The sequence below is a fragment of the Streptomyces sp. NPDC057702 genome (assembly GCF_042799315.1).
GTDB lineage: Bacteria > Actinomycetota > Actinomycetes > Streptomycetales > Streptomycetaceae > Streptomyces.
Genome location: NZ_JBHVJC010000049.1, coordinates 1 through 50,721, shown reverse-complemented (window position 1 = coordinate 50,721; position 50,721 = coordinate 1). Strand labels below are relative to the sequence as shown.

Annotated in this window: 49 protein-coding genes, 1 tRNA gene, 1 pseudogene and 1 riboswitch; of the genes and pseudogenes, 20 read left to right on the top strand and 31 right to left on the bottom strand. The window is 72.5% G+C overall.

The features are described from left to right. Positions 1–30: 30 nt before the first annotated feature. Entirely contained in the window at positions 31–2,649 is a 2,619-nt protein-coding gene (locus tag ACFVFR_RS28980) for a transglycosylase domain-containing protein (RefSeq protein WP_383707028.1), read from the top strand. Positions 2,650–2,831: 182 nt separating this feature from the next. On the opposite strand, the gene ACFVFR_RS28975 is transcribed toward ACFVFR_RS28980, so the two are convergent. From ACFVFR_RS28975 to ACFVFR_RS28965, 3 genes are all read right to left on the bottom strand, one after another. Continuing rightward, positions 2,832–3,152 (bottom strand): DMT family transporter, encoded by a 321-nt coding sequence (locus ACFVFR_RS28975; RefSeq protein ID WP_383707022.1) that lies wholly within the window; start codon positions 3,150–3,152, stop codon positions 2,832–2,834. 34 nt (positions 3,153–3,186) lie between these two features. After that, positions 3,187–3,252: riboswitch (guanidine-III (ykkC-III) riboswitch) on the bottom strand. 278 nt (positions 3,253–3,530) lie between these two features. Beyond that, positions 3,531–3,833 (bottom strand): co-chaperone GroES, encoded by a 303-nt coding sequence (locus tag ACFVFR_RS28970; protein ID WP_055473105.1) that lies wholly within the window; start codon positions 3,831–3,833, stop codon positions 3,531–3,533. 163 nt (positions 3,834–3,996) lie between these two features. Further along, a complete protein-coding gene (locus ACFVFR_RS28965; protein WP_383707020.1) occupies positions 3,997–4,314 on the bottom strand; it encodes a DUF3618 domain-containing protein in 318 nt (105 codons plus the stop codon). A 133-nt stretch (positions 4,315–4,447) separates the two neighbouring features. On the opposite strand from ACFVFR_RS28965, the gene bcp reads away from it, so the two are divergent. From bcp to ACFVFR_RS28950, 3 genes are all read left to right on the top strand, one after another. After that, a complete protein-coding gene (bcp, locus tag ACFVFR_RS28960) occupies positions 4,448–4,915 on the top strand; it encodes a thioredoxin-dependent thiol peroxidase (protein ID WP_383707018.1) in 468 nt (155 codons plus the stop codon). 285 nt (positions 4,916–5,200) lie between these two features. Next, positions 5,201–6,244 carry an HNH endonuclease gene (locus ACFVFR_RS28955; RefSeq protein ID WP_383707016.1) on the top strand — a complete coding sequence of 348 codons (1,044 nt, stop codon included), beginning with the start codon at positions 5,201–5,203 and terminating at the stop codon, positions 6,242–6,244. A gap of 61 nt (positions 6,245–6,305) precedes the next feature. Beyond that, positions 6,306–6,389 (top strand) — tRNA-Leu (locus ACFVFR_RS28950). A 95-nt stretch (positions 6,390–6,484) separates the two neighbouring features. On the opposite strand, the gene rdgB is transcribed toward ACFVFR_RS28950, so the two are convergent. From rdgB to ACFVFR_RS28930, 4 genes and pseudogenes are all read right to left on the bottom strand, one after another. Beyond that, positions 6,485–7,087 (bottom strand): RdgB/HAM1 family non-canonical purine NTP pyrophosphatase, encoded by a 603-nt coding sequence (gene rdgB, locus ACFVFR_RS28945; protein ID WP_383707014.1) that lies wholly within the window; start codon positions 7,085–7,087, stop codon positions 6,485–6,487. Between the two features lie 718 nt (positions 7,088–7,805). Continuing rightward, entirely contained in the window at positions 7,806–8,219 is a 414-nt protein-coding gene (locus tag ACFVFR_RS28940; RefSeq protein ID WP_383707012.1) for a hypothetical protein, read from the bottom strand. Positions 8,220–8,414: 195 nt separating this feature from the next. After that, positions 8,415–9,149, bottom strand: coding sequence for a ribonuclease PH (gene rph / locus ACFVFR_RS28935; protein WP_383707010.1), 735 nt, complete (start codon positions 9,147–9,149; stop codon positions 8,415–8,417). 282 nt (positions 9,150–9,431) lie between these two features. After that, positions 9,432–9,674 (bottom strand): annotated as a pseudogene (locus ACFVFR_RS28930) (glucose PTS transporter subunit EIIB); the annotation flags it as partial. 202 nt (positions 9,675–9,876) lie between these two features. On the opposite strand from ACFVFR_RS28930, the gene ACFVFR_RS28925 reads away from it, so the two are divergent. Continuing rightward, a complete protein-coding gene (locus ACFVFR_RS28925) occupies positions 9,877–11,103 on the top strand; it encodes a PTS transporter subunit EIIC (RefSeq protein WP_383707008.1) in 1,227 nt (408 codons plus the stop codon). A 673-nt stretch (positions 11,104–11,776) separates the two neighbouring features. Continuing rightward, positions 11,777–13,123 carry a PTS transporter subunit EIIC gene (locus tag ACFVFR_RS28920; RefSeq protein WP_383707006.1) on the top strand — a complete coding sequence of 449 codons (1,347 nt, stop codon included), beginning with the start codon at positions 11,777–11,779 and terminating at the stop codon, positions 13,121–13,123. Between the two features lie 225 nt (positions 13,124–13,348). On the opposite strand, the gene ACFVFR_RS28915 is transcribed toward ACFVFR_RS28920, so the two are convergent. After that, positions 13,349–14,101, bottom strand: coding sequence for an MBL fold metallo-hydrolase (locus tag ACFVFR_RS28915; RefSeq protein WP_383707004.1), 753 nt, complete (start codon positions 14,099–14,101; stop codon positions 13,349–13,351). A gap of 393 nt (positions 14,102–14,494) precedes the next feature. Then, a complete protein-coding gene (locus ACFVFR_RS28910; protein WP_383707002.1) occupies positions 14,495–15,946 on the bottom strand; it encodes an amidase in 1,452 nt (483 codons plus the stop codon). 123 nt (positions 15,947–16,069) lie between these two features. Between ACFVFR_RS28910 and ACFVFR_RS28905 the strand changes: the two genes are divergently transcribed. Both ACFVFR_RS28905 and ACFVFR_RS28900 read left to right on the top strand, forming a co-directional pair. Beyond that, positions 16,070–16,696, top strand: a complete 627-nt coding sequence (locus ACFVFR_RS28905) for a TetR/AcrR family transcriptional regulator (protein ID WP_383707000.1) — start codon at positions 16,070–16,072, stop codon at positions 16,694–16,696. A gap of 78 nt (positions 16,697–16,774) precedes the next feature. Further along, positions 16,775–16,945: a hypothetical protein gene (locus tag ACFVFR_RS28900; RefSeq protein ID WP_383706998.1), complete on the top strand. Its 171-nt coding sequence runs from the start codon at positions 16,775–16,777 to the stop codon at positions 16,943–16,945. A gap of 72 nt (positions 16,946–17,017) precedes the next feature. Here ACFVFR_RS28900 and ACFVFR_RS28895 read toward each other — a convergent pair whose 3' ends face one another. The 7 genes from ACFVFR_RS28895 to clpS form a co-directional block, all read right to left on the bottom strand. Next, positions 17,018–17,968, bottom strand: a complete 951-nt coding sequence (locus tag ACFVFR_RS28895; RefSeq protein ID WP_383706996.1) for a PLP-dependent cysteine synthase family protein — start codon at positions 17,966–17,968, stop codon at positions 17,018–17,020. Next, entirely contained in the window at positions 17,968–18,267 is a 300-nt protein-coding gene (locus ACFVFR_RS28890) for a MoaD/ThiS family protein (RefSeq protein ID WP_383706994.1), read from the bottom strand. Before ACFVFR_RS28890 ends, ACFVFR_RS28895 begins: the two co-directional genes overlap by 1 nt. Positions 18,268–18,372: 105 nt before the next feature. Further along, on the bottom strand, positions 18,373–18,522 hold the full coding sequence (locus ACFVFR_RS28885) for a putative leader peptide (RefSeq protein ID WP_383706992.1): 150 nt from the start codon (positions 18,520–18,522) through the stop codon (positions 18,373–18,375). Between the two features lie 145 nt (positions 18,523–18,667). Next, complete coding sequence (locus ACFVFR_RS28880) at positions 18,668–19,090, bottom strand: Mov34/MPN/PAD-1 family protein (protein WP_383706990.1); 423 nt, start codon at positions 19,088–19,090, stop codon at positions 18,668–18,670. 327 nt (positions 19,091–19,417) lie between these two features. Then, positions 19,418–21,025, bottom strand: coding sequence for an amino acid permease (locus ACFVFR_RS28875; RefSeq protein WP_383706988.1), 1,608 nt, complete (start codon positions 21,023–21,025; stop codon positions 19,418–19,420). A 695-nt stretch (positions 21,026–21,720) separates the two neighbouring features. Next, positions 21,721–22,302 carry a DUF2017 domain-containing protein gene (locus tag ACFVFR_RS28870; protein WP_383706986.1) on the bottom strand — a complete coding sequence of 194 codons (582 nt, stop codon included), beginning with the start codon at positions 22,300–22,302 and terminating at the stop codon, positions 21,721–21,723. After that, positions 22,302–22,607: an ATP-dependent Clp protease adapter ClpS gene (gene clpS / locus ACFVFR_RS28865; protein ID WP_176166091.1), complete on the bottom strand. Its 306-nt coding sequence runs from the start codon at positions 22,605–22,607 to the stop codon at positions 22,302–22,304. Before clpS ends, ACFVFR_RS28870 begins: the two co-directional genes overlap by 1 nt. A gap of 247 nt (positions 22,608–22,854) precedes the next feature. Here clpS and ACFVFR_RS28860 point away from each other — a divergent pair, with 247 nt between their 5' ends. Both ACFVFR_RS28860 and ACFVFR_RS28855 read left to right on the top strand, forming a co-directional pair. After that, positions 22,855–24,183, top strand: a complete 1,329-nt coding sequence (locus ACFVFR_RS28860; RefSeq protein ID WP_383707026.1) for a nicotinate phosphoribosyltransferase — start codon at positions 22,855–22,857, stop codon at positions 24,181–24,183. A gap of 283 nt (positions 24,184–24,466) precedes the next feature. After that, positions 24,467–25,060, top strand: a complete 594-nt coding sequence (locus ACFVFR_RS28855; RefSeq protein WP_383706984.1) for a nicotinamidase — start codon at positions 24,467–24,469, stop codon at positions 25,058–25,060. Positions 25,061–25,358: 298 nt separating this feature from the next. On the opposite strand, the gene ACFVFR_RS28850 is transcribed toward ACFVFR_RS28855, so the two are convergent. Continuing rightward, positions 25,359–25,847: a hypothetical protein gene (locus tag ACFVFR_RS28850; RefSeq protein ID WP_383706982.1), complete on the bottom strand. Its 489-nt coding sequence runs from the start codon at positions 25,845–25,847 to the stop codon at positions 25,359–25,361. A gap of 117 nt (positions 25,848–25,964) precedes the next feature. Beyond that, the gene (locus ACFVFR_RS28845) at positions 25,965–28,355 is read right to left on the bottom strand and encodes an immune inhibitor A domain-containing protein (protein ID WP_383706980.1); all 2,391 of its coding nucleotides are present in this window, start codon (positions 28,353–28,355) and stop codon (positions 25,965–25,967) included. Between the two features lie 614 nt (positions 28,356–28,969). On the opposite strand from ACFVFR_RS28845, the gene ACFVFR_RS28840 reads away from it, so the two are divergent. After that, positions 28,970–29,179, top strand: coding sequence for a hypothetical protein (locus ACFVFR_RS28840; protein ID WP_383706978.1), 210 nt, complete (start codon positions 28,970–28,972; stop codon positions 29,177–29,179). A 147-nt stretch (positions 29,180–29,326) separates the two neighbouring features. On the opposite strand, the gene ACFVFR_RS28835 is transcribed toward ACFVFR_RS28840, so the two are convergent. The 3 genes from ACFVFR_RS28835 to ACFVFR_RS28825 form a co-directional block, all read right to left on the bottom strand. Next, positions 29,327–29,866: an RDD family protein gene (locus ACFVFR_RS28835; RefSeq protein WP_383706977.1), complete on the bottom strand. Its 540-nt coding sequence runs from the start codon at positions 29,864–29,866 to the stop codon at positions 29,327–29,329. A gap of 120 nt (positions 29,867–29,986) precedes the next feature. Next, positions 29,987–30,844 carry an RDD family protein gene (locus ACFVFR_RS28830; protein ID WP_383706975.1) on the bottom strand — a complete coding sequence of 286 codons (858 nt, stop codon included), beginning with the start codon at positions 30,842–30,844 and terminating at the stop codon, positions 29,987–29,989. Between the two features lie 93 nt (positions 30,845–30,937). Beyond that, positions 30,938–32,920 carry an RDD family protein gene (locus tag ACFVFR_RS28825; RefSeq protein ID WP_383706973.1) on the bottom strand — a complete coding sequence of 661 codons (1,983 nt, stop codon included), beginning with the start codon at positions 32,918–32,920 and terminating at the stop codon, positions 30,938–30,940. A 358-nt stretch (positions 32,921–33,278) separates the two neighbouring features. Here ACFVFR_RS28825 and ACFVFR_RS28820 point away from each other — a divergent pair, with 358 nt between their 5' ends. Beyond that, on the top strand, positions 33,279–33,758 hold the full coding sequence (locus ACFVFR_RS28820; RefSeq protein WP_383706971.1) for an SsgA family sporulation/cell division regulator: 480 nt from the start codon (positions 33,279–33,281) through the stop codon (positions 33,756–33,758). A 25-nt stretch (positions 33,759–33,783) separates the two neighbouring features. Here the strand turns inward: ACFVFR_RS28820 and ACFVFR_RS28815 are convergent, their stop codons facing one another. From ACFVFR_RS28815 to ACFVFR_RS28805, 3 genes are all read right to left on the bottom strand, one after another. Next, positions 33,784–34,176: a VOC family protein gene (locus tag ACFVFR_RS28815; protein WP_383706969.1), complete on the bottom strand. Its 393-nt coding sequence runs from the start codon at positions 34,174–34,176 to the stop codon at positions 33,784–33,786. Between the two features lie 291 nt (positions 34,177–34,467). Next, complete coding sequence (locus ACFVFR_RS28810) at positions 34,468–34,725, bottom strand: hypothetical protein (protein WP_383706967.1); 258 nt, start codon at positions 34,723–34,725, stop codon at positions 34,468–34,470. Positions 34,726–34,897: 172 nt separating this feature from the next. Then, on the bottom strand, positions 34,898–36,265 hold the full coding sequence (locus ACFVFR_RS28805; protein ID WP_383706965.1) for an FAD-binding oxidoreductase: 1,368 nt from the start codon (positions 36,263–36,265) through the stop codon (positions 34,898–34,900). 367 nt (positions 36,266–36,632) lie between these two features. On the opposite strand from ACFVFR_RS28805, the gene ACFVFR_RS28800 reads away from it, so the two are divergent. Both ACFVFR_RS28800 and ACFVFR_RS28795 read left to right on the top strand, forming a co-directional pair. Further along, positions 36,633–36,926, top strand: coding sequence for a hypothetical protein (locus ACFVFR_RS28800; protein ID WP_383706963.1), 294 nt, complete (start codon positions 36,633–36,635; stop codon positions 36,924–36,926). A 111-nt stretch (positions 36,927–37,037) separates the two neighbouring features. Then, positions 37,038–37,334 carry a hypothetical protein gene (locus tag ACFVFR_RS28795; protein ID WP_383706961.1) on the top strand — a complete coding sequence of 99 codons (297 nt, stop codon included), beginning with the start codon at positions 37,038–37,040 and terminating at the stop codon, positions 37,332–37,334. Positions 37,335–37,452: 118 nt separating this feature from the next. Here the strand turns inward: ACFVFR_RS28795 and hppD are convergent, their stop codons facing one another. Next, the gene (gene hppD / locus ACFVFR_RS28790) at positions 37,453–38,598 is read right to left on the bottom strand and encodes a 4-hydroxyphenylpyruvate dioxygenase (RefSeq protein WP_383706959.1); all 1,146 of its coding nucleotides are present in this window, start codon (positions 38,596–38,598) and stop codon (positions 37,453–37,455) included. A 177-nt stretch (positions 38,599–38,775) separates the two neighbouring features. Between hppD and ACFVFR_RS28785 the strand changes: the two genes are divergently transcribed. From ACFVFR_RS28785 to ACFVFR_RS28760, 6 genes are all read left to right on the top strand, one after another. Then, on the top strand, positions 38,776–39,243 hold the full coding sequence (locus ACFVFR_RS28785; protein WP_383706957.1) for an Lrp/AsnC family transcriptional regulator: 468 nt from the start codon (positions 38,776–38,778) through the stop codon (positions 39,241–39,243). Between the two features lie 15 nt (positions 39,244–39,258). Beyond that, positions 39,259–39,906 (top strand): ABC transporter permease, encoded by a 648-nt coding sequence (locus ACFVFR_RS28780; RefSeq protein ID WP_383706955.1) that lies wholly within the window; start codon positions 39,259–39,261, stop codon positions 39,904–39,906. After that, a complete protein-coding gene (locus ACFVFR_RS28775; RefSeq protein ID WP_383706953.1) occupies positions 39,899–41,203 on the top strand; it encodes a betaine/proline/choline family ABC transporter ATP-binding protein in 1,305 nt (434 codons plus the stop codon). Before ACFVFR_RS28780 ends, ACFVFR_RS28775 begins: the two co-directional genes overlap by 8 nt. A 104-nt stretch (positions 41,204–41,307) precedes the next feature. After that, positions 41,308–42,171 carry an ABC transporter permease gene (locus ACFVFR_RS28770; RefSeq protein WP_383707024.1) on the top strand — a complete coding sequence of 288 codons (864 nt, stop codon included), beginning with the start codon at positions 41,308–41,310 and terminating at the stop codon, positions 42,169–42,171. Then, positions 42,168–43,190, top strand: a complete 1,023-nt coding sequence (locus ACFVFR_RS28765; RefSeq protein ID WP_383706951.1) for a glycine betaine ABC transporter substrate-binding protein — start codon at positions 42,168–42,170, stop codon at positions 43,188–43,190. Before ACFVFR_RS28770 ends, ACFVFR_RS28765 begins: the two co-directional genes overlap by 4 nt. Positions 43,191–43,442: 252 nt before the next feature. Next, entirely contained in the window at positions 43,443–44,159 is a 717-nt protein-coding gene (locus tag ACFVFR_RS28760) for a helix-turn-helix domain-containing protein (protein ID WP_383706949.1), read from the top strand. A gap of 213 nt (positions 44,160–44,372) precedes the next feature. Here the strand turns inward: ACFVFR_RS28760 and ACFVFR_RS28755 are convergent, their stop codons facing one another. The 6 genes from ACFVFR_RS28755 to ACFVFR_RS28730 all read right to left on the bottom strand — a co-directional run bounded on the left by ACFVFR_RS28755 (position 44,373) and on the right by ACFVFR_RS28730 (position 50,449). Further along, the gene (locus ACFVFR_RS28755) at positions 44,373–45,161 is read right to left on the bottom strand and encodes a S16 family serine protease (protein WP_383706947.1); all 789 of its coding nucleotides are present in this window, start codon (positions 45,159–45,161) and stop codon (positions 44,373–44,375) included. A gap of 43 nt (positions 45,162–45,204) precedes the next feature. Further along, the gene (locus ACFVFR_RS28750) at positions 45,205–45,843 is read right to left on the bottom strand and encodes an IclR family transcriptional regulator (RefSeq protein ID WP_383706945.1); all 639 of its coding nucleotides are present in this window, start codon (positions 45,841–45,843) and stop codon (positions 45,205–45,207) included. 517 nt (positions 45,844–46,360) lie between these two features. After that, positions 46,361–48,145, bottom strand: coding sequence for a DEAD/DEAH box helicase (locus tag ACFVFR_RS28745; RefSeq protein WP_383706943.1), 1,785 nt, complete (start codon positions 48,143–48,145; stop codon positions 46,361–46,363). A 100-nt stretch (positions 48,146–48,245) separates the two neighbouring features. Further along, on the bottom strand, positions 48,246–48,638 hold the full coding sequence (locus ACFVFR_RS28740) for a type II toxin-antitoxin system death-on-curing family toxin (RefSeq protein ID WP_383706941.1): 393 nt from the start codon (positions 48,636–48,638) through the stop codon (positions 48,246–48,248). Beyond that, positions 48,635–48,835, bottom strand: coding sequence for a CopG family transcriptional regulator (locus tag ACFVFR_RS28735; RefSeq protein ID WP_383706939.1), 201 nt, complete (start codon positions 48,833–48,835; stop codon positions 48,635–48,637). Before ACFVFR_RS28735 ends, ACFVFR_RS28740 begins: the two co-directional genes overlap by 4 nt. Positions 48,836–48,886: 51 nt before the next feature. Next, positions 48,887–50,449 (bottom strand): MFS transporter, encoded by a 1,563-nt coding sequence (locus ACFVFR_RS28730; protein ID WP_383706937.1) that lies wholly within the window; start codon positions 50,447–50,449, stop codon positions 48,887–48,889. Positions 50,450–50,721: the final 272 nt, after the last annotated feature.

The window sequence follows — 50,721 nt, the reverse complement described above, 5'->3', positions numbered from 1 at the left end:
GCTCTAGGCGGCGCGGCGGCGGCCGCGGCGATGGCCGCCAGCGGCGGCGCGGGCGCGTCCGGCGCGGCCGCGTCCGGCGGTGGTGCGTCCGGCGGTGGTGCGTCCGCTGGTGGTGCCGGCGGACCCGCCGGACCGTCCGGCGGCAAGGCCGCGGGCGGCAAGGGGGGCGCCGGCCCAAGTGGTGCGGGCGGCGGCGCGGGCGGCGACGAGCCGCCCACCGGCACCGGCGGCAGCCCCGCGGACGGCTGGCCCGAGCGCCCCGAGGGAGCCGGCAAGAAGGGGAAGAAGGGCAAGAAGCAGCGCCCCAAGCGCACCGGCCTGCGCCGCCTGGTCCCCACCTGGCGCATGGTGCTCGGCGCGTTCCTGCTGCTGCTCGTCCTGATCGGCGGCACGCTGGTCACCGGCTACCTGCTGGTGGACATCCCGGCCGCCAACAAGGCCGCGCTCGCGCAGAGCAACGTCTACCTGTACTCCGACGGCTCACAACTCGCCCGCGAGGGCACCGTCAACCGCGAGAACGTGCCGCTGAGCAGCGTGCCCAAGCACACCCAGAACGCCGTACTGGCCGCCGAGGACCGCAACTTCCACTCGGAGTCGGCGGTCAACCCCGCCGCGATGGTCCGCGCCGCCTGGAACACCGTGACCGGCAAGGGCAAGCAGTCCGGCTCCACCATCACCCAGCAGTACGTGAAGAACTACTACCTGGACCAGGAACAGACCGTCACCCGTAAGGCCAAGGAGTTCTTCATCGCGATCAAACTCGATCGCGAGGTGAGCAAGAACGACATCCTGGAGGGCTACCTCAACACCAGCTACTTCGGGCGCAACGCGTACGGCATCCAGTCCGCCGCGCAGGCGTACTACGGCAAGGACTCCGACGAGCTGAACACCGGCGAGAGCGCCTACCTGGCCACCCTGCTCAACGCGCCCAGCGCGTACGACGTGGTCGTGCACCCCGACAACAAGGGGCGCGCGCTGGCCCGTTGGAACTACGTGCTCGACGGCATGGTGGAGAAGGGCTGGCTCGACAAGTCCGAGCGCGCGGGCATGAAGTTCCCCATGCCCGACCCCGCCAAGCCCACGTCCAGCATGTCCGGGCAGCGCGGCTACCTCGTCGAGGCCGTCAAGAACTACATCACCGACAACGACATCATCGACGAGAAGGACCTGGCGGCCGGCGGCTACCGCATCACCACCACCATCGACCGCAAGAAGCAGGACGCCTTCGTCGAGTCGGTCGACGAACGCCTGATGAGCAAGCTCAGCAAGGCGAACAAGGTGGACAAGTACGTCCGCGCCGGCGGCGCCTCCATCGACCCGTCCAACGGCCGGGTGGTCGCCCTCTACGGTGGCATCGACTACACCAAGCAGTACGTCAACAACGCCACCCGCCGCGACTACCAGGTGGGTTCCACGTTCAAGCCGTTCGTCTTCACCTCGGCCGTCGAGAACGACTCGGTCACCCAGAGCGGCCAGCGCATCACCCCCGACACCGTCTACGACGGCAGCAACAAGCGCGAGGTCATGAGCGCCGACGGCGGCACCAACTACTCGCCGGCCAACGAGGACGACGTCGACTACGGCCAGATCAACGTCACCGGAGCCACCGACAAGTCCGTCAACTCCGTCTACGCGCAGATGGCCCAGGACGTCGGCCCGGACAAGGTCAAGGACACCGCCGTCAAGCTCGGCGTCCCCGAGAAGACCCCGGACCTGACCGCGAGCCCCTCCATCGCGCTCGGCCCCGCCACCGCCAGCGTGCTCGACATGACGGGGGCGTACGCCACGCTCGCCAACCACGGCAAGCACGCCCCGTACAGCCTCGTCGTGGAGATCACCAAGGACGGCGGCAAGGTCAACCTGCCGGACAGCACGCCCGAGCAGGCCGTCGCGCGCGACGCCGCCGACACCACGACCTCCATCCTGCGCAGCGTGGTCGAGGGCGGCACCGGTACCAAGGCGCTGGCCGCGGGCCGCCCGGCGGCCGGCAAGACCGGCACCGCCGAGGAGGACAAGGCCGCCTGGTTCGCCGGCTTCACCCCCGACCTCGCCACCGTCGTCGCGGTGATGGGCCAGGACTCCAACACCGGCGCCCAGAAGCCGCTGTACGGCGCGACCGGGCTGCCCCGCATCAACGGCGGCGGCTACCCCGCCGAGATCTGGGCCGACTACACGCGCAAGGCGCTGAAGGGCAAGAAGCCGGCCGAGTTCGACCTGAAGCTGGAAGAGGGCGCCGACACCCCGACGCTGCCCTCGGACAACCCCGAGGAGACCCCGAGCGACACCACCACCACCCCGGAGGAGGAGACCACTCCCTCGGAGTCGGAGGAGCCCACCACGCCGACCGACACCCCGTCCGAGGACGTGCCTCCCACGACGCCCGACATCACCCTGCCGACCGACAAGCCGACCGACTTCCCGTCCGGCGGCGCCACCGGGGACCCGGGCGGCCCGATAGGCGGGCCGGGCGGCGCCGGCGGCGGACCCGGGAGCGGCACCCCGGGCGGCGCGAACGGCGAACCCGGCGGCACCGGCGACCCGGGCGGAACAGGTGACCCGGGCGGCACGGGTGACCCCGGCGGCACACCCGGCGGAACCCCGGGCGACACCACGCCCGACCTCGGCACCACCCCGGGCGGCGGCGCCTGACCCCGCCCCGTACGGCCGACAGCGGCGCACCACACGACAGCCGCCCCCGCGAACCGGGGGCGGCTGTGTCGCGTCCAGGCACCGCGCCGGAGACCGGACGGCTCGGGCGGACGGGGACGGCTCGGGCGGACGGGGACGGGGCTGGCGGAACTGGACGGGGACGGGACTGACGGAGCGCGCGGTCAGTGACCCGAGGTGGCCTTGAGGCCGACGACCGCCACCAGCAACAGCACCACGAAGAAGATCCGGGCGGCGGTGGCGGGCTCGTTCAGCACCACCATGCCCAACACCGCGGCGCCGGCCGCACCGATGCCGACCCACACCCCGTACGCCGTACCGATCGGCAGCGTCTTGGCGGCCTGCGCCAGCAACACCATGCTCGTGACGATCCCGACCCCGGTGAACACGCTCGGCCACAGCCGCGTGAACCCCTCGGTGTACTTCATCCCGATCGACCAGCCGACCTCCAACAGGCCGGCGACTATCAACAGCACCCACGCCATGACGGCACCTCCGTGAACACGTGCTTCAACAGGGGGTGCGTCGTCTTTGCTTAACCCGGTACGGCGCGTCTCGTCGGGATGCCTCCGACCCTAGCAAGCCGGCCCGCGCCGAGCCGTGACGCGGACCACCACACCGCCCGGGCGGCCGGCACCGCACACGGCCCGGGACGAAGGACCCGGGCCCAAGGACCCGGTGACGCGAGGCCCCGGACGCGGCGCGCGACCCACACCACGCGCGTCGGCCAGACGAGGGGGCCAGGACCGTGGTCGCCGCACCGCGCGCACCCGGGTCCGGCACGCGGACGGAAAACACCACGCCGGCCACAGGGTGCCTCGCGCCCAGCGGAACGAGGCACCCCGTGGCCGGCGCGCCTGTCGCTACAGGTACAGACCTGTGGAGTCCTCCGAGCCCTCCAGCCGCTCGGCGGCCACCGCGTGCAGATCGCGCTCGCGCATCAGGACGTACGCGACGCCGCGCACCTCCACCTCGGCCCGGTCCTCCGGGTCGTACAGCACCCGGTCACCGGGCTCCACGGTCCGCACGTTCTGACCGACCGCGACCACCTCGGCCCAGGCCAGGCGCCGGCCGACGGCCGCGGTGGCCGGAATGACGATGCCGCCGCTGGAGCGGCGCTCGCCCTCCGGGATGTCGGTACGCACCAGCACCCGGTCATGCAACATCCGGATGGGCAGCTTGTCGTGGGACGTCTTGGCACTCACGCCATGAAGGTACCTGCCCCGGACGCCCTCGCACGCCGACGGGTCGGCCGTACGTCACCGGCGTGACAGCCGCGCGCCACGCGCCGGACCCCGCCGGCCGGAGCGGGGCACACCGGGGGTGGGGTCAGTCCCGGTCGCGCCGCGAGACGGTCAGCAGACCGACCACGGCCACCGCCACCAGCGCGACCGGCACGATCCGCTCCATCCGGGGCGCCCCGTCCTCGGACACGAACTGGGCCCGCAGGTCGGAGACCGCGCGGTTGGCCGCCACGTACGCCTGCCCGGCCGTACGGTCCACGGCTCCCGCCACCTTCGCCTTGGCATCGCCGATGATCGTCTTCGGGTGCACCCGGATGCCGATCTCATCGAGCGTCACAGCGAGCGCTTGCCGCCTGCGAGCAATATCAGCCTCGATCTGCGCAGGGGTCCTGGCTTCCGACACCTCGCTGCCTCCGTCAATTCTCGATGGTCGTGGTGGACAGTCTGTCAGGTCGGCCGGATTCATGCCCCACGGAATCCCCCATCGTGGATCTGGCTAGGGTCGGGGGCAGCGGAACCACCTCTTAAGGAGAGCAATGAGCGAGCGACTGCGACCCGGCGACCCCGCCCCGGCCTTCACCCTCCCCGACGCGGACGGCAAGCAGGTGTCACTCGCCGACCACGCGGGCCGCAAGGTCATCGTCTACTTCTACCCCGCCGCCCTCACCCCCGGCTGCACCAAGCAGGCGTGCGACTTCACCGACAACCTCGACCTCCTGGCCGGCCACGGCTACGACGTCATCGGCGTCTCCCCCGACAAGCCGGAGAAGCTGGCCAAGTTCCGCGACAAGGAAGAACTGAAGGTCACGCTCGTCGGCGACCCGGACAAGACCGTCCTGGAGGCATACGGCGCGTACGGCGAGAAGAAGCTCTACGGCAAGACCGTCACCGGCGTCATCCGCTCCACGGTCATCGTCGACGAACAGGGCAACGTCGAGCGCGCGCTCTACAACGTGAAGGCCACCGGCCACGTGGCCAAGCTCATCCGGGACCTGGACCTCTGACCCCCGCGCCGCCGCCCGCCCCCACCCGGGAGCCGGGCGGCGGCCCGGCGTCACACGGCACACGCCGCCCACATCCGGCCACCGCACGCGAGGCCGACACCCCGAACCACGCGGCGCGTCCGGCGTAACCCACCCCCCACCCACTCGTTAACCAGTTCGAGGCCGCGACACGTGGCCGTACCCCTGGCACGGCGAGCCGCGACGCCCCGGGAGTACCCCACACCACCGGCCGTCCCGCCCGCCACGCCAGGACCAACGGGACGAGCGCAGCGAAGGGGTCGCACGATGGGGGCTCGGTACGGGGAGGGGGCGTCGGCGAGGTCGGACGGCGCGGTGGGGATCGAGGCGCTGGCCGCCGCCGTGGCGGGCGGCGCCTCGTGGGCCGATGTGATGCGACGGCTGGGCGTAAGGCCCAGTGGCGGGCGGCGTCGATCCCTGCAACGACAGGTCGCCGCGCACGGCATCGACGCCCGCCATCTCACCGCCCCTCGGGCCCGGCACACCTACTCCGACGAGGCGATCACCCAGGCCGTCGCCTCGTCCACGGCGTTGCACGAGGTGGCCTGCGAGCTGGGGGCGCGCCCGGCGCCAGGCACCCTGTCCCATCTGCGGAGACGTATCGACGCAGCCGGCATCGACATCAGCCACTTCCCGGCCATGGCCCGTCACGGGCCCGACCTGCCGTGTGACCGGGCCTCACTCGCCCGGGCGGCGACCGGTGTCAGCAGTGTGCGCGCACTGGCGCGGGCGCTCGGCTGGCCCGACGACGGACGGTCCCGCGCCGCCCTCCGCCGCCTTCTGGTCCGCTGGGACATCGACGTGGCGCATTTCCGCCCCACGCGGATGCCCCGACCCGACCAACGGCTCACCGAGGCGGTGGCCCACTCGACGAGCTACGCCGCCGTCGTACGGGCCCTCGGCCTGGCCCCGAACGACGCCAGCACCCGCCGCGTACAGCGCTGGTCGGCCCAACTCGGTCTGGACACCTCACACTTCACCCGTGCCTCCCGCCGCGCGGGCACGCGGCCCCGCCCGACCGCCGGGGCCACCGACGTACTCCGGGTGCGGCCGGCCGACGCGCCCCGCGTCAACCGGGCACGACTGCATCGGGCCCTGGAAGCCCTGGGGGTCCCGGCACGGTGCGCCTTCTGCGGCAACGAGGGCGAGTGGCGCGGCGCATCCATCACCCTGCACATCGACCACGTCAGCGGCGACTGGCGCGACAACCGCCCGGAGAACCTGCGCTACCTCTGCCCGAACTGCCACGCCACCACCGACACCTGGTGTCGCAACCGACGGGGTGCCCCGGACGCCGCAGACGCACGCTGACCAGCCGCGTCATACCCGCCTGCCTATCCAGCCGCCAGCCCGCTACCATGGCTGGCGGCTAGCGGCCGTGGCGGAATTGGCCTACGCGCAGCACTTAGGATGCTGTGGGAGAAATCCCTTGAGGGTTCGAGTCCCTCCGGCCGCACAGCTTCGATTCGAAGGGCCGACCCGTCATCGTGACGGGCCGGCCCTTCGGCGTTCCCCGAGCCGCGTGCCCTCTCGGGCCGCGGCCTCCTCACCTCACCCCACCAGCTCCCGCACCACCGGCGCCAGCTCGCGGAACGCCTTGCCTCGGTGGCTGATGGCGTTCTTCTCCTGGGGGGTCAGTTCCGCGCAGGTGCGGGTCTCGCCGAGGGGCTGGAGGATCGGGTCGTAGCCGAAGCCGCCGGTGCCCGCGGGCTCGTGACGCAGGGTGCCCTCCAGGCGGCCCTCGACGACGCGTTCCGTGCCGTCGGGGAGGGCGAGGGCCGCCGCGCAGGCGAAGTGGGCGGCCCGGTGGGGGGCGTCGATGTCGCCCAGCTGGGCCAGCAGCAGGTCCAGGTTGGCCTGGTCGTCGCCGTGTCGGCCGGCCCAGCGGGCGGAGAAGATACCCGGCGCGCCGCCGAGGACGTCCACGCACAGCCCGGAGTCGTCGGCCACGGCCGGCAGCCCGGTCGCCTTGGCCAGGGTGTGCGCCTTGAGCAGCGCGTTCTCGGCGAAGGTGACGCCGGTCTCCTTGACGTCGGGGATCTCGGGGTAGGCGTCGGCGCCGACGAGTTCGACGTCGAGGCCGGCGGCGGTCAGGATCGCGTGCAGCTCGGCGACCTTGTGGGCGTTGCGGGTGGCGAGGATCAGGCGGTTCATGGGCCCGATTATCCGGTCTGTCCCACGAGACCTGCGCACCGCCTCTGCCGGCCCCTCCCCCGCGCACGCGGCAGACCCGCACGCGGCAGACCCGTCCCGTCCCGGCCTCGCGGCACCCGACCGGGCGGCGTCCCACCGCCGGGCGGCACCCGACCGCGCGGCACCCGCTCGCACCGCATCCGGACGGACGGCATCCGGACGGACGGCATCCCACAGAGGCCCCCAGGCCCCAGGCCCTGGGCCGGACGTCCGCCCCCAGGACCCGCGTTCCGCAGTCCACGCCCCGGGGCAGGCCCACAAGGCGTGCCCCGGGGCGGCGCGAGCCCGCAGGCCACGACCCGAAGCACTCCGAAGCAGCGCGAGCCGCGCCCCGACGCGCCCCGAGCCCGCCAGCCGATACGCCGCAAGCCCAGAAGCCCGGCAAGGCGCCCCGACGTGCCGCGAGCCCGCGAGCCGATACGCCGCGAGCCCAGGACCCCGCGAGGCACCCTGAAGAGCGGCACGAGCGAGCGACCCGGTGCGCCACAAGCTCGCGAGCGGCAACCCGAAGCACCGCGAACCCACGAGCACGCGAGCCGCGAGCCGCGCCCCGGGGGGCTCGACCTCACGCCCCGCCCCCGGCTCGCGAGCCGCGAGCCCCGCCCCGCCCCGCCCCGCCCCGTGAAGCAGTCCCCCGGCGCGACCGCGCCGTTCACGCCAGCCGCGCCGTGTCCCCGCCTCAGCCCGGCTTGCAGGCGTTGGTGAGTTCCTTGCCCGCGTCACCCACGGGGGACAGGTCGACCTTCTCGTCGTTCTTGACGGCCGTGGAAACGTTGTCCACGGCCTTCTCCAGGTGGTCGAGCGCCTTCTCGATGTCCGCGTTGTCGGTCTTCTTGTCGAGGTCGTCGACGTTCTTGTGGATCTCGTCGAGAGCCTCGTCGGACTTCTTCTCGTTGCCCGAGCCCTCCATGACGGCGCGCTTGAGCACGGCCTGCTGGAGGTCGTCGATGGACTCGGAGATGTCGACCGCGAGCTCCGCGCAGTCCCACGCCTTGTCGACGTCGTCCTTGTCGCAGCTCACGGTCAGCGGCACGATGAGCGCGACGGCCGCCACTGCGGTGGCGGCGGTGGTGATACGGCGGTGTCTCGCCATGGAACGGGTCCCTCTCCAGCGCGTACGCACGAGCCCGGGAGTCCGGGTCCCGCACCTGACACCTGACTAAACGCCACGGGGGATGATGACGGTTGCTCAGCGGGCCGATCTCCGGCCCGAGCCGGCGGGGGCCGGCCGGTCGGAGCGGGCGGGGGACCGCCGCTCGCCCCGACCCGGGAGGGCGTACGGGAGCGGCTACTCGGTCGCCGCAGCGAGCGCCGCACGCTGGATGGTGGCCAGCTCGGCGCAGCCGCCGGAGGCGAGGTCGAGGAGGCCGTTGAGCTCGGCGCGGGCGAAGGGCTCGCCTTCGGCGGTGCCCTGGACCTCGACGAAGCGGCCGTCACCGGTGCAGACCACGTTCATGTCGGTCTCGGCGCGCACGTCCTCCTCGTAGGCGAGGTCGAGCAGCGGGACGCCGTCCACGATGCCGACGCTGACGGCGGCGACGGTGCCGGTCAGGGGCTGGCGGCTGGGGCGGACGAGCTTCTTGGCCTGGGCCCAGGCGATGGCGTCGGCGAGGGCGACGTAGGCGCCGGTGATGGCGGCGGTGCGGGTGCCACCGTCGGCCTGGAGGACGTCGCAGTCCAGGACGATGGTGTTCTCGCCGAGCGCCTTGTAGTCGATGACGGCGCGCAGCGAGCGGCCGATGAGGCGGGAGATCTCGTGGGTGCGTCCGCCGATCTTGCCTCGGACGGACTCGCGGTCGCCGCGGGTGTTGGTGGCGCGCGGCAGCATCGCGTACTCGGCGGTGACCCAGCCTTCGCCGCTGCCCTTGCGCCAGCGCGGCACGCCCTCGGTGAAGCTGGCGGTGCACAGCACGCGGGTGTCTCCGAAGGAGACGAGGACCGAGCCCTCGGCGTGCTTGCTCCAGGAGCGTTCGATGGTCACGGGGCGGAGCTGTTCGGGGGTTCGGCCGTCGATGCGAGACATGGTGCGACCTTATCGGCAATGCGACGGACCTCGTTCCGTGTGCCGCTCCCGGCGTGGGGTGCGGTGCGGTACGAGGCCCGTCGTGGGTGCCCGGGTGTGCTGGTGGTCCATGTCGCCCTGGTGGCCGGCGAGTTGGCGTCGACAGGTGGGTGCTGTCGGGCGGCCGGTCGGTCGGCTCCGCCGGGCGGGGGCCGGCGGGGCCGGGTGCCGGGCCGGTGTCGGGGCGCGGGTGGGGTCAGCGGTCGCGGGGCGGGGTGTGGGGTACGCCGGTGGGGGCGTAGCTCACATCATGTCCTCGATCTCGGCGGCGATCGGGTCGGCGTCGGTGCCGATGACGACCTGGATCGCGGTGCCCATCTTGACGACGCCGTGGGCTCCGGCGGCCTTGAGGGCGGCCTCGTCGACCAGGGAAGCGTCGCTGACCTCGGTGCGGAGGCGGGTGATGCAGCCCTCCACCTCTTCGATGTTGTCGAGGCCGCCGAGCCCGGCGACGATCTTCTCAGCCTTGCTGGCCATGTCCACTCCTGTTTTCTCGGCCCTTCGGCGGTCTCGCCCGAGCGTTTTTCATACCGTAACGCACGTATAGACCAACTTCGCGGGCGTATGTCCGCTATGTAGCGAAGGATGGCGATCATCGCCGCGGTGCGGGCTGACCCCGTCGCGACGACATGTGGTCTACACCAGTATGCGGCAAAGGTGAGCGCCAACTGCCGCCGGGAGGACGGTCATGAGCGTGAGCGGCGCGGCGGTGGCGCGGAAGTCCTGGACGTCGTCCTTCTTCCAGGGGCTACAGAAGCTCGGTCGCAGCCTTCAGCTGCCCATCGCCGTGCTCCCCGCGGCGGGCATCCTGAACCGGCTGGGACAGAAGGACGTCTTCGGCTCGGAGGGTCTGGGCTGGGAGGACGTGGCCAAGGTCTTCGCGGGCGCGGGCGGCGCGCTGCTCGATCCGGTGCTGGGGCTGCCCCTGTTGTTCTGTGTGGGTGTGGCGATCGGCATGGCCAAGAAGGCGGACGGCTCGACCGCGCTCGCCGCGGTCGCCGGCTTCCTCGTCTACCACAACGTGCTGGCCCAGTTCCCCGACGACGGCGAGCCGCAGAACCCGGGGGTCTTCGGCGGTATCGTGCTCGGCCTGCTCAGCGCGCGGGTCTGGCAGCGCTTCCACCGCACGAAGCTGGTCGACTGGCTCGGCTTCTTCAACGGCCGACGGCTCGTACCGATCATGATGGCGTTCGGCGGGCTGCTCTTCGCGGTCCTGTGCCTGTGGATCTGGCCGCCGGTCGGGGACGCGCTGGTCAACTTCAGCGACTGGCTGACCGGCCTCGGCTCGTGGGGCTCGGGCCTGTTCGGCGTGGCCAACCGGGCGCTGCTGACGGTGGGGCTGCACCAGTTCCTGAACACGTTCGTCTGGTTCCAGTACGGGGACTACACGGCGCCCGACGGCAAGACCTACCAGGGCGACATCAACCGCTTCCTCAACGGTGACCCCAGCGCGGGCATCTTCACCTCCGGCTTCTTCCCGATCATGATGTTCGCGCTGCCCGCCGCCGCGCTGGCCATCGCGCACTGCGCCCGGCCCGACCGCCGCAAGGAGGTCAGCGGCATGATGCTGTCGGTCGGCCTGACCTCGCTGGTGACCGGCATCACGGAGCCGATCGAGTACTCCTTCCTCTTCGTGGCGCCGGCGCTGTACGCGGTGCACGCGCTGCTCACCGGCGTGTCGATGGCGGTGACCTGGGCCCTCGGCGTACACGACGGGTTCAGCTTCTCGGCCGGCCTGATCGACTACCTCATCAACTGGGGCCTGGCCACCAAACCGTGGCTGATCATCCCGATCGGGCTGTGCTTCGCGGTGGTGTACTACGCCCTCTTCCGCTTCCTGATCATCCGGTTCGACCTGCCCACGCCGGGCCGCGAGGCGGACGCGGAGGAGTTGGAGAGGGAGAACGTGAAGTAGGGGTCGACCCCGCCCCCACCGGCCCCGGCCCGCCCCCACGGCTCCGACCCCGCCCCCACCGGCCCGGCCCGACCCCACGGGTCCAGCCCCGACCCCACCGGTCCGGCCCGACCCCGCCCCGCGCGGCGAGCCCGGCCGCGCCCGCCGGCCGGGCCCCGGCCCGGCCTGCCCGCGCGCCCCGTCCCGGTGCCCCGCCGCACCGCCTCGGTGCCCGGGCGGACCGTCCCGACGGGCCCTCCCCCGTCAGATGACCGGTCACCGTCGCACCCCCATCGACCGGAGCCGGGTGCGTCCCGTACGCTCACCCCCGCAACGGTCGCGCACCGCGTCTCCCGCACGTCCCGCACACCCCGTACGTCGTACGCTCCGCGCGGCGGCGGAGCTCTCGCGGCCCGCGCCTCGCATCGCATCACGCTCGCGTTCTCGCACGTCAGCACGCTCGCATCGGCCGTCCGTCCCGGGTGGTCGAGCGCCACTTCGGGCGGGCCTCGCCCTGGTTGACCAAAGCACCTTCGCATCGGACGGAAACCTGTCACTCTGGGTGGTCCAGTCCACTGAAAACTGGTGATTCCGTTCCAGGTAAGCCCGTGCTAAAAATGGTCTAAACCACTGAGGTGGATAAGCCAGGAAGCGGGCATTCCCCCTGAGAGCCCGCCTCACCAGGAGGAATCCCATGAGTACGGCCACCGCCAAGGCGGCCCCCGCGAAAAAGCGGGGCGCAGGCGCCATCCAGGGCATGCAGAAGATCGGCCGCAGCCTTCAGCTTCCGGTGGCCGCCCTGCCCGCCGCCGGCATCCTGAACCGGCTCGGTCAGGACGACGTCTTCGGCAAGGACGGCCTCGGCTGGAACAAGCTCGCCGAGATCTTCGCCCACGCCGGCAACTCGCTCTTCGACAACCTCGCCCTGCTCTTCTGTGTGGGTGTCGCGATCGGCTTCGCGAAGAAGGCCGACGGTACGACGGCGTTCGCCGCCCTCGTCGGCTTCCTCGTCTACAAGAACGTGCTGACCGGCTTCGTCAGTGACGTCACCGGCAAGCCGCAGGACCCGGGTGTCCTCGGCGGCATCGTCGTCGGCATCACCGCCGCCGTGCTGTGGGAGAAGTACCACCGCACCCGGCTCCCCGACTGGCTGGGCTTCTTCAGCGGTCGCCGCTTCATCCCGATCCTGATGTCCTTCGCGGGCCTGCTCTACGGTGTGGCGTTCGGCTACGCGTGGGCCCCGATCGGCGACGGTCTGAACAACTTCGCCGAGTGGCTCTCGGGCAACGGCTCGATCGGCTCCGGCATCTTCGGCCTGGTCAACCGACTGCTCATCCCGGTCGGCATGCACATGCTGCTGAACTCGTTCGCCTGGTTCCAGTTCGGTGACTACACCGCCTCCGACGGCACCACGTACAACGGCGACATCGCGCGTTACTTCCACGACGACCCGTCGGCCGGAATGTTCATGACCGGCTTCTTCCCGATCATGATGTTCGCCCTGCCGGCCGCCGGTCTGGCCATCGCGCACTGCGCCCGCCCCGAGCGCCGCAAGGCCGTGATGGGCATGATGATCTCGATCTCGCTGACCGCGTTCGTCACCGGTGTCACCGAGCCGCTCGAGTTCTCCTTCATGTTCCTGGCCCCGGTCCTGTACGGCATCCACGCCGTCCTCACCGGTGTCTCCATGGCGCTGACCTGGGCGCTCGGCATCCGCAGCGGCTTCACCTTCTCCGGTGGCCTCTTCGACTACCTGCTCGGCTACTCGCACAGCGAGAAGGCGTGGTTGATCATCCCGATCGGCCTGGTGTTCGCGGCCATCTACTACACGGTCTTCCGCTTCGCGATCCTCAAGTTCAACATCCCCACCCCGGGACGCGAGCCGGAGGACAGCCTGGACGACGCCGCCGCCGAGGCCGCCGCGGCGGAGCGCAAGCAGGCGCGGAAGGCGGCCAAGGCCGCCGAGGGCGCGGCGAAGGTGCCGGCCCAGTCGGCCGACGAACCGTCGGCCAGCGAACCCGAGGGCAAGAGCACCACGTAAGGCCCGCGCCATACCGGCACAGCACGAAGGTCCCCGAACCGTCCTCGGTTCGGGGACCTTCCGCGTGTCCGGCCCGCGCCACCACCCGCTCCGGCCCCATGCCGCGTACCCACACCCCGTGCGTCACGCCCCGTACGTCACAGCCCCTCGTACGCCGCCCTCGCCCGCCCCCCGCGGCGTCCGGCGCGGGGCGCACGGGGCACGGCCCCCGTGGACGCCCGGGGGTCACACCTCGTACGTCGCGCCCGCCTTGGCGAGTTCCGCCGGGCCCTCGAACACGGCCTGCGCGTCGCGCAGGTTGACCTGCGGGTCGGTCCACGGCGGGATGTGGGTGAGCAGCAGCCGGCCCACACCGGCCCGCTCCGCGTGCTCGCCGGCCTGGCGGCCGTTGAGGTGCAGTTCGGGGATGTCCTCCTTGCCGTGCGTGAACGCCGCCTCGCACAGGAAGAGGTCGCAGCCGTCGGCCAGGTCGTGCAGCGCCTCGCAGGGGCCGGTGTCGCCGGAGTAGACCAGTGACCGGCCGCCGTACTCGACGCGGAAGCCGTACGCCTCGACCGGGTGACAGACCCGCGCGGTGCGCACGGTGAAGGGGCCCACGGTGAAGGTGCCGGGCGTCAGCGTGTGGAAGTCGAAGACCTCGCCCATGCACTTCTCGTGCGGCACGTCGCCGTACGCGGTGACCAGTCGCTCTTCCGTGCCCTCGGGTCCGTAGACGGGGATCGCGCCGGCCCGCCCGCCGTCGTACCGGTAGTAGCGCGCCACGAAGTAGCCGCACATGTCGACACAGTGGTCGGTGTGCAGGTGCGAGAGCAGCACGGTGTCCAGGTCGTACAGCCCGCAGTGGCGCTGCAGCTCGCCCAGGGCACCGTTGCCCATGTCGAGCAGCAGCCGGTAGCCGTCGGCCTCGACGAGGTAACTCGAGCAGGCCGATTCCGCGGAGGGGAACGAACCCGAGCATCCGACGACGGTGAGCTTCATGAAGCAGGAACCTCCTTGGGGGTACGCCGTGCCGGAGTTCCCAGCCCTCGGCATGGGACCCCAGGGGGCGGAGACCGGGGGGTCATGCGGTGCCCCCGAGCGTAAGGCGCGAAAGGGCTGGTCGCTCCCCGGCCAACGCGCGTTGTGGGCGATGTCACCGGTAAGGGGGCGCGGGCGTTCGAAGGGCGGTGCGGGCCGGTGCGGCGCCGGTCCGTACGGCTCCCGAACCGGCCGCGCCACCGGGGCCCGTGGGGCCTGGCCGAGGCGGGCGGGAGGCCGTTCGCGGCCGGCCGACGTCCGGCCCCGGCGGCGGGCGGGCGGCTCCGCCGCCGCCGGGCGTACGTTCGAGGACGTGGGCCGCGTGTCCGCCCGGCGGCGCCCACGGGGCGTCGGTCAGCGGCCCCCGGCCTCGCCCGCCCAGATCGCGGGGGTGCGGTCCGCCCACGGGCTCGCCTGTTCGAGCTGGCCGGCGAGGCGGAAGAGGAGGTCCTCGCGCCCGTAGCCGGCGGCGAACTGCATGCCGACCGGCAGGCCCGTCGCCGCGTCGGTCACCACCGGCACGGACATGGCGGGCGTGCCGGCCACGTTGAACGGCGCGCTGAACGGCGCGAGGTCGAACAGCCGGCGCAGCCAGCCCAGGCCGTCCAGCGACTCCGCGCCCGCCGCGTGGGTGCCCAGCGGCGGGGGCAGCGCCGGCAGGGTCGGGGTGAGCAGGACGTCGTAGGCGTCGAAGAACGTGGCCAGGGCGCGCGCGACCTGGTTGCGGAGCGCGAGGGCGGCGACGAACTCGGTGCCGCTGACCCGCCGTCCGTAGTGGTAGCTGGCCAGGACGGGCGGCTCCAGGGTCGAGGCGTCGACGGGGCGGCCGAGGGCGGCGGCCAGCCCGTCGATCGAGGCCGCCAGGTCCGCCGTCCACTGGCGGGCGCTGGCCAGCAGGAACTCCTCCCAGTCGACGCCCAGATCGACGCTGACCCCGCTCACCCGGTGGTCGAGGTGTTCCAGCAGGCGCACGGTGCGCGCGAGCGCGTCGGCCACCGGCGCGGTGGTGCGGTGCCCGCCCCAGGCGTGGGTCAGGACGCCGATCCGCAGCGGGCCCGGCGGGCGGCCGACCTCCTCGGCGTACGGGCGGTCGGGCTCCCGCGCGAAGTAGGGGTCGCCCGGTTCGGGGCCGCCGACCTGGTCGAGCAGGGTGGCGCTGTCGCGTACGGAACGGCTGACGGCGCCCTGGACGGCCAGGCCGCCCACGACCTCGTCGGCGGCGGGCCCCCAAGAGATCCGGCCCCGGGTGGGCTTGAGCCCGAAGAGGCCGTTGTGGGCGGCGGGGACGCGGAGCGAGCCGGCGGCGTCGGTGGCGTGGGCGAGCGGGACGATCCCGGCGGCGACGGCGGCGCCCGCGCCGCCGCTGGAGCCGCCCGCGCCGCGCGTCGGGTCCCACGGGTTGCGGGTCGCGCCGTACAGCACGGGTTCGGTGGTGTTGCTGTAGGCCAGCTCCGGGGTGGTGGTGCGGCCGAAGGTGACGAGGCCGGCGCGGCGGAAGCGGCGCATCAGGGCGGAGTCGGCGGAGGCGGTGTGGCCGGCGGCGAGCCGGCTGCCCAGTTCGGTGCGCCGGCCGGCCATCGTCACCCCGATGTCCTTGATCAGAAAGGGCACTCCGGCCAGCGGCGAGCCGCCGGGGGTGGGCCTGTCGTCGGTGGGCCAGGTCTCGGCGACGGCGTTGACCCGGGGGTTGACCGCCTCGGCGGCCTCGCGGGCGGCGGCCTCCAGTTCGGCGGGGGTCACCTCGCGCCGGGCGACCAGTTCCGCGAGCCCGACCGCGTCGTAGCGCACGTACTCGGCACTTCTCACTGTCCCTCCCAGGGATGAACGATACCGTTGAGTCTCGAACGATACCCAACGGTATCGTCCGGGACGGACTGGTACCGTGCGGAGGGCGTGGGGCCACCACGGACCGGACGTCACGGAGTAGGCATGACTGCGACCACCAGAAGGCCGGACAGGGTGGCGAAACTGCCACCCCGCGAGCGCGTCCTCGACGCGGCGGAAGAGCTCTTCCAGAGCGAGGGAATCCGGCGGGTGGGTGTCCAGGCGATCGCCGAGCGGGCCCAGACCACCAAGATGGCGATCTATCGGCACTTCGCGACCAAGGACGCGCTGGTCGCGGAGTGGCTGCGGATCGTCGCCGCCGACTACCAGGCGGCCTTCGACCGGATGGAGACCGCGCACCCGGACCGGCCCCGGGAGCAGATCCTGGGCCTGGCCCGCTTCATCGCCGACGGGCTGCCGGCCGTCTCGCACCGGGGCTGCCCGTTCATCAACTCCCTCGCCGAGCTGCCCGACCGCGCGCACCCCGCGCGGCGGGTGATCGAGGAACACAAGGCCCGCCAGACCAGGCGACTGGTCGCCCTGTGCGCCGCCGCCGGGATGGCCGACCCCGAGCAGGTCGCGGCCGAGATCACCTTCGTCCTCGAAGGAGCGCAGGTCAGCACGCAGAACGGCAGCATCGACCGGACCGGGGAGCGACTGCTGCGGATCGTCGAGGGCATCGTGGAGCGCAACGCCCCGCCGTCGGAGGGCGACACGGCGGGCACCGACTGAGCGGTACGACCAGGGGCGCCCCGGGGCGGTGGGGCGGCGCCGGAGGGAGGCGACGTGGGGTCCTCGTGGTGGCCCGCGGTGGCTGTGGTGCTGGCGCTCGCGCTGGTCGCCGCGGTCAGCGACGGCCTGGGGCGGGTGTGGGTGCGCCGACGGCCCGGCGGCCGGGACCGGCCACAACGCGAGCGGCCCGGCCGACCGAAGTCGACCGGGCGCGAGGGCGATGACGGAGCGGCGGCCGATGACGCGTAGGCCGCGCGCGGGGCCGTGGGGAGACGGCCGGACGGCGGCGGCCGGGGCGTCCCGCCGACCACCGCCGTTCCGCTACGCCCAGAGCTGGCCGTGCAGGGTGGCGATGGCCTCCTCGGTGGTGGCCGCCGTGTAGACACCGGTGGACAGGTACTTCCAGCCACCGTCGGCGACGACGAACGCGACGTCGGCGCTCTCGCCCGCCTGCTCGGCCTTGCGGGCGACGCCGAGAGCGGCGTGCAGGGCGGCGCCGGTGGAGACGCCCGCAAAGATGCCCTCCTCGGCCAGGAGTTCCCGCGTACGCCGCACGGCGTCCTCGCTGCCCACCGAGAACCGGGTGGTCAGCACGGACTCGTCGTACAGCTCGGGCACGAAGCCCTCGTCCAGGTTGCGCAGCCCGTAGACCAGGTCGTCGTAGCGCGGCTCGGCGGCCACGACCTGGACGCCCGGGGCGTGCTCGCGCAGGTAGCGGCCGACGCCCATCAGGGTGCCGGTGGTACCCAGCCCCGCGACGAAGTGCGTGATCGAGGGGAGGTCGGCGAGGATCTCGGGGCCCGTGGTCGCGTAGTGGGCGCCCGCGTTGTCCGGGTTGCCGTACTGGTAGAGCATCACCCAGTCCGGATGCTCGGCGGACAGCTCCTTGGCGACCCGTACGGCCGTGTTCGACCCGCCCGCGGCCGGCGAGGAGATGATCTCCGCGCCCCACATGGCCAGCAGCTGGCGACGCTCGTCGCTGGTGTTCTCCGGCATGACGCACACGATGCGGTAGCCCTTGAGCCTGGCCGCCATGGCGAGCGAGATGCCGGTGTTGCCCGAGGTGGGCTCCAGGATGGTGCAGCCCGGGGTCAACCGGCCGCTCTTCTCGGCCTGTTCGATCATGTGGAGCGCGGGGCGGTCCTTGATCGAACCCGTCGGGTTACGGTCCTCCAGCTTGGCCCAGACCCGCACCTCGGCGGAGGGCGAGAGGCGGGCCAGCCGCACCAGCGGCGTGTTGCCGACGGCGTCGAGCGGGCTGTCGTAGCGCATCAGACCGCTGCGTTCCCGCTGGGGGCGCCACCGGCGACGGCGGGCAGGATGGTGATGCTGTCACCGTCCTTGAGCGGCGTGCTGATGCCGCCCAGGAAACGCACGTCCTCGTCGTTCAGGTAGACGTTGACGAAGCGGCGCAGCTCGCCGGTGGTCTCCACCAGGCGCTCACGGATGCCGGGGTGGCGCGCCTCAAGGTCGGTGAAGAGCGCCTCGATGGTGTCTCCGCTGCCTTCGACCTTCTTCTGGTCGTCGGTGTAGCTGCGGAGGATGGTCGGGATGCGGACCTCGATGGCCATGGCTGGGTGCTCCTGTCGGAGTGCGGGGTACGGAATGTCGACTGAACGGCACGCGGCTGCGCGTGGATGTGCGGCGCGGTGTGCGGGCGAGCGTGGCCGCGAGGGTCAGGCGGCGGCGCGCCGCGGACAGATGGCGCTGGCGAGGCGACACAGATCGACGTGCAGCCGCGCGACGAGCAGCGCGCCCGGCGTCGCGCCGGGGCGCGTGCGGGTCACTCCCCGGCGGGTCGCGGCGTTCACGTCATGGACAACCATGCGGTCATCGTATCGATTCCCCCTCGCGCCCCGGATAGCCCGTCTTGAATGACGGACTCCCTCGTCGCGGTATGTGAGACCCCAGACCGCCGGTGGGACCGCCGGCACCGGCCGGGCGGCCCCGTGGCGCCCCCGCGCGGGGACCTCAGTACGCGGCGACGACCCGCACGTCTTCCTCCGTGACCACGCCGTCCACGATGCGGAAGGAGCGGAACTGGAAGGGGCCGGCGTCGTCGGTGTCGGCGGTGGAGACGAGCACGTAGTGGGCGCCGGGTTCGTTCGCGTACGTGATGTCCGTACGGGAGGGGTACGCCTCGGTCGCGGTGTGCGAGTGGTAGATGATCACCGGCACCTCGTCGCGGTCGTCGAGGTCACGGTAGAGGCGCAGCAGGTCGCCGGAGTCGAACTCGTAGAACGTGGGCGAGCGCGCCGCGTTGAGCATCGGCACGAACCGCTCGGGCCGGTCGGAGCCTTCCGGGCCCGCGACCACGCCGCACGCCTCGTCGGGGTGGTCGGCCCGGGCGTGGGCGACGATCTGGTCGTGCAGGGCCTGGGTGATGGTCAGCATGGCGACAGCATAAGGAGGCCCTCGGGGCGGGTCGGGGCGGGGCGGCGGCCCTCGCGGGGCGGTCCCGGTGGAGCGGTCGGTGGGGGCCGGGGCTCCCGGGTGGACCCCGCGGGGGTGCGGCCCGGGGCGGGCGGGGGCCAGCGTGGCGTCGAGCGGGTAGGGGTGCCCGGCCGGTCAAGGGCGTCCGGGACGGGCCGGGGCGCCCGGGTGCTCGGGGTCGCGCCGGGGCGGCATGACGGCGGGCCCGGTCCGTATCCGCTCGCGCGGGTACGGACCGGGCCCGGGTCGCGGCGGGGCCGCGGGGGTGCGTCGCGGGGCGGGGGCGCCTCAGTCCTTGGCGTCGCCCTTCGCGTCGCCGTCCTTCGTGGCGTCGCTCCGCGCGTCGTCGCCCTCGGCCGGCGCCGGCTCGGCGGTGGCCGCAGGGGCGTCGCCGGTGGCCCTGGCCTGTCGCACGGCCAGCGGCGGCTCGCTGTCGCCCCAGTCGGCGTTGGCCGCGGCCATCGAGTAGTCCTTGCGGGCGAACGCCTGCGGGTTGCGGGCCTTTATGACGAAGTAGCCGATGGTCAGCAGCACGGCCCAGATCGGCGCCGCGTACAGCGAGACCCGGGAGTCCTTGTCGAAGCCCATCAGCACGATGACCATGCCGATGAAGCACAGCGCGAAGATGCTGGTGTACGGGGCGCCGGGGGCCCGGAAGGTGGACTGGGGCAGTTCGCCACGGTCGGCCTTGGCCCGGTAGCGCAGCTGTGAGAGCAGGATCATGATCCAGGCCCACATGCCGGAGATGGTCGCGAAGGAGACGACGTAGTCGAACGCCTTCGAGGGCCATTCGTAGTTGATCCAGACGCCGACCATCATGAGCGCGGCCGAGACGCTGGTACCCAGGAGCGGCAGGCCGTTCTTGGTGAGCTTGGTGAAGAACTTCGGGCCCTGGCCGTTGAGCGCGAGGTCGCGCAGCATGCGGCCGGTGGAGTACATCCCGGAGTTACACGAGGACAGTGCCGCGGTGAGCACCACGAAGTTCACGATGCCCGCGCCGGCCGGGAGGCCGATCTTGGCGAAGGCGGCCACGAACGGGCTGGTGTCCGGGACGAACTCGGTCCAGCTCACCACCGACAGGATGATGATGAGGGCGCCGAGGTAGAAGACGGCGATGCGCCACGGCACGGTGTTGATGGCCTTGGGCAGGGTCTTCTTCGGGTTGACCGACTCGCCCGCCGTGACGCCGACGAGTTCGACGGCGAGGAAGGCGAACATCACGATCTGGAGGGTCATCAACGTGCCGTCGAGGCCCTTGGGGAAGAAGCCGCCGTCCGACCACAGGTGGCTGAAGGAGGCCGTGTCGCCGGCGTCCGAGAAACCGAGGGTGATCACGCCGAGGCCGATCAGGATCATGCCGAGAATGGCGGTCACCTTGACCATGGAGAACCAGAACTCAAGCTCGCCGAAGACCTTCACCGAGATGAGGTTGGCGCCGAAGAGCAGGACCGTGAAGGCCAGTGCGGACACCCACTGGGGAATGTCGTCCCGCCAGTACTGGACGTATTTCGCGGCGGCGGTCACTTCCGTAATGCCGGTGACGACCCAGAAGAGCCAGTAGGTCCAGCCGGTGACAAAGCCGAAGAAGGGGCCCAGGAACTCCCGGGCGTATTCCGAGAAACTGCCGGACACGGGGCGGTACATCAGCAACTCGCCCAGCGCCCGCATGATGAAGAAGATGACCAGACCGGCGACGGCGTAGGCGAGGATGAGGCTGGGGCCAGCCTTGGTGATCGCCTTTCCGGCGCCGAGGAAGAGCCCCGTGCCAATCGCGCCACCGATGGCGATCATCTGAATCTGACGGGCTCCCAGACCTCGCTGGTAGCCCTCGTCGGTCGCGACCCCTGTGGCCTCGCTGCCGTCGTCGTTCTGCGTGTCGACCTGCGCTGAGGTCATAAGTGGTGCGCCTTTCTCCATACCGACCCGGATTGTCCGGATCGGGTCCCGATCCCCCCGGATGGAGTCCTGCACGCCGACGATCGGTCGGCACAGCGCTCCCGCCGTGACAGGGGTGGCGTCACGGACGGCAGGTCGTGAAGATTTACCACGAGCCGACGCGAGATCAGTAGAGACGAGAGCGACGTACGTCACGAGAAAAGTAGGACAAACTACGGGTCAGTGTTCGATACCCACCGGCGCGGTAATGGGATCGTTATGCGGATTTGAGCCTCCGTTGAGCGAAGCACAAGTCGCGATCTGTCCCGATATGGTGACCGCTCCGCCGTCCCGGCCCCGCACCCGTTCGAGGGTGGGTCGCCACCCGGACAGCCGGGACTGTTCGAGACCCACCGGGCGGAGGCACAGCCTCCGCCGACCGGAGGGATCACCTCCGTCACATCGGGGCCCCACCTTCTCCACACGGAGGTCGCGCCGAACGGCCCCGCCCCCGCCGACCGGAAGTTCGGCGTCCACCGACCGGAGGCTCGACGTCCGCTGAGCGGAGGGTCGGCGTCCACTGACTGGAGGCTCCACTTCCACTGACCGGAGGATCCACCTCCGCTGAACGGAGGTCGCACGTCCCCTGAGCGGAGAGGCCGGCGCGGGCGCCGGCCGCGACGCGTCGCGGCCGGGCGTTCGGGCCCGCGCGTCGGCTACGGCATCAGCGTCTCGATGAGGCTCTCCTGCATGCCGCCCAGCCACAGGTACGCCATGACCATCGGCTTGCGCGGGTCGGAGTCCGGCAGGGTGTAGAGCTCGCCGGCGTCGTCCTCGTCGTCGGAGACCTCAAGGCGCGCCCCGATGGCCAGCCGCAGGTCGTTGAGCGCGCCGAGCCACTGCCGGGAGGTCTCCGGGGTCAGTTCGAGCACCGCGCCGCCCTCGCCCAGCGCGTCCAGGCTGCGCACCATGGCCAGCACGTCGTCCCGCTTGCGGGCCCGCAGGTCGTTCTCCGTGAAGCGGCGGAACTCGGCCGACGCCGCCCGCGTGCGCTCGTCCTCGCTCGCCCCGGGCCCGCCGTACGCGTCGGGGAAGAGGCGGGCCAGCGCCGGGTCGGTGGGCGGGCTGCTCGGGCCCTCGGCGAAGAGCGCGGCCAGCGGGTCGTCGTCGGTCGCCTCGTCGCCCGGGCCGATCAGCTCCAGGAGCTGGACGGCCAGGCTGCGCAGGATGGAGATCTCCACCTCGTCCAGCGCCACGGCCGCACCGCCGCCGGGCAGCGCCTCGAAGTGCCCGGCCATCAGCGGTCCTGCTGGAGGGTCGCCCACAGGCCGTACCCGTGCATGGCCTGCACGTCGCGCTCCATCTCCTCGCGGCTCCCACTGGAGACGATCGCGCGCCCCTTGTGGTGGACGTCCATCATCAGCCGGTGCGCCTTGTCCTTGGGGTAGCCGAAATAGCTCTGGAAGACGTAGGTCACGTAACTCATGAGGTTCACCGGGTCGTTGTGGACCACGGTCACCCAGGGCACGTCCGGCTCCGGCACCTCGACGGGGGCCTCGCTCGCGTCGGGCCGCTCGATCTCGGTGGGGGCGACGCTGAGCACCGGGTACGACACGGCGCGCACGGCGGTGGCTGGACAGGGATGGGCGCTCACCTGCCCCATGCTGCCACCCGACGTGGCCTGGCGCACAAACGGCCCCAGAAATCGTCACTCTGACGAATAACGGGGGTAGCATCCCCACCAACCGCTCCACCCGAGCCGCGGGGCCCACCCCGCCGTGAATCCTGGGAACGCCATGAACGCCAAGCACACCCCGACCGCCGCGCGCCCCGCGGGCGACGGGAACGCGATGAACACCGCGGACCTTGGGCTGCCGGTCGACGTGCCCTCCACCGCGCTCTTCACCGATCGGTACGAGTTCACCATGGTGCAGGCCGCGCTGCGGGGCGGCACCGCCGGGCGCCGCTCGGTCTTCGAGGTCTTCACCCGCCGGCTGCCCGAGGGCCGCCGGTACGGGGTGCTCGCGGGCACCGGGCGCGTGCTGGACGCCGTCGAGAACTTCCGCTTCGACAGCGGCGTCCTCGGCTTCCTCTCCGACCAGCGGATCGTGGACGAGGCCACTTTGGACTACCTGGCCGACTACCGCTTCTCCGGCGACATCCACGGCTACCCCGAGGGAGAGGTGTACTTCCCCGGCTCGCCGCTGATGCGCGTCGAGGGGACCTTCGCCGAGGCCGTGCTCCTGGAGACGGTCATCCTGTCCATCCTCAACCACGACTCGGCCGTCGCCGCCGCCGCGTCCCGGATGGCGGTCGCCGCCGGTGGCCGGCGGCTGATCGAGATGGGCGCCCGCCGCACCCACGAGCTGGGCGCCGTCGCCGCCGCGCGGGCGGCCTACGTCGGCGGCTTCGCGACCACCTCCGACCTGGCGGCCGGCTTCCGCTACAACATCCCCACCGTGGGCACCAGCGCGCACGCCTTCACCCTGCTGCACGACAGCGAGCGGGACGCCTTCACCGCGCAGGTCACCGCGCTGGGCAGCGGCACCACCCTGCTGGTGGACACCTACGACGTGGCCGAGGCCGTGCGGACCGCCGTCGAGATCGCCGGCCCCGACCTGGGCGCCGTACGCATCGACTCCGGTGACCTGTTGCTGCTGGCCCACCGGGTGCGCCAGCAGCTCGACGACCTGGGGGCCGAACGCACCAGGATCGTGGTGACCAGCGACCTGGACGAGTACGCGATCGCCTCGCTGGCCGCGGCCCCGGTGGACGCGTACGGGGTCGGCACCCAGCTGGTCACCGGCAGCGGTCACCCGACGTGCTCGATGGTCTACAAGCTGGTGGCGCGCGCCGCCTCCGACGACCCGGCGGCGCCGCTGGTGCCGGTGGCGAAGAAGTCCATGGGCGGCAAGACCTCGATCGGCGGGCGCAAGTGGGCCGCGCGCCGGCTGGACGCGGACGGTGTCGCCGAGGCGGAGCTGGTGGGCTCGGGCCCGGTGCCGGCGGAGCTGGCCGAGCGGCAGCTCCAGGTGGAGCTGGTGCGCGGCGGCGAGGTCGTCGCCCGCGAGCCGCTCGACGCGGCCCGCGACCGGCACCTGGCGGCCCGCGCCGGCCTGCCGCTGTCGGCGACGCAGCTCTCGCGCGGCGAGCCGGTGCTGCCGACCGAGTACGTGTAGCCGCCGCGCGCCCGCCCGGCGCGCGGCCGGTCGCCACACGGACGCGGAGGGCGGGGTCGCGCGGCAGGGGCGGGCCGCGCGTCGCGCGCGCGGGACTGGTCGCTCGTCGCGGGGGTGAGCGGCGCTCACACGTGTGACGAGCGGTGCGCCCGGGAAGACCAGGCTCGCGCCCGCCGCCCCGCGGCACACGTACTCCCGTGCGACCCGTTCGGTGTCTACCCTCGGTTACACCGGATCGGGCGCACACCGATCCCTCCTCGTCCCCATCCGGAAGGCACGCGCCATGTACCGGGCACTGATCGTCATCGACGTGCAGAACGACTTCTGCGAGGGCGGCAGCCTCGCCGTCCAGGGCGGTTCCGACGTCGCCGCCGCCATCACGGACCTGATCGGTCAGGCCGCCCCCGGCTACCGGCACATCGTCGCCACCCGCGACTACCACATAGACCCCGGTGACCACTTCTCGGAGCGGCCCGACTACGAGCACTCCTGGCCGGTGCACTGCCTGGCGGGCACCGAGGGCAGCGGGTTCCACCCCAACTTCGCGCCGGCCGTCGCCGCCGGGTCGCTGGACACGGTCTTCGACAAGGGCGCCTACTCCGCCGCGTACAGCGGCTTCGAGGGCGCCGACGAGAACGGCACGCCGCTGGAGCGCTGGCTGCGCGAGCGCGAGGTCGACGAGGTGGACGTGGTCGGCATCGCGACCGACCACTGCGTACGGGCCACGGCCCTGGACGCGCGCCGCGCGGGCTTCGAGACGCACGTCCTGCTGGACCTGACGGCGGGCGTGGCCGAGCACACCACGGAGCGGGCGCTGAAGGAGATGCGCGCGGCCTCCGTGCGGCTGTCCGGCGCCCCGGTGCTCCGCACGGCCTGACCGCTCGCCGGGCCCGCCGTCGGCCCGTTCCGATCCGCCGATCCGCCCGGGCCGCCGCCGCCGGCCCGCCGGAGCGCGTCGGCCTGCCTCGGAGGCACGTCCGCGACGTGTCCGCCCCGCCCGCTCGCGCCCGTCGCCGGCGGCTGGCGCGGCTCGCCCGGGACCGCCCGACCCGCGTCGCCTGGCCGCCGCCCGTGGCGTCCCGCCGCCCGTCGCCCTGGTCGTCCACTCCCCCGCCAGGCCCCGCCTCGGGGTCGCCCTGCCGTCGTTCGCGCTGGTCAGAGTCGTTGTGGCGTGGTCAGGCGGGGGCCGCCGGGGAGCGGCGGGTGGAGCGGAGCAGGGCGCGGATGGGGTGCCAGGACTCGGTGTCGTCATCCGGGGCGGCGCGCCAGACCAGCCCGTCCGGGTGGTGCAGGACGGCCGTGACCTCGTCCGGAGTCGGGGGTTCCGCGTTGCCGCGCAGGTACACCGCGCGCAGTCCCAGGTTGCGCAGCCGGGTCAGGGCGCGCTGGCGGTTCGCGGCGTGCACCAGGATGCGGACGCGCGGCCCCATGGCGGTGGCGTCGCTGAGCGCTCCCGTGCGCATGAACGCGCTTTCTGTACCTGGCGCCACAGCGACCCCAGAGGCCCCGCTGATCCCACCAGGACCACCACCCCCAGCCGTGTTCGCGCCGTGACCCAGCGTTCCGCCGGGGGTCGCGCCGCCGACCTGGGCGAACGGGCTGGGCAGCGAGACCGCCACCACCACATCGCCGCCCGGAAGCTTGGTGAATCCACCGCCAGCCATCTTCCCGATCGCCCCCTGAGACGTCGCGTCAACAAGAATCTCGTAGGGGCATCTAAACGCGAATCGGCCGCCGCCCGCTAGGGGCGACGGCCGATACCGCTCTGACCTGCGACTATGTCACTTCCTGCCAGAAGGGCCGACGCGGAGGGTCATGGTGGACCCGTCCCAGGCCTCCTGAAGGATCTTGATCTGGGTGTTGGTGTCAGGAACCTTAACGCCACCGGTCGGGTTGGTGTCGTGCCAGTAGGTGCCCTTGCGGTCGTCGAAGACGGACACGCCGGGCTTCGACTTCACCTTCGCGGCCTTGCCGTCCTTGTGGAGGGTGTAGCCGTCGGTGCGGTAGTGGCTGAAGGTCGAGTCGTACGCCTGGAAGCGGTTGCGCATCAGGGTGCCGTCCGACCACTTCTCGGGCTTGGCGTGCGCGTCGATCGGCAGGATCTGACCCGAGCCCGGGTGCACGCTCACGTTGTTGTCGGGCGCCGCGGTGTCCCACAGCCAGATCAACAGGCCGTTCTGGTACGGGTAGTGCTCGACCCAGCCCGGCCGGGTGCTGGCCCAACCGAAGTTGTACGGGCCGACCTTGAGGGTCTTGTCGTAGCTCACGTACTGGCGGTTCTCCGCGATGTAGTACTGCGGGTAGTCCTTGGTGAAGGACTCGCCGATGCGCGAGAAGCCCTTGCTGGTCCAGCCGTTGTCGTCACCCTCGGCGCCGTCCTGGAAGAGCGGCTGGCCGTCGGCGACCACGGTGATCTCGTCGGCCGTGAAGCCGTTCTGCGCGGCGCCGCCGTCGGTCTGGTAGCGGAAGCGCACGTCGATCTTCTTGCCGGCGTAGGCGTCCAGCGGGAAGGACAGCTTCTGGTAGCTGCCCGAAACCCCGGTCAGCGCGGGCTTGTCGCCGCCGTCGCGCGGGATCTGCTTGCCGCCCGCGGTGCCGTCGACGGGCGTCCAGCTCGTGCCGCCGTCGGTGGAGACCTCCGCGTAGAGGTAGTCGTAGTTCTCCTCGATGTCCCACCAGCCCTGGAGGTCGAGGGACGCCTTGGCCTTGCCGGTCAGGTCGACCGGGCGGGCCAGGGTGTTCTTGAGGTCGTTGCCCATGCCGCTCCACCACTGCTTGCTGCCGGCGGCGGGCTTGACGACCTTGGTGGTGCTGGTCTTGGAGGGCAGCTCGACCAACAGCGCCTGCTTGTTACGGGTGTTGTACTCGGCCACGCCCAGCTTGTGGGTGGACCTGGTCGCCGCCTTGGCCTGGTCGTAGTTGAGCCAGCCCAGCTGCAGCTTGTCCCAGGCGTTCATGTCACCGGGCAGGTCGCCGATGCTGTCCTTGCCCGTGCCGAGCCAGGAGCCGGCGGACATCAGCGACCAGAAGGCGACGGAGGACTCGCCCTGGTTCGTGGTGTCGTACTCGTCCGGCAGGCCGAGGTCGTGCCCGTACTCGTGGGCGAAGACGCCGAGTCCGCCGTTCTCCGGCTGCATCGTGTAGTCGCCGACCCAGATGCCCGTGTCACCGATCTGGGCGCCGCCGGCCTGGTTGCCGTTCGGGCCCGTCTTGCCGGCGTCGGTGCCGTACGCGTACCAGCGGTGCGCCCACAGCGCGTCCGTGCCCTGGACGCCGCCACCGGCCGACTCGTCCTCGCCGGCGTGCACGATCTGGAAGTGGTCGATATAGCCGTCGGGCTCGTTGAAGTCGCCGTCACCGTCGAAGTCGTAGCGGTCCCACTGGTCGTACTTGGCCAGGTCCGCCTTGATCTGGGCGTCGGTGCGGCCGGCCGCCTTCTGGCCCTTGGCCCACTGGGTGACGCCGTCGCGGATCAGGTCCCAGGCGTTGGCGCAGTTGGAGCTGCCGCAGTAGTTGGAACCGTAACGGGCCTCGTTGTAGTCGACCTTGACCCAGTCGGAGACCTCGCCCTCGACCGAGTAGCGGCCCGAGGACTGCTTCTCGTAGTACTTCTTGAGCGATTCCTTGTTCTTCGCCTTCGAGAAGTACAGGTCCTCGAAGTGCTTGCGGTTGTAGTCAGCCTGCCAGGCCGTGCTGTTGTCGTTGGCACGGTCCGGCTTGGCTATCTCGTTGTGCGCCGGGCCGGGGTCGCCGCCGTACTTCTTGACTGGGGGCTTGGGACCGTCCGGGCCGTCCGGGTCGTACGTGCTGTCGTTGTCGACCTTGTCGCCGAACTCGACCAGGATCGTAAAGATCTTGTCGGTCTTCTCGCGGCCCAGCTCGACGTACTTGTTCCGGTCGAGCTTGACCACCTTGGACGCGCCACGGCGTTCGGCCTTGGCGTCGCCGGAGATGACCTGGCGCAGCGCGTCCTCGCGCTGCGCCTGCTGCCGCTCGCTGAACGGCCCGGCCAGGTCGTGCTCGACCTGCTTGGGCGCGGTGGCGGGATCGTGGCTCGCCGCCTCCGTGGTGGCCGCCGGGACGCCGTTACGGTCGTCGGCCTGGGCTACTCCCACCGTGAGCGCGCCCGCGCCGAGCGCGGCGATCACCGTGGCGATGGCGATGGGTCTCATCGCCCTCCGTTGAGTCTTCACCTGAGTTTTGCCTCCCCAGTCAAGATGAGTGTCGCTATTTGACCGGAGTTAATGCAGAAAAGACAGACCTTGACTTGGACACGCCAGCCCAGTACGTTTTCTGCTTTTCTCTTTCCGCATAGCGAACGTGTGGGCGCCCCACCTCGGCGAGTTGTCCGACGAGGACCGCCAGTGGGACATCAACTCCCTTGCACACCAGGCACGTTGAGCCCCAGCGGTCACCGCCCGACCCGGGTGCGGGAGCGCGGCCGAAAGCCGCGCTGTGGGGGCGCGCTCCCACGGCGTACCGTGGCCCCTCGTCGTACGCCCACCACGCGCGGGCCAATCTGTCAACGGGCGCGTCGCGATGGGGCGTTGTGTGGCTGGATGATTCCGTGCGCCCCTTGCGCACCGGCACCGTGGGTTGGGTCACGCTTACTGGAAGTCCCTCCGGGGCATCCAGCACCGTAGAGTTTTTGCTGACACCCCCCGCGTGAGGCACTCCCCCCAAGTTCCCCCATATCGTCTTCTTGAGGACGGATATCGCCATGCCGCGTCCGACCCCAGCACAGCTTGTCTACGGTTCGACGACCGTTGTCCTATCGACCCTCGCCATGCTGCTTCTGACCGAGGTGCGTTCGGGGGCAGGAGTGGCCGTCGTCGCGGTGGCCGGCCTCGCCCTCGGGCTTCTTGTCGCCGTGACCGTCTCCATCCCCCGCTCCGCGCCGGCGCCGGACCCGGCCGCCGCCCCCTCCTCACCGCTGACCCGCCTTCCGCTGCACCGGTCCGAGCCCCGGCCCACCGAGCACACCCTGCGCAGCTGACCCTCACCGCCCGAACCAGCGCCCCCGAACCGGCCGGCGCCGACGTCCGGGCGTCGCCGCCAGGACGTCACCACACAGCGAAGCCGGCCCGGAGTTCCGGGCCGGCTTCGCTGTGGTGCGTGTGGGGCGACAGGTGCGGGGCGCGGGTCAGTGCGCCTCGACCACCACCGTCTTGGCCACCTTGTCGTGCAGGCTCTGCTGGAGGGGCTTGTCCCACAGCTGCCACAGCGAGTTCAGCAGCCAGAACAGCGAGCCCAGCAGGATGGGTTGGGCGATGCCGGGCAGCGCGTACACCGCGGCCCGCGTCCAGCCCTTGCCGCGCGGGATGTCGCCGTCGGCCAGCATCGCCACCCGGATGCGGGCCGCCTTCTTGCCGAGCGTCTGGCCGTCCCGGGCGAGCATGAAGCCCTCGTAGCCGAAGTAGACGACGAACGTGATGACCGCGGCGAGCGCGGTCTTGCCGATGTCCGGGTCGTTCGGGTCGTCCATCGCGGACTGCAGCGCGCCCGTCGAGGCCAGCGCCAGCAGCCAGATGGTGCCGAGGATCAGCGTGTCGAGCAACCTGGCCAGGAACCGCTGGCCCGACGTGGCCAGGGGGGCCATGCCGGCGGGAATGCCGGGGGGCTGCGTCAGGTGGTACGCGGCGTGCGGTGGCCCGTACGGGGGCGGCGGCTGGTTGTCGCTCATGCCCCGATTAGATCAGCGCGCGCCGCGCGAGCCCAGGTCGGGCCCGGGAATACCCCCCGGGTCGTTACCCATCGGCAACCTGGGCGGCCCGGCGCGGGCCGCGCACCGGCGCGGGCGGGGCTACTCGGTCGAGACCACGACCGTCTTGGCCACCTTGTCGTGCAGGCACTGTCGGTACGGCCGGTCCCAGGTACACCACAGGATGTTGACCAGCCAGAAGACGAAGCCACAGCACGGGACGATCTGTGGCAGCGCGTAGGTGCCCGCCCGGTACCACCCGGGTTGACCCGTCGGATTCGCGCCATTGTCGAGCATCGCCACCCGCAGCTTCATCAGCTTCTTGCCGATGGTCTGCCCCCGGGAGGTGAGCATCAGCCCCTCGTAGACGAAGTACACGAGCGCGAAGACGATCTGCGTCGCGGAGGACTTGCCCGTGTCGTCGGGGTCGGTCGGGTCGTAGCCGCCGAGTGAGAGCAGCATGATCACGCTGACCGGGATGGCGACGATGAGCCCGTCGACGATACGCGCGACCAGTCGCCGTCCCAGGCCGCCGAGCGGCGGCATGCCGGCCAGCGGGTCGGGGTCACCGCCGTAGGGGTCACCGCCGTAGGGATCGCTGCCGTACGGCGGGACGCCACCGGGCTGGTCGCCGTACGGGCCGCCGTAGGGCCCGCCGTACGGGGAGCCGCCGCCCGGCGATCCGTTGTACGGCCCGCCCGCGCCGGGCTGGCCCGCGCCGGCCCCGGGGTGCGCCGCGCCGAACGGGCCGCCGGCGCCTGGCTGGCCTCCCCCGGGCTGACCCGCGCCGGGGGCGCCCGCGCCGGGTTGGCCCGTGGGGTGGTGGGGGCCGTCCGGGGCGGGGTGGGCCGGATCGTCGCTCCCGAAGGGCGGGCGCCCCGCCGGCGAAGGGGGGCGCGGCCCCGTGTGCGGCGGCTCGTCCCGGGGCGGCTCGCCGGAGCCGGGCTGGTCGGTGCTCATGGCCCGAGTCGAACCCGCCGCCCGGCCCGGCGCATCCGGCGCGGGCCGTTCGGGCGACCCCGCTGGCCCGTCCGGGCGGGCCGGGCCGCCCGGCTACTCCCGGTCCGAGGCCACGAACGTACGCGCCGCCTTGTCGTGCAGACACTGCCGCCACGGCCGGTCGAACAGGCACCACACCACGTTCACCAGGCCCACCACCAGCACCCCGAGCACCCCGTACAGCAGCCACCGGCGCAGCGCGGCGCCGAACAGCGGGGTCTCGTGGTCCTCGATGTCCAGTACCCGCACCCCGCACAGCCGCTTGCCCAGCGTCCGCCCCCACCGGGCGGTGGGCAGCGCCTCGTAGACCACGCCGAGCACCAGCAGGGCCCCGAGCGCGAGCGCCAGATAACCGCCGGTGGTGCCGTCGAGGAGGTAGACCGTGACGGTCTCGCCGCTCTGCCTGGCCTCCTCGACCTTGGCGTCGATGTGGTCCTTCGCCTTGACCCACAGGGGGAACGCGGCGGCGGCCCCGAGCGCGCCGAGCACCAGGGTGTCGATCAGCCGGGCGGCCAGCCGGCGGCCGAGTCCGGCCGGTCGGCCCTGTGCCTGGGCCGCGCGCAGGAACGGGTTGTCGACCGGGGGCTTCCACGGGATGAGGTCGTCGAGCGAGCCCGGCGGCGCCTGGCCGGGGCCGGCCGGCTGCGCCAGGTCGTGCACCCGCCGCGCCCAGTCGGCCTGGCCGACGGCGACGCCGGGCCCCGCCGGCGCGGGAGCGGGCTGGGCGACCGCGGGCCCCGACGGGGCCGGCACGGGTACGGGTTGCGCGGGGGCGGGGGCCTGCGGTGCGGGCACGGGTTGCGCGGGGAGCGGGGCCTGTGGTGCCGGGGCGGGGGCCTGGCGCGCGGGCTCGTGCGGCGGGGCGCCCTGGGCCGGGACCTGGGTGCCCGGCGCCGGCCGGGGGTGCGCGGCCTCGGCCGGTGTCCCGGCGGCGGGCCCGACCGAGGCGGGCGGGGCGGTGGCGGGCTGCGGGGCGGTGGCCGCCGGCGCGGGACCGGCGTCGGCTGCGGGCGGGGCCTCGGGGGCCGGGGCCTGGCGGCCGAGTGCGCGGATGGTCAGGGTGCCGTCCCGGCCGCCCCGCTGGCCGGCCGGGGCCGTCGCGCCGTCCTGCCGCCCCGGCTCGCCCGCCTCGGGGTCCTGGTCGCCGCGCCGTACCGCGCGGATCGTCAGCGTGCCGTCCCGGCCGGCTCGCGGCGCGGACGCCGCGTCCGTACCGGCCTCGGCCGGGCCCTGGCCTCGCGCGGGGACGGCGTCGGCCGGGCGCTCCTGCCCGGCCGTGGGCCCCGGTTCCACGGGCGCGCCACCCTGCTGGGGCACGGCCGGGCCCTGGCCCGCCGGGAGGGCCGCCCGGGGCGCGGCGCCCGGGTCCAGCTCGCGGCCCCGCGCACGGTCGGCGGGCGGCGCGACGTCGGCGGAGGCGGCGGGCGCGGCGGTGCCGGGCGCGGCGGCGGGCGGCGGGGCGATGCCGGTCGGGGGGACCAGGCGCGGGTCGGACGGGCCGTCACCCCAGGCCGGGGCGGAGTCCGGGCGGCCGTACGCGGGGTCCTCGGCGCCCCAGGACACCCGCTGGTCCGCCTCGCCGCCGAACCCCGCCTGGCGCGCGGTGTCGGCGTACCAACCGCCGCCCGGGGCGGGCCGAGCGCCGGGTGGTGACTGCGGGTCGTGCCAGGGGGCGGCGTCGGCGGGCCGGGTGGGGTCGGTGGGGCGCAGGCCCACCTCGCCGCGCGGGCGCAGCTCGGGCAGCGCGCCGCCCTGGTCCGTGGCGTCCGGCTGCTCGTCGAAGAACACCGGGCCGGTGTGGTCGGGGACCGCGCCCGCCTGCTGGGTCGTGTCGATCGGCGGTTCCTCGCCCGGGACCGGGAGTTGGCCCTGGGCGGCGACGTCGGGCGGCGGCGCGGGGACGGCCTCGCCCTCGCTGGGGGCGGGCCGACTGGTGCCGGGCACCCATGCGGAGCCGTTCCAGTAGCGGATGTAGCCGGGAATGGACGGGTCGGGGTAGTAGCCCTGCGTGGGGCCGCTGTCGCCGGGCACGCTCATGATCTCCGATGTCCCGTATCTGCTCGGCCGGCGTGGCCGTGCGGTCGGCGCGGTGGGGTGGCGCTACGCAGTCTGCCGCACTGACGTGGCGCGGTGAACAGGCGCTCCGCGACCTCCTGGACCGGCCGCACGACCCGCAACACGGCCCCTAGGTGTACCAGACGGCTCCGTACGGCGTGGACCGCAATACCCACTGACCACCCACACGCGGGCGGGTTCAGAAAAAATTCCGACTGAATGTGGGAACTCGCGTAATGGTGCGTGGGGTAGCGCGCTCTAACCCATGCGGGTCGCCACGCGGCGGCCGGCGGTGAAGACGACAGAGGCAGCGAAACGCAGAGCAGAGAGGGCGCACCGCATGCACACCGTGGTGGAACGAGAACTGGAACTGAACCTGGTGCTGTCGCCCGAGCGCAGCATCCCCGTACCGGCCAAGCTGGTCTATCGCACGGACGAGCCGTACGCCGTGCACATCACCTTCCACGTGGGCTCCGACTCCCCCGTCCACTGGACCTTCGCGCGCGAGTTGCTGGTGGAGGGGGTGTTCCGACCGTGCGGACAGGGTGACGTGCGGGTGTGGCCGACGAAGGTGGACGGGCGCAGCGTGGTCTGCATGGCGCTCAGCTCGCCGGACGGCGACGCCCTGCTGGAGGCGTCGGCGGCGATCGTGTCGGCCTGGCTGGAGCGGACGCTGCGCGCGGTGGCGCCGGGGTCGGAGAGCGAGCGGCTGGGGATCGACGACGCGCTGAGCGAGTTGCTGACGCCGACCCCGGGCGACGACTGGTGGCTGCACGGCCCGTGGCCCTCCGACGACTCGCCGGAGGGCCACGGGGCGTAGGGGTGGAGGGGTGTACGTGTCGGGGTCAGCGTCGCGGAGCCTCACTGACGGTCAGGAACTCGATGGAGTGCCCGTCGGGGTCGTCGACGTACAGGCCGCGCCCGCCGGAGCGGAGGTTGAGCTGCTGGGGTCCCTCGTGGTGGGGGTCGGACCAGTAGGGCAGCTTCCGCTCCAGGACGCGGGCGTGGATGGCGTCGAACTCCTCCTCGGAGACGAGGAACGCCAGGTGCTGCATGACGATCTCGTCGGGCTGGACGATGAAGTCCGCGTAGTCGATCGTCAGGCCGCCCTCGACGGGCACGGCGACGAAGGGGCCGAAGGGGCGGGGCTCGGGCGCGGCGAGCAGGTCGGTGAGGAAGCGGGCGGAGACGGCGCTGTCGGTGCTGTGCATGATCGTGTGGTCAAGGCGCGCGGGCACGGTACCTCCCAGGTCGGATTCCCCTGCGTGGGCGGGGAGTTGACTTCTTTCGACGGTACGTCGACGGGGGGTGGGCGACCATCGGCCTTTGGCCGTACGACCGGCGGACCAGCGGGGGGCGGGGGTGGGCGGCGGCGGGCGCGCTGGTCGCGGTGGCCGCCGCGGCCCGTGGCCCTGGTCCCGCCGCGCGCCTCGCCGCGCGCGCCGCCGGGTCGCGTGCCCCGGGCCCGGGGCACGGCTCAGGCCCGGCGCTCACCGCGTGGTGAGTGCCGGGCCTGTGCTGTGCCGGGATCAGATCTGGCTGGCCAGCGAGCGGTTGGCGAGCTGGTTGTTGCCGAGCTGGTGGGGGCCGTACGACGGGAAGACGTTGCCCGTGGCCTTCTGGGTCTTCTCGACGTGCAGGTTGTAGTGCTCGTCGCCGTGCGTGTCGTTGGAGACGGCCAGGTCGCCGAAGCTCTGGGCCGAGGCCGCCGCCGAGGTCACGGCGCCGGCGGCGGCGACGAGAGCGAAGCTGGAGGCGGTGACGGCCAGGATCTGGCGCATACGCATGTCAGGCTCCTCATGGGAGAGGTGAAGGGACTTCGACACGTAAACAGCCACCGCTTCGAGGGGGCACGCCCGACACGGCAGATTTCCCACGAAGCCCCCCCAATGGGCGACGCGTGCCGCCCGGAGTTGCCGCCGGGGCGGCTGCCGGGGGCGGGCGGCGCGGGCGGGGGCGCTAGAAGACCTTGCCGGGGTTGAGGATGCCCAGCGGGTCGAAGACGTCCTTGATGCCACGCTGCAACTCCAGGCCGACCGGGCCCAGTTCGCGCGCCAGCCACTCCCGCTTGAGCACTCCGACGCCGTGCTCGCCGGTGATGGTGCCGCCGAGCTCCAGGCCCAGGGCCATGATCGCGTCGAAGGACTCGCGGGCGCGCCGGGTCTCCTCAGGGTCGGCGGCGTCGAAGCAGACGGCGGGGTGGGTGTTGCCGTCCCCCGCGTGCGCGCAGACGCCGATGGTCAGGTCGTACTTCTCGGCGATGGCCACGGTGCCCTCGAACAGGGCGCCGAGCTGGGACCTGGGCACACACACGTCGTCGATCATGGTGGCGGTCTTGATCCGCTCCATCGCGGGCAGCGCCTGCCGCCTGGCCTCAAGAAGCAGTTCGGACTCGACGGCGCTCTCGGCCGGCACCACCTGGCTGGCCCCGAACTCGGCGCACACGGCGCCGACGGCGGCCAGGTCGGCGCTCGGGTCGGGAGTGTCGAAGGCGGCCAGGAGCAGGGCCTCGGTGGTCTCCGGCAGCCCCATCCGGGTCAGCGCGTTCACGGCCTGGACGCTGGTGCGGTCCATCAGTTCGAGCAGCGAGGGCGCGTGGCCGCGTTCCATGATCGCGCACACGGCGTCGCAGGCGGCGGCGACGGTGGGGAACTCGGCGGCCAGCGCCAGTTGCTCGGGCGGCGCGGGCCGCAGCCCGAGCACGGCCCGCACGACGATGCCCAGGGTGCCCTCGGAGCCGACGAACAGCCGGGTCAGGTCGTAGCCGGCGACGCCCTTGGCGGTGCGGCGGCCGGTGCTGAGCAGCCGCCCGTCGGCGAGCACCACCTCCAGACCCAGGACGTACTCGGCGGTGACGCCGTACTTGACGCAGCACAGCCCGCCCGAGGCGGTGCCGATGTTGCCGCCGATGGTGCACTGCTCCCAACTGGAGGGGTCGGGCGGGTAGTACAGGCCGTGCTCGGCCACCGCGCGGGAGAGGACGGCGTTGACGACACCCGGTTCGACGACGGCGGTCCGGTCGACGGGGTTGATCTCCACGATCTGGTCCATCTTGACCAGCGAGAGGACCACGCAGCCGTCGGAGGCGTTGGCGGCGCCCGACAGGCCGGTGCGGGCGCCCTGCGGGACGACCGGAACGCGGAGTTCGCTGGCGGTGCGCATCACGTGCTGGACCTGCTCCACCGTGCGGGGCAGGACGACGACGGCGGGGGTGCCCGCCGCGCAGAAGCTGGCCATGTCGTGGGCGTAGGAGCCGGTGATGTCGGGGTCGGTGAGCACCGCGTCGGCGGGCAGCGCGACCCTCAGTCGCGTCACGAGATCGTCCATGTTTCCAGCGTCGCACCGGCGCGGTGTCCGGGGAAGGTGCCGGCGCCCGGGGCGCGGCCCCGGCCCCCGTCCGCCCCGCCCGGCGCGCCGGTGGCGCTCGCCCGGTGGGGTCCGCCGGTGGCCGGCGGGCCGCGCCCGTGCCCCCGCGTCACAGGTCGTCGCCCGGCCGGCCGGGTCCGTCGCGGGCGGGTGCGGGCGGGTAGCGACGGCGGCGCCTCGAAGGCAACCCGACCCGCGTGGCCGTCACACGTGAGGGGGGGATGCTTCACCACTTGGAGTAACGGTCCACTACTTCCCCGGGGCGGCGCGCGTTGCCTGCGGTGTCGGCTCCACCAGTTGGCGTCGAAATCCGACCAGGAGGAATTCCATGCTCAAGAAGGCTCTCGCCTGCGCGGCCCTCGCCGCCGCCGCCACTGGCGCGGGGTTGGCCCCGGCCACCGCCTCGGACACGGGCGGCGGGGACTACTCGCAGAACGTGAACCTGATTCCGCACCCGTGCATCGACGTCGACCGCATCAACGTGGGCCTGGTCAACGTGCCGGTCGACGTGCTCAACGACAACGACGCGATCGACTGCGACGAGATCCGCGACAGCCAGGTCAACAAGGAAGACAAGGGCACGCTGTCCGACCTGCTCGACGTCGGCGCCTACCAGAGCTGACGCCCGCGCGACCCGATCCCGCCCTCGCGAGCGGCAGGGACGGGTCGCGCCCCTCCTGGCCAGCTCTGGCCACCCCCCCGTCGCCCTACCCATGCCCCGAGGAGAATCCCCGTGTTGAAGAAGGCCCTTACTTTCGCCGCCCTCGCCGGCGCCGCCACCGCCATGGTCGGTGCCGCCCCCGCCTCCGCGTCCGACACCAGCGGCGGCGACTACTCGCAGAACGTGAACCTGCTGCCGCACGCGTGCATCGACGTGGACCGCATCAACGTGGGCCTGGTCAACGTGCCGATCGACGTCCTGAACGACAACGACGCGATCGACTGCGACGAGATCCGCGACAGCCAGGTCGTCAAGGAGGACAAGGGCACGCTCTCCGACGTGGCCGACATCGGCGCCTACCAGCGCTGACCCACCAGGCGCGCACGAACGCTGCCCGGCCCTCCCGCGTCGCGGGGGAGCCGGGCAGCGTCGTCGTGCGCCGGGGAAGGACCGCCAGGGGCGGCCGGCGCGCCCGCTCAGCGGCGGATCACAGGTTGCCGCGACGCTCCTGCTCGCGCTCGATCGCCTCGAAGAGCGCCTTGAAGTTGCCCTTGCCGAAGCCCATCGAGCCGTGGCGCTCGATCATCTCGAAGAAGACGGTCGGCCGGTCCTGGACGGGCTTGGTGAAGATCTGCAGCAGGTAGCCGTCCTCGTCGCGGTCGGCGAGTATCTTCAGCTCGCGCAGGGTCTCGATCGGCACGCGGGTCTCGCCGACCCACTCGCCGAGCGTGTCGTAGTACGAGTCGGGGGTGTCCAGGAACTGAACTCCCGCCGCGCGCATGGCCTTGACGGTACCGACGATGTCGTTGGTGGCCAGCGCGATGTGCTGGACGCCGGGGCCGTTGTAGAACTCCAGGTACTCGTCGATCTGCGACTTCTTCTTCGCGATCGCCGGCTCGTTGAGCGGGAACTTCACCTTGCGGGTGCCGTCCGCCACGACCTTGGACATGAGCGCGGAGTACTCGGTGGCGATGTCGTCGCCCACGAACTCCTTCATGTTCGTGAAGCCCATGACGTTGTTGTAGAAGCCGACCCACTCGTCCATCTTGCCGAGTTCGACGTTGCCCACGCAGTGGTCGATGGCCTGGAAGGTGCGCTTGGCGGCCGGCTCGACGATGGGGTTGGCGGCGACGAAACCGGGCAGGTAGGGACCGTCGTAGCCGGAGCGCTCGACGAGCGTGTGCCGGGTCTTGCCGTACGTGGCGATGGCGGCCAGCACGACGGTGCCGTGCTCGTCCTTGACCTCGTGCGGCTCCTCCAGGCCGGTGGCGCCGTGCTCCAGCGCGTAGGCGTAGGCCGCGCGGGCGTCCGGGACCTCGATGGCGAGGTCGATGACGCCGTCGCCGTGCTCGGCGACGTGCTCCGCGAGGAAGCGCCCACGGTCGGTGGTGGGCTTGATGACGGAGGTCAGCACGAATCGGGCGTTGCCCGACACCAGGACGTAACTGGCGGTCTCGCGGCTGCCGTTCTCCGGTCCGGAGTAGGCGACGAGCTTCATGCCGAAGGCCGTCGCGTAGTAGTGGGCGGCCTGCTTGGCGTTGCCGACGGCGAAGACGACCGCGTCCATTCCCTTGACCGGGAAGGGGTCGGCCTGCCTGGCCGTCTCGGGGGACTGATCGATGGTCTCTGTCATAGCCGCAGGCTCTCTCCGATCCACAAGGTGCGCAATAGTTTGTGCATCCACTGGACATGTTGACTAGTGGTTCCGGAGTTCGGCCGGACGATCTGTACATGATGACCATCACATGGAGGTGGCCAAGTCGCATGGGCGTAGGACGGGGTGTGCGGGACGGGGGCGCGGAGGCCGGCGATGGGCATTGACCGACTGGACGGCCGGCTGATCGCGCTGCTGGCCGAGGAGCCGCGGATCGGCGTCCTGGAGGCGTCGCGGCGGCTGGGGGTGGCGCGCGGGACCGCGCAGGCGCGCCTTGACCGGTTGCAGGCCAGCGGGGTGATCCGGGGGTTCGGGCCGCAGGTGGACCCGGCGGCGCTGGGCTACCCGGTGACGGCGTTCGCGACGCTGGAGATCAAGCAGGGCCAGGGCGCGGACGTCCGCAGCCATCTGCGCACCGTGCCCGAGGTGCTGGAGCTGCACACCACCACCGGCCACGGCGACATGCTGTGCCGCCTGGTGGCGCGCTCGAACGCCGATCTCCAGCGGGTGATCGACCGCGTTGTGGGTTTTGATGGCATCGTGCGGGCCTCGACGGCCATCGTGATGGAGAACCCCGTCCCGCTCCGGATCATCCCCCTGGTCAAGCAGGCGGCCGATGACTGATCGAGGAGAGACGCGATGAGCTTCTGGGAGTACGTCGGCACCCGGCGCACCCAGCTCCTGCTGGACACCTACCAGCACGCCAGCGCCGTCTTCCAGTGCATGGTGCTGGCCACCGTCCTCGGCGTGCTGGTGGGCGTGGCCACCTACCGCAGCCAGTGGGCCGGCAACCTCGCCATCACCGTCACGGCGACCATCCTCACCGTGCCGTCCCTGGCCATGATCGGCCTGCTCATCCCGATCACCGGACTCGGCGTCGCGCCGACGGTGACCGCCCTGGTCCTGTACGGGCTGCTGCCCATCGTGCGGAACGCGATCGTCGGGCTGCGCGGCGTGGACCCCGACCTGGTCGACGCCGCCAGGGGGCTGGGCATGTCACGGCTGGCCCGTCTGGTGCGGGTGGAGCTGCCGCTGGCCTGGCCGCCCATCCTGACCGGCATCCGGGTCTCCACGCAGATGCTGATGGGCATCGCCGCGATCGCCGCGTACGCCTCGGGCCCGGGGCTGGGCAACGAGATCTTCCGCGGCATCTCCTCGCTCGGCAGCGCCAACGCGGTCAACAAGGTCCTGGCCGGGACGCTGGGCATCGTGCTGCTCGCGCTGCTCTTCGACGCCGTGTACGTGCTCATCGGACGTCTGACCATATCCAGGGGGATACGTGCCTGAGACCGCGAACGGCCGACCCGGCGGCAACGCGCCCGAGCGCGGCGCCACCACCGGTGCCACCATCGCGCTGGAGAACCTCACCAAGCGCTACCCGGGCAGCGCGGCGCCCGCCGTGGACAACGTCAGCATGGAGATCGGGGCCGGCGAGACAGTGATCCTCGTGGGCCCCTCGGGGTGCGGCAAGTCCACCACACTGAAGATGATCAACCGGTTGATCGAGCCGTCCTCGGGCCGCATACGCATCGGTGAGGAGGACGTGACCGGCATCGACCCGGTCAGGCTGCGCCGGAAGGTGGGCTACGCCATCCAGTCATCGGGCCTGTTTCCCCACATGACCGTCGCACAGAACATCGCCCTCGTACCGAGGATGGTCGGCTGGTCCCGGGCCCGCACGGCCGCCCGGATCGAGGAGATGCTGGACCTGGTGGGGCTCGACCCGCGGGAGTTCCACGACCGCTACCCGCGCCAGCTCTCCGGCGGCCAGCAGCAGCGGGTGGGCGTGGCGCGGGCGCTGGCCGCCGATCCGCCGGTGCTGCTCATGGACGAGCCGTTCGGCGCGGTGGACCCGATCACCCGCGACCACCTCCAGGACGAGCTGATCCGGCTCCAGCACGAGCTGCACAAGACCATCGTCTTCGTCACCCACGACTTCGACGAGGCGATCAAGCTGGGTGACCGGATCGCGGTGCTGCGGGACCGCTCGCACATCGCCCAGTTCGACACCCCCGAGGCCATCCTGACCAACCCGGCCGACGACTTCGTCTCCGGGTTCGTCGGCGCCGGGGCCGCACTCAAACGGCTCAACCTGACCCGGGTACGGGACGTGACGGTCGAGGACATCCCGACCGCGGTCATCGACGACCCGTTGCAGTCCATCTTCGACCTCTTCCGGTCGGCGTCGATCAACGAGGTGCTGCTCCTGGACCGGCACCGCCGTCCGTACAAGTGGCTGCGGCGCGGGGACCTCAGCCGTGCCAAGGGGTCGTTGGCCCGCGCCGGCACCCTCGTCCACGACACCGTCACCCGCGACGCCACCCTGCGCGACGCGCTGGAGGCGGTGCTCACCGACAACGCGGGCCGGGTCCCGGTGACCGGGCGGCGCGGCGAGTACACCGGCGTGGTCGACATGGAGACGCTGATGAACTCCGTCCACGAGCTGCTGGAGGCCGACCGGTTGGACGCCGTCGAGCACCAACACCGGCTCCAGGAGACGCGGGCCCACCAGACCCACCTGGAGCAGGAGGGCGCCGCCGACGGCGGGGCGAGCGCCACGCCGGGGCGGGAGGCGGGCGCGTGAGCCGCGCGGGCGGGGACGAACCCGCGCGCGAGGACCACGACGCTTCCCGGCACGGGGCCGGCGGGAGCGGCCCGGACCGGGTGGAGCGCGGCCGGAGCCGGCGGGTGTGGCCAAAGCCGCTGGCGGGCGGACGGCCGGCCGGCGAACACGAGGTGCGTGGCCTGCCCTTCCGGGACGACGCGCGGGCCGAGGACGCCGAGCGGCCCCCACCCGCCCCCAGCGCGCCACCACCCCGGCTGACCTGGCAGAAGCTCACCATCCTGCCCGCCGTCCTCGCGATCGGCCTGCTCGCCACCTGGCTGTGGTTCCGGGGCGCGGAGCTGGACTCCATCGCGCGCAACGCGATCGCGGACGGCAACGTGTGGCTGCGCCTGCGCCAGCACGTCGAACTCACCGCGATCTCCACGTTCTTCGTGTTGATCATCGCCATTCCGCTGGGCATCGCGCTGACCCGGCCCCGGCTACGGCCAGCGGTCCCGGTGGTGCTGGCCCTCGCCAACATCGGACAGGCCACACCCGCCATCGGCCTGCTGGCCCTGCTGGTGATCTGGCTGGGCGTGGGCACCAAGGCCGCGCTGGTGGGCATCGTGGCGTACGCCGTGCTGCCGGTGCTGGCCAACACCATCGCGGGCCTGCGGGCCATCGACCCGACGCTGATCGAGGCCGCGCGGGGCATCGGCATGTCGGCCCTGGGGGTGCTGCGCCGGGTGGAGCTGCCGCTGGCCGTGCCGCTGATCCTGGCGGGCGTGCGCACCGCGCTGGTGCTCAACGTCGGCACGGCGACGCTGGCCTACTTCGGCGGCGCGGGCGGGCTGGGCGACCTGATCGCCACGGGCATCAACAACCAGCGCATGCCCGTCCTGGTGCTGGGCTCCGTCCTCACCGTGGCGCTCGCGCTGCTGGTGGACTGGCTGGCCTCGGTGGTCGAGTTGCTGCTGCGCCCACGCGGACTTGAGGGGGACGCATGAGGACGGCGCGCGTACGGGCCGCCGGCGGGCGCCTTCGGCGCGGGCGGGCCGCCCTCGGCGCGGGGCTCGCGGCGGCGCTGCTGGCCCCGGCCCTGCTCGGCGGCTGCGGGCTGCACAGCGGCAGCCGGATGGCCGACGACGTGGAGCCGGGGACGATCGGCCGTGGCAAGCCGCTGGCGGGGGCCGACCTGACGGTGACGTCCAAGGAGTTCACCGAGCAGATCATCCTGGGCCAGATCCTGGGCATCGCCTTCCAGGCGGCCGGCGCCAAGGTGCTGGACCGCACCAACATCCAGGGGTCGATCGGGGCCCGGGAGGCGGTCAGGTCGGGCGACGCGGACGCGATGTACGAGTACACGGGCACCGCGTGGATCACCTACCAGGGCAACGAGAAGCCGATCGTGGACCCGCGCGAGCAGTGGCGTGCCGTACGCGAGGCGGACCGCGCGAACGGCATCGCCTGGCTGCCGCCGGCCCGGCTCGACAACACGTACACGCTCACCGTCAACCAGGCGACCGCGAGGAGGTACGGCCTGCGCGACCTGTCCGACGTCGCGGCGCTGACCCGGCGCGGCGGCGGATCGCTCAGGCTGTGCGTGGAGACCGAGTTCGCCGTCCGCGACGACGGGCTGCCCGGCATGCGCAGGGCGTACGACATGCGGCTGCCCGGCTCGCGGGTGAGCAAGATGGACGCCGGTGTGATCTACCGGGAGGTGCGCAAGGGCTCGGCCTGCACGTTCGGCGAGGTCACCTCGACCGACGGGCGCATCAAGGCGATGAACCTGGTGGCCATGGAGGACGACAAGCACTTCTTCCCCAACTACAACGCCGCCCCGGAGATCAACGGCAGGACGCTGAGGAAGTACCCGCGGATCGCGGAGGTGCTCAACCCGATCACCGCCAGGCTGACCAACGCGGTGGCCCAGCGGCTCAACGCCCGGGTGGACGTGGACGGCGAGGACCCGCACGAGGTGGCGCTCGACTGGCTGGTGTCCGAGGGCTTCGTCCGCGAGGGCTGACGGGCGGGGCGGCGGCCCACTCCGGCGGGCCCGGTCGCGGGTGCGAGCGCGGCCGGGCCCGCCGACGTGCCACGCCCGCCCGGCGCGGGCCGCCCGCCTCTCCCCGCGCCCGCCCCTCGGCCCACCTCGTCCAGCCCGCCCCGCGCGTGGTCCGGGTCCTCGCCGGGAGGGCCCATCACAAAGACTCCGTTGCAAAGAAAGTCATGCAAAGAAGATGTTGCAATGCTTTCTTTGCGTACTTACGCTGGTGGCATGTCCACCGAGGAGAACCCACCCCCCACGCCCTCCCCCGAGCCCTCCCCCGCCCCCGGCGGGCGGGCGACGGCCGGGGGCGCGGAGTCGCCGAACCCGCCCGTGCGGCAGCTCGACGCGCGCTCGCTGCGCGGCCTGGCCCATCCCCTGCGCCTGCGGCTCCTGGAGTCCCTGCGGCACGACGGCCCGGCGACCGCCTCGCGGCTCGCGGAGCGGCTCGGCGAGTCCAGCGGGGCCACCAGTTACCACCTGCGCCAGCTCGCCTCGTACGGCTTCGTGGGCGAGGTGACCGGGCGGGGCACGGCCCGTGAGCGCTGGTGGCAGGCGGTGCACGAGGGCATCCAGGTCAGCGACCCGCAGGCGTTCTTCGAGCACACCGACCCGGCGGTGCGCGGCGCCGTGGACCTGATGCTCCACGAGATCGCCAGCATTCACACCAGCGAGCTGGCCACCTGGCTCGGCTCGATGCACACCTGGCCGCAGGAGTGGCGCAACCGCGGCGACATCAGCGACTTCACCGTGTGGCTCACGCCCGAGCTCACGGGAGAGCTGGGGCAGCGGCTGCGGGAGGTCATCGAGGACTACCGGGACCGGGTACCGGCCGACGCCGAGGGCGCCGCCTCGGTCCGGTTCCACGTGCACGCCTTCCCGCGCGACGGCGGTCAGCAGCGCGTCGGGCGGGAGAAGACCGTACGGGACGAGGAGGAAGCGCCATGACGCACGCCGAGACGCACGCGTCGATACACGAGCACCGCGCGCGCGAGCTGCGCGCCGAGGCGGCTGCCTGGCGGCTGGCCCACGACCGCTCACCGACCGGGCCCGCCGGTCGGGCCGGGCCGCGCGCGTGGGCCGGCGGGAGCTGGGCCTGGCTGCGCGACCGGTGTGGCTGGGCGCTGGTGCGGGTCGGCCTGCGGCTGGTGAGCCGGCCGCTCAGCAGCTCGGGACCGCTTTACCGGCCGCCAGGGCCCGGAGGGAGGACACCGCGTCCTTCAGTTCCCTGACCGGGATGAGCGTGAGTCCCTTGGGCAGCTCGTCGGTGACGTCGGAGCACTGTTCGCGGGGGACGAGGAAGACGCTGGCGCCGTCGCGCTTGGCCGCCTTCGGCTTGAGCCCGACGCCGCCGACCGGGCCGACCTTGCCCCCGGCGTCGATGGTGCCGGTGCCGGACACGATCCGCCCGCCGGTCAGGTCGCCGCCCCGGCCGTCGCCGTCGAGCTTGTCGATGATGCCGAGGGTGAACATGAGCCCGGCGCTGGGGCCGCCGACCTTGGCGAGCCGCAGGGTGACCTTCACGTCCTTCGGCGAGCGGTGCAGGTACGTCAACGCCGCCTGGACCGCCGCGTCCTGGGACTCCCGCATCTCCTCGCGGTTGTGCCGGTCCACCTCCTTGGGCGAGTCGCCGACCGGGTAGACGGAGTCGCGCGGCATGACCGCGCGGCCCTTGTTGAACCAGGCGCTGACCACGTCCTTGAAGCGGATGTCCGCGTCGGGCCCGGTGGCGACGATGGCCGTCATCCGCAACTGCCCGCTGGTCTCGCGGGTCGGGGCGCCGGAGATGGTGATCACCGGCTGACCACGGTCGGAGCCGAGCACGTTCGCGGTCAGCCCGGGGTAGGCGATCGAGAACGGCAGCGGCGCGAACGCGGCGACCGCGAGCAGGGCGACGACGAGCGTGGAGCAGACCGCGAGGATACGAGCGCGAGGAGACACGTCCGCCACCCTAAGGGACGGCCGTCCCGCCCCGGCCGGGCAGGGCGGGCGCTCAGCGCAGGGCGTCCGCGACCTCCTTCGCCGCCTCGACCACGCGCGGGCCCACCCGCTCGGGCACCGCGTCGGTGAGCATGACCACGCCCACGCTGCCCTCTATGCCGGTCACCCCGAGCAGCGGCGCGGCGGCTCCGCTCGCGCCGGCCTCCAGCTCGCCGTGGGTCAGGGCGTAGCCGAGGTCGGCGAGCCCGCCCCGGGCGGCGAGGATGGCGCGGCCGGCGGCGCCCCGGTCGAGCGGGTGGCGGAAGCCGGCGCGGTAGGCGACGTGGTAGTCCGTCCAGGTCGGCTCGACGACGGCGACGGCCAGCGCCTCGGCGCCGTCGACCAGGGTGAGGTGGGCGGTGGCTCCGATGTCCTCGGCCAGGGCGCGCAGCGCGGGCATGGCGGCCTCCCGCACCAGCGGGTGCACCTGCCGGCCCAGCCGCAGGACGCCCAGGCCCACCCGGGCCCGACCGCCGATGTCGCGCCGAACCAGGGCGTGTTGTTCGAGGGTGGCCAGCAGTCGGTAGACGACGGTGCGGTTGACGCCGAGCTTGTTGGATAGTTCGGTCACGGTCAGGCCGTGATCGGTGTCGGCCAGGAGTTTGAGGACACGCAGTCCCCGGTCGAGCGTCTGGGAGGTCTCCGCGGTCACGACGCCCCCTTCTCGGGTGAGTGGCGGCTGATTCCGGTTCAGCGCCACCGGTCCCATCGGCAGCGCGCGGAAGAGGCCACCGGTCGCGGTTCGCACGCACCGGCCGCGCTCCGCGGCGGCGCTGCCACGGGGCGTGTGCGTGGGGGAACGCTAGCGAGCGAGTTCGCTCAGCGGAAGAGCTCGTCCACAATCCGGTCAACTGCGTTTCATCTCGCGCCCGGCGTGCGCCCCGATATGGGGCGATGGCCCGGCTTCGCGACGCCGCTGGCCGGAACGGGGCGAGGAGCGCGGCACGTTCCGGGCTCGGCGTGTCGCGCGGTCGCGCCGGCGCGGGAGACGCGCCGGCGCGCGGGGTGGGCCGACCACGAGAGCGTGCGACGGTGCGACCGCGAGCGGGGTGGGCCGGCCCGGGTGGGCGGGGCACGACGCGAGCCGGCCCCGTCGCGCGGGGCGACGGGGCCGGCTCGGTGGCCAAGTGGCGCGAGCGCGCGCGCCGTTCAGCGCGTGCGCGCGCCGGTCAGCGCATGCGGGTGGCCCACTCCCGGACCTTCTTGATCCGCTCGCGGATCTGGCCGGCGGTGGCCTCCGCGCTCGGCGGGCCGCCACAGACCCGGCGCAGCTCGGTGTGGATCACGCCGTGCGGCTTGCCGCTCTGGTGGACGTACGCGCCGACCAGACCGTTCAACTCCTTGCGCAGGGCCAGGAGTTCCTTGTGGCTGACCACGGGGCGGCGCTCGGCGGGCAGTTCGAGGAGGTCGGCCTCGTCGTCGGGCTTCTTGCGGCTGTGCGCGATCTGCCGCGACTGTCGGCGCTGGAGCAGCAGCTGCACCTGATCGGGCTCCAGCAGGCCCGGGATGCCCAGGTAGTCCTGCTCCTCCTCGCTGCCGGGGTGGGCCTGCATGCCGAACTCGGCGCCGTCGTAGAGCACCCGGTCGAAGACGGCGTCCGACTGGAGCGCCTCGAAGGAGAGCTGGTCCTGGTCGCCGGTGTCCTCGTCCTGCTGCTTCTCGGCCTCCTGGAGAAGCTTGTCCTCCTCGGCGTACGGGTCCTCCTCGCCGTCCTTCTTCGGCTTGTCCAGGACGTGGTCGCGCTCGACCTCCATCTCGTTGGCGAAGCCGAGGAGGGTGGGGATAGTCGGCAGGAACACCGACGCGGTCTCGCCGCGCCGCCGGGAGCGCACGAAGCGGCCCACGGCCTGCGCGAAGAACAGCGGCGTCGAGACGGTGGTGGCGTAGACGCCGACCGCCAGCCGGGGCACGTCCACGCCCTCGGAGACCATGCGCACCGCGACCATCCAGCGGCTCTCGGACTGGCTGAAGTCGTCGATGCGCTGCGAGGCCGCCGTCTCGTCGGACAGCACGACCGTCGGGCCCTCGCCGGTGATCTGTCGCAGCAGCTTGGCGTACGCGCGGGCCTGCTCCTGGTCGCTGGCGATCACCAGGCCGCCGGCGTCCGGGATGGCCTTGCGCACCTCGCTCAGCCGGCGGTCGGCGGCGGCCAGCACGTTGGGCATCCACTCGCCGCGCGGGTCGAGCGCGGTGCGCCACGCCTGCGAGATGGCGTCCTTGGTCATCGGCTCGCCCAGCCGGGCCTCGATCTCGTCGCCCGCCTTGGTCCGCCAGCGCATGTTGCCGCTGTACGACAGGAAGATCACCGGGCGCACGACGCCGTCGCCCAGCGCGCTGCCGTAGCCGTAGGTGTAGTCGGCCGAGGAGCGACGGATGCCGTCGTTGCCCTCCTCGTACGCGACGAACGGGATCGGGTTGGTGTCGGAGCGGAAGGGCGTACCGGTCAGCGCGAGCCGGCGGGTGGCCGGGTCGAACGCCTCCAGGCACGCCTCGCCCCAGGACTTGGAGTCGCCGGCGTGGTGGATCTCGTCCAGGATGACCAGCGTCTTGCGCTGCTCGCAGCGGTTGCGGTGCAGCATGGGGCGGACGCCGACACCGGCGTAGGTGATGGCGACGCCCTGGTACTCGCGGCTGACGGGGCCGGCCGAGTACTCCGGGTCGAGCTTGATCCCGACCCGCGCCGCGGCCTCCGCCCACTGCTTCTTCAGGTGCTCGGTGGGGGCGACCACGGTGATCTGCTGCACGACGTGGTGGTGCAGCAGCCAGGAGGCCAGCGTCAGGGCGAAGGTGGTCTTGCCGGCGCCGGGGGTCGCGACGGCCAGGAAGTCGCGCGGCTGGTCCTGGATGTACTTCTCCATCGCCCCCTGCTGCCAGGCACGCAGCTTGTTCGCGGTGCCCCAGGGGGCCCGGCCGGGAAAGGCGGGCGAGAGGTGGTGGTTCGCTGTGGTAGTCACGGTCTCCGTCGGGCTGACTCGGAATCGGCAACCGCGTCAGCGTACCCGTGCCGCCACCCCCGGCACGGGCGTACGGGGGGTGAGGGCACGGGGGTGGGACTCAGGTCACATCGGGGTCAGCGAGTGCGCGCAGCCCTTCGGCGATCACCTTGATCTCGTCCACGGCGCCCGTGGCGACGTCGATGACCAGGCGCTCGGCCGCGTCGATGTCGGGACGCAACTGCACCCCGTTCATCGCGAGGAAGGAGACGCACGAGATCCACGCCGTGCGCTTGTTCCCGTCGAAGAGCGGATGGTTGATCGCCAGTGACTGCAGCAGCGCCGCCGCCTTGTCGACGAGGTCCGGATACGCCTCCTGACCGAACATGGCGGCGGCGGGGCGGTGGACAGCGGACTCAAGTAACCCCGCGTCGCGGACCACGATCTCCATCTCGGCGCAGGCGATCTCGGCGATGGCCAGGACGTCCTCGGCCGTGAGGTATACGTACGTCACTTGAGCCGCTCCAGAAGCTCGCTCCACTTGGCCGCCTGCTCCCGTGCCGTCTGCCGCACGATCGCCTCCTGTGCTGTCCGTGCTAGATAGTCGTCGACCGCCCGCAGCACTATGGCGTGCATGCTGGCGCCCTCCTGCTCGGCGCGCTGCTTGAGGGCATCGGTCTGGTCGTCGCGGAGACGCAGGTTCATGGCCATACCAAAACGGTACCACCGATGTGGGGTCACTTTGGTACCACGCGGTGACGGCTACGCCCTCGCCGGGCGTAGCCGGGTCGTCACGAAGGCGCCTACCAGGGCCATCGCGGCCATGCCCAGCAGGACGGCGGCGAAGGCGGCCGGATGACTGGTGCCGGCGTCGGCGGCGTCGTGCGCCGCGACCGTGGCCGAGCCGCCGCCGAAGGCGACGAACAGGACGCCGCTCGCGCCGAGCAGCGAGATGTTGCCCAGCGCGTCGGAGACCTGGAGGGAGGCGGCGTTGGAGCCCGAGTCCTCCGGGCGGGAGAGCTTGAGGAGCAGCACGCTGCCGCCGGAGATCGTCACGCCCATCCCGAGGCCGCCGATGACCCAGGAGGCGGCGACGATCCACGCGGGCATGCCGTCGACGAGCACGGTGGCCGCCAGCGCGATGGACAGCGCGATCAGCAGCATGCCCAGGCCCATCAGCCGCTCCCGGTGCGGTTCCAGGCGGGGTCGGCTCTGCGTGTACGAGCCCAGCGCCCAGGTCAGCCCACCGCCGGTGAGGGAGAGGCCGGCCATCGTCGGGGACATGCCGCGCTCGGTGACCAGCATCAGCGGTACGAAGCTCTCGGCGCCCAGGAAGGTGCCGGCCGCCAGGCCGCGCAGCAGCACCACCGAGGGCAGCCCACGGGCGGCGCGGAAGGTGCCGGCGGGCAGCAGCCGCAGGACGCAGGGCACGAGCAGCGCGGCGCCGGCGACGCCGGGCAGCAGCGAGAGCCAGCGCAGGTCCTGCACCGCGTACTGGAGCAGACCGGCGCCGGCGGCGACCGCGAGGGCCAGCAGGATGCGGCGGCGGTCCATCGCCGCGCTGTGCTCGCCGGGCGGCAGCGCGCGCAGCGCGGGCAGCATCACCAGCAGCGGCAGCAGCACCAGGACGGGCATGGCCAGGAAGACCCAGCGCCAGCCCACGTGCTCGGCCACCGAGCCCGCGACCACCGGGCCCACGATCACCGGCAGCACCCAGGCCGCGGAGAACGAGGCCAGCACGGCGGGCTGGAGCCGCTGCGGGAAGGCGCGGCCGACCACGACGTACAGCGACACGATGACCAGTCCGCCGCCGACGCCCTGGATGCCTCGGCCGGCGATGAACATCCACATCTGCTGCGCCGCGCCCGCGACCACGAGCCCGAGCCCGAACGCGAGGACCCCGGCGAACAGCGGCGCCAGCGGGCCCCTGCGGTCGCACCACTCCCCCGACAGGGCCATGGCGAACAGGCTGGCGGTGAAGTAGCCGGAGAAGGCGAAGGCGTAGAGCCCGACGCCGTGCAGGTGCTCGGCCGCCACCGGCATGACCGTGGTGACGGCGCTGGCCTCGAAGGCGATGAGCGAGACGACGGAGATGATCCCGAAGGTCAGCGCGCGGTAGGCCCGGCTGAAGACGCCGGCCTCGGCGTCGGGTATCTCGGGCTCGTCCGGGCCGTCGGGGGCGGCGGGGGCGGCGGAAGCGGAAGGGGCGGACGGGGCGGCGGAGGGGGCGCCGGGTATGCCGGTCACGGCCCGCCCGGAGCCCGCGCCGGCGGCAGGGGTGGAGGCCGCGCCGGCGTCCACGGGGCGCGGATCGAGGTCGGTCATGGCGTCAGCGTAAGAGCCACGGGCGAGGTTGCCCCCTGTCGCAGGACGGTGTTCGGCTCGGCCTTCGGGCCTACGCCTCGGGCCGGGCGCCGGCGGGAAACGGAACGGGGAAGGGGAGCGGGGGGGCGCGCTGGCGCGTGCGGGCTGGTGTCGGTCGTGCGGCCGGGGGCCGGGGGCCGGGAACGGCGTGGGTTCGCTCCGGCGCGGTGGGGGCCCGGGCGCGGCCGGGGGGCGGGCCCGGGCGCGGCGGGGGGGCTGTCTCGTATAGAAAA

Bases quoted from the DNA above. Each gene is read 5' to 3' on its own strand.
- ACFVFR_RS28925 (WP_383707008.1), top strand. From the start codon at position 9,877: ATGAGCGTGAGCGGCGCGGCGGTGGCGCGGAAGTCCTGGACGTCGTCC.
- ACFVFR_RS28895 (WP_383706996.1), bottom strand. From the start codon at position 17,968: ATGCGCTACGACAGCCCGCTCGACGCCGTCGGCAACACGCCGCTGGTG.
- ACFVFR_RS28905 (WP_383707000.1), top strand. From the start codon at position 16,070: ATGACTGCGACCACCAGAAGGCCGGACAGGGTGGCGAAACTGCCACCC.
- ACFVFR_RS28825 (WP_383706973.1), bottom strand. From the start codon at position 32,920: ATGAGCGTGCCCGGCGACAGCGGCCCCACGCAGGGCTACTACCCCGAC.
- ACFVFR_RS28850 (WP_383706982.1), bottom strand. From the start codon at position 25,847: ATGGCTGGCGGTGGATTCACCAAGCTTCCGGGCGGCGATGTGGTGGTG.
- ACFVFR_RS28885 (WP_383706992.1), bottom strand. From the start codon at position 18,522: ATGGTTGTCCATGACGTGAACGCCGCGACCCGCCGGGGAGTGACCCGC.
- ACFVFR_RS28860 (WP_383707026.1), top strand. From the start codon at position 22,855: ATGAACACCGCGGACCTTGGGCTGCCGGTCGACGTGCCCTCCACCGCG.
- ACFVFR_RS28730 (WP_383706937.1), bottom strand. From the start codon at position 50,449: ATGACCGACCTCGATCCGCGCCCCGTGGACGCCGGCGCGGCCTCCACC.
- ACFVFR_RS28855 (WP_383706984.1), top strand. From the start codon at position 24,467: ATGTACCGGGCACTGATCGTCATCGACGTGCAGAACGACTTCTGCGAG.
- ACFVFR_RS28845 (WP_383706980.1), bottom strand. From the start codon at position 28,355: ATGAGACCCATCGCCATCGCCACGGTGATCGCCGCGCTCGGCGCGGGC.
- ACFVFR_RS28840 (WP_383706978.1), top strand. From the start codon at position 28,970: ATGCTGCTTCTGACCGAGGTGCGTTCGGGGGCAGGAGTGGCCGTCGTC.
- rph (WP_383707010.1), bottom strand. From the start codon at position 9,149: ATGTCTCGCATCGACGGCCGAACCCCCGAACAGCTCCGCCCCGTGACC.
- ACFVFR_RS28820 (WP_383706971.1), top strand. From the start codon at position 33,279: ATGCACACCGTGGTGGAACGAGAACTGGAACTGAACCTGGTGCTGTCG.
- hppD (WP_383706959.1), bottom strand. From the start codon at position 38,598: ATGACAGAGACCATCGATCAGTCCCCCGAGACGGCCAGGCAGGCCGAC.
- ACFVFR_RS28970 (WP_055473105.1), bottom strand. From the start codon at position 3,833: ATGTTGCATGACCGGGTGCTGGTGCGTACCGACATCCCGGAGGGCGAG.
- ACFVFR_RS28890 (WP_383706994.1), bottom strand. From the start codon at position 18,267: ATGGCCATCGAGGTCCGCATCCCGACCATCCTCCGCAGCTACACCGAC.
- bcp (WP_383707018.1), top strand. From the start codon at position 4,448: ATGAGCGAGCGACTGCGACCCGGCGACCCCGCCCCGGCCTTCACCCTC.
- ACFVFR_RS28940 (WP_383707012.1), bottom strand. From the start codon at position 8,219: ATGGCGAGACACCGCCGTATCACCACCGCCGCCACCGCAGTGGCGGCC.
- ACFVFR_RS28780 (WP_383706955.1), top strand. From the start codon at position 39,259: ATGAGCTTCTGGGAGTACGTCGGCACCCGGCGCACCCAGCTCCTGCTG.
- ACFVFR_RS28735 (WP_383706939.1), bottom strand. From the start codon at position 48,835: ATGGCCATGAACCTGCGTCTCCGCGACGACCAGACCGATGCCCTCAAG.
- ACFVFR_RS28870 (WP_383706986.1), bottom strand. From the start codon at position 22,302: ATGGCCGGGCACTTCGAGGCGCTGCCCGGCGGCGGTGCGGCCGTGGCG.
- ACFVFR_RS28800 (WP_383706963.1), top strand. From the start codon at position 36,633: ATGCTCAAGAAGGCTCTCGCCTGCGCGGCCCTCGCCGCCGCCGCCACT.
- ACFVFR_RS28915 (WP_383707004.1), bottom strand. From the start codon at position 14,101: ATGAAGCTCACCGTCGTCGGATGCTCGGGTTCGTTCCCCTCCGCGGAA.
- ACFVFR_RS28955 (WP_383707016.1), top strand. From the start codon at position 5,201: ATGGGGGCTCGGTACGGGGAGGGGGCGTCGGCGAGGTCGGACGGCGCG.
- ACFVFR_RS28875 (WP_383706988.1), bottom strand. From the start codon at position 21,025: ATGACCTCAGCGCAGGTCGACACGCAGAACGACGACGGCAGCGAGGCC.
- ACFVFR_RS28835 (WP_383706977.1), bottom strand. From the start codon at position 29,866: ATGAGCGACAACCAGCCGCCGCCCCCGTACGGGCCACCGCACGCCGCG.
- ACFVFR_RS28880 (WP_383706990.1), bottom strand. From the start codon at position 19,090: ATGCTGACCATCACCCAGGCCCTGCACGACCAGATCGTCGCCCACGCC.
- rdgB (WP_383707014.1), bottom strand. From the start codon at position 7,087: ATGAACCGCCTGATCCTCGCCACCCGCAACGCCCACAAGGTCGCCGAG.
- ACFVFR_RS28765 (WP_383706951.1), top strand. From the start codon at position 42,168: ATGAGGACGGCGCGCGTACGGGCCGCCGGCGGGCGCCTTCGGCGCGGG.
- ACFVFR_RS28805 (WP_383706965.1), bottom strand. From the start codon at position 36,265: ATGGACGATCTCGTGACGCGACTGAGGGTCGCGCTGCCCGCCGACGCG.
- ACFVFR_RS28830 (WP_383706975.1), bottom strand. From the start codon at position 30,844: ATGAGCACCGACCAGCCCGGCTCCGGCGAGCCGCCCCGGGACGAGCCG.
- ACFVFR_RS28810 (WP_383706967.1), bottom strand. From the start codon at position 34,725: ATGCGTATGCGCCAGATCCTGGCCGTCACCGCCTCCAGCTTCGCTCTC.
- ACFVFR_RS28980 (WP_383707028.1), top strand. From the start codon at position 31: ATGGCCGCCAGCGGCGGCGCGGGCGCGTCCGGCGCGGCCGCGTCCGGC.
- ACFVFR_RS28920 (WP_383707006.1), top strand. From the start codon at position 11,777: ATGAGTACGGCCACCGCCAAGGCGGCCCCCGCGAAAAAGCGGGGCGCA.
- ACFVFR_RS28975 (WP_383707022.1), bottom strand. From the start codon at position 3,152: ATGGCGTGGGTGCTGTTGATAGTCGCCGGCCTGTTGGAGGTCGGCTGG.
- ACFVFR_RS28760 (WP_383706949.1), top strand. From the start codon at position 43,443: ATGTCCACCGAGGAGAACCCACCCCCCACGCCCTCCCCCGAGCCCTCC.
- ACFVFR_RS28785 (WP_383706957.1), top strand. From the start codon at position 38,776: ATGGGCATTGACCGACTGGACGGCCGGCTGATCGCGCTGCTGGCCGAG.